This is a genomic window from Streptomyces sp. P5F9 (genome assembly GCF_057961495.1).
Genome location: NZ_JBXVPZ010000010.1, coordinates 1 through 57,671, shown reverse-complemented (window position 1 = coordinate 57,671; position 57,671 = coordinate 1). Strand labels below are relative to the sequence as shown.

Annotated in this window: 51 protein-coding genes (1 of these 51 running past the window's edge); 10 read left to right on the top strand and 41 right to left on the bottom strand. The window is 70.6% G+C overall.

Annotated elements, in window-relative coordinates; translation table 11 throughout:
• The 4 genes in view from AC31A1_RS03675 to AC31A1_RS03660 are tightly spaced (each overlapping or abutting the next) and all read left to right on the top strand, a layout consistent with a single transcriptional unit that may run on beyond the window.
• Nucleotides 1–16: the final stretch of an ABC transporter substrate-binding protein gene (locus tag AC31A1_RS03675; protein WP_489651792.1), read on the top strand. The gene continues 1,013 nt to the left of window position 1, outside the view; the window shows 16 of its 1,029 coding nt (coding positions 1,014–1,029); its start codon lies beyond the left edge, outside the window; its stop codon occupies nt 14–16.
• Entirely contained in the window at nt 13–786 is a 774-nt protein-coding gene (locus tag AC31A1_RS03670; protein ID WP_489651791.1) for an ABC transporter permease, read from the top strand. The genes AC31A1_RS03675 and AC31A1_RS03670 overlap by 4 nt, the downstream gene beginning before the upstream one ends.
• On the top strand, nt 783–1,544 hold the full coding sequence (locus AC31A1_RS03665; RefSeq protein ID WP_489651790.1) for an ABC transporter ATP-binding protein: 762 nt from the start codon (nt 783–785) through the stop codon (nt 1,542–1,544). The genes AC31A1_RS03670 and AC31A1_RS03665 overlap by 4 nt, the downstream gene beginning before the upstream one ends.
• Nucleotides 1,541–2,626: a phosphotransferase enzyme family protein gene (locus AC31A1_RS03660; protein WP_489651789.1), complete on the top strand. Its 1,086-nt coding sequence runs from the start codon at nt 1,541–1,543 to the stop codon at nt 2,624–2,626. The genes AC31A1_RS03665 and AC31A1_RS03660 overlap by 4 nt, the downstream gene beginning before the upstream one ends.
• On the opposite strand, the gene AC31A1_RS03655 is transcribed toward AC31A1_RS03660, so the two are convergent.
• Complete coding sequence (locus tag AC31A1_RS03655) at nt 2,601–3,050, bottom strand: GNAT family N-acetyltransferase (RefSeq protein ID WP_489651799.1); 450 nt, start codon at nt 3,048–3,050, stop codon at nt 2,601–2,603. The genes AC31A1_RS03660 and AC31A1_RS03655 overlap by 26 nt on opposite strands.
• A 49-nt stretch (nt 3,051–3,099) precedes the next feature.
• Here AC31A1_RS03655 and AC31A1_RS03650 point away from each other — a divergent pair, with 49 nt between their 5' ends.
• On the top strand, nt 3,100–3,474 hold the full coding sequence (locus tag AC31A1_RS03650) for a hypothetical protein (RefSeq protein WP_489651788.1): 375 nt from the start codon (nt 3,100–3,102) through the stop codon (nt 3,472–3,474).
• Here AC31A1_RS03650 and AC31A1_RS03645 read toward each other — a convergent pair.
• From AC31A1_RS03645 to AC31A1_RS03560, 18 genes are all read right to left on the bottom strand, one after another.
• Complete coding sequence (locus AC31A1_RS03645) at nt 3,453–4,586, bottom strand: LLM class flavin-dependent oxidoreductase (RefSeq protein WP_489651787.1); 1,134 nt, start codon at nt 4,584–4,586, stop codon at nt 3,453–3,455. The two genes, AC31A1_RS03650 and AC31A1_RS03645, sit on opposite strands and share 22 nt — an antisense overlap.
• Before the next feature lie 15 nt (nt 4,587–4,601).
• Nucleotides 4,602–5,681: an LLM class flavin-dependent oxidoreductase gene (locus AC31A1_RS03640; RefSeq protein ID WP_489651786.1), complete on the bottom strand. Its 1,080-nt coding sequence runs from the start codon at nt 5,679–5,681 to the stop codon at nt 4,602–4,604.
• The gene (locus tag AC31A1_RS03635) at nt 5,678–7,051 is read right to left on the bottom strand and encodes an NtaA/DmoA family FMN-dependent monooxygenase (protein ID WP_489651785.1); all 1,374 of its coding nucleotides are present in this window, start codon (nt 7,049–7,051) and stop codon (nt 5,678–5,680) included. Before AC31A1_RS03635 ends, AC31A1_RS03640 begins: the two co-directional genes overlap by 4 nt.
• A gap of 19 nt (nt 7,052–7,070) precedes the next feature.
• Entirely contained in the window at nt 7,071–8,291 is a 1,221-nt protein-coding gene (locus AC31A1_RS03630; protein ID WP_489651784.1) for an LLM class flavin-dependent oxidoreductase, read from the bottom strand.
• 74 nt (nt 8,292–8,365) lie between these two features.
• The gene (locus AC31A1_RS03625; protein WP_403586951.1) at nt 8,366–8,455 is read right to left on the bottom strand and encodes a putative leader peptide; all 90 of its coding nucleotides are present in this window, start codon (nt 8,453–8,455) and stop codon (nt 8,366–8,368) included.
• Nucleotides 8,456–8,502: 47 nt separating this feature from the next.
• On the bottom strand, nt 8,503–9,246 hold the full coding sequence (locus AC31A1_RS03620) for a GNAT family N-acetyltransferase (RefSeq protein ID WP_489651783.1): 744 nt from the start codon (nt 9,244–9,246) through the stop codon (nt 8,503–8,505).
• A 79-nt stretch (nt 9,247–9,325) separates the two neighbouring features.
• Nucleotides 9,326–10,354 carry an ABC transporter substrate-binding protein gene (locus AC31A1_RS03615; protein WP_489651782.1) on the bottom strand — a complete coding sequence of 343 codons (1,029 nt, stop codon included), beginning with the start codon at nt 10,352–10,354 and terminating at the stop codon, nt 9,326–9,328.
• Between the two features lie 77 nt (nt 10,355–10,431).
• Complete coding sequence (locus AC31A1_RS03610; protein WP_489651781.1) at nt 10,432–11,229, bottom strand: amino acid ABC transporter ATP-binding protein; 798 nt, start codon at nt 11,227–11,229, stop codon at nt 10,432–10,434.
• Nucleotides 11,226–12,206, bottom strand: a complete 981-nt coding sequence (locus AC31A1_RS03605) for an amino acid ABC transporter permease (protein WP_489651780.1) — start codon at nt 12,204–12,206, stop codon at nt 11,226–11,228. The genes AC31A1_RS03610 and AC31A1_RS03605 overlap by 4 nt, the downstream gene beginning before the upstream one ends.
• A 406-nt stretch (nt 12,207–12,612) precedes the next feature.
• Nucleotides 12,613–13,497 carry a glutathione S-transferase C-terminal domain-containing protein gene (locus AC31A1_RS03600; RefSeq protein ID WP_489651779.1) on the bottom strand — a complete coding sequence of 295 codons (885 nt, stop codon included), beginning with the start codon at nt 13,495–13,497 and terminating at the stop codon, nt 12,613–12,615.
• A 68-nt stretch (nt 13,498–13,565) separates the two neighbouring features.
• The gene (locus tag AC31A1_RS03595; RefSeq protein ID WP_489651778.1) at nt 13,566–13,676 is read right to left on the bottom strand and encodes a putative leader peptide; all 111 of its coding nucleotides are present in this window, start codon (nt 13,674–13,676) and stop codon (nt 13,566–13,568) included.
• A 117-nt stretch (nt 13,677–13,793) separates the two neighbouring features.
• Complete coding sequence (locus tag AC31A1_RS03590) at nt 13,794–15,044, bottom strand: alginate lyase family protein (protein ID WP_489651777.1); 1,251 nt, start codon at nt 15,042–15,044, stop codon at nt 13,794–13,796.
• 27 nt (nt 15,045–15,071) lie between these two features.
• Entirely contained in the window at nt 15,072–18,314 is a 3,243-nt protein-coding gene (locus tag AC31A1_RS03585; RefSeq protein ID WP_489651776.1) for an alginate lyase family protein, read from the bottom strand.
• Between the two features lie 230 nt (nt 18,315–18,544).
• Nucleotides 18,545–20,074: a glycosyl hydrolase family 28 protein gene (locus AC31A1_RS03580; RefSeq protein WP_489651775.1), complete on the bottom strand. Its 1,530-nt coding sequence runs from the start codon at nt 20,072–20,074 to the stop codon at nt 18,545–18,547.
• 34 nt (nt 20,075–20,108) lie between these two features.
• Nucleotides 20,109–20,966, bottom strand: coding sequence for a carbohydrate ABC transporter permease (locus tag AC31A1_RS03575; RefSeq protein ID WP_489651774.1), 858 nt, complete (start codon nt 20,964–20,966; stop codon nt 20,109–20,111).
• The gene (locus AC31A1_RS03570; RefSeq protein ID WP_489651773.1) at nt 20,963–21,961 is read right to left on the bottom strand and encodes a carbohydrate ABC transporter permease; all 999 of its coding nucleotides are present in this window, start codon (nt 21,959–21,961) and stop codon (nt 20,963–20,965) included. Before AC31A1_RS03570 ends, AC31A1_RS03575 begins: the two co-directional genes overlap by 4 nt.
• Nucleotides 21,958–23,307 carry an extracellular solute-binding protein gene (locus AC31A1_RS03565; protein ID WP_489651772.1) on the bottom strand — a complete coding sequence of 450 codons (1,350 nt, stop codon included), beginning with the start codon at nt 23,305–23,307 and terminating at the stop codon, nt 21,958–21,960. The genes AC31A1_RS03570 and AC31A1_RS03565 overlap by 4 nt, the downstream gene beginning before the upstream one ends.
• A gap of 225 nt (nt 23,308–23,532) precedes the next feature.
• Complete coding sequence (locus tag AC31A1_RS03560; protein ID WP_489651771.1) at nt 23,533–25,350, bottom strand: ABC transporter ATP-binding protein; 1,818 nt, start codon at nt 25,348–25,350, stop codon at nt 23,533–23,535.
• Nucleotides 25,351–25,492: 142 nt separating this feature from the next.
• Between AC31A1_RS03560 and AC31A1_RS03555 the strand changes: the two genes are divergently transcribed.
• The 4 genes from AC31A1_RS03555 to AC31A1_RS03540 all read left to right on the top strand — a co-directional run bounded on the left by AC31A1_RS03555 (nt 25,493) and on the right by AC31A1_RS03540 (nt 29,081).
• A complete protein-coding gene (locus AC31A1_RS03555) occupies nt 25,493–26,521 on the top strand; it encodes a glycoside hydrolase family 43 protein (protein ID WP_489651770.1) in 1,029 nt (342 codons plus the stop codon).
• A gap of 49 nt (nt 26,522–26,570) precedes the next feature.
• Nucleotides 26,571–26,822, top strand: a complete 252-nt coding sequence (locus AC31A1_RS03550) for a hypothetical protein (RefSeq protein WP_489651769.1) — start codon at nt 26,571–26,573, stop codon at nt 26,820–26,822.
• Between the two features lie 199 nt (nt 26,823–27,021).
• On the top strand, nt 27,022–27,285 hold the full coding sequence (locus AC31A1_RS03545; RefSeq protein WP_489651768.1) for a substrate-binding domain-containing protein: 264 nt from the start codon (nt 27,022–27,024) through the stop codon (nt 27,283–27,285).
• Between the two features lie 122 nt (nt 27,286–27,407).
• A complete protein-coding gene (locus AC31A1_RS03540) occupies nt 27,408–29,081 on the top strand; it encodes a glycosyltransferase family 2 protein (protein WP_489651767.1) in 1,674 nt (557 codons plus the stop codon).
• A 27-nt stretch (nt 29,082–29,108) separates the two neighbouring features.
• Here the strand turns inward: AC31A1_RS03540 and AC31A1_RS03535 are convergent, their stop codons facing one another.
• Nucleotides 29,109–29,243, bottom strand: coding sequence for a hypothetical protein (locus tag AC31A1_RS03535; RefSeq protein ID WP_489651766.1), 135 nt, complete (start codon nt 29,241–29,243; stop codon nt 29,109–29,111).
• A 112-nt stretch (nt 29,244–29,355) separates the two neighbouring features.
• On the opposite strand from AC31A1_RS03535, the gene AC31A1_RS03530 reads away from it, so the two are divergent.
• Nucleotides 29,356–30,027 carry a phosphatase PAP2 family protein gene (locus AC31A1_RS03530; RefSeq protein ID WP_489651765.1) on the top strand — a complete coding sequence of 224 codons (672 nt, stop codon included), beginning with the start codon at nt 29,356–29,358 and terminating at the stop codon, nt 30,025–30,027.
• 12 nt (nt 30,028–30,039) lie between these two features.
• Here AC31A1_RS03530 and AC31A1_RS03525 read toward each other — a convergent pair whose 3' ends face one another.
• From AC31A1_RS03525 to AC31A1_RS03425, 21 genes are all read right to left on the bottom strand, one after another.
• Complete coding sequence (locus AC31A1_RS03525; protein WP_489651764.1) at nt 30,040–31,365, bottom strand: glutamate-1-semialdehyde 2,1-aminomutase; 1,326 nt, start codon at nt 31,363–31,365, stop codon at nt 30,040–30,042.
• 7 nt (nt 31,366–31,372) lie between these two features.
• Entirely contained in the window at nt 31,373–31,924 is a 552-nt protein-coding gene (rfbC, locus tag AC31A1_RS03520) for a dTDP-4-dehydrorhamnose 3,5-epimerase (protein ID WP_393764034.1), read from the bottom strand.
• Nucleotides 31,921–33,159 (bottom strand): polysaccharide pyruvyl transferase family protein, encoded by a 1,239-nt coding sequence (locus AC31A1_RS03515; protein WP_489651763.1) that lies wholly within the window; start codon nt 33,157–33,159, stop codon nt 31,921–31,923. Before AC31A1_RS03515 ends, rfbC begins: the two co-directional genes overlap by 4 nt.
• Nucleotides 33,156–34,103: a glycosyltransferase family 2 protein gene (locus AC31A1_RS03510; protein ID WP_489651762.1), complete on the bottom strand. Its 948-nt coding sequence runs from the start codon at nt 34,101–34,103 to the stop codon at nt 33,156–33,158. The genes AC31A1_RS03515 and AC31A1_RS03510 overlap by 4 nt, the downstream gene beginning before the upstream one ends.
• The gene (locus AC31A1_RS03505) at nt 34,100–35,398 is read right to left on the bottom strand and encodes a hypothetical protein (RefSeq protein WP_489651761.1); all 1,299 of its coding nucleotides are present in this window, start codon (nt 35,396–35,398) and stop codon (nt 34,100–34,102) included. The genes AC31A1_RS03510 and AC31A1_RS03505 overlap by 4 nt, the downstream gene beginning before the upstream one ends.
• Entirely contained in the window at nt 35,395–36,678 is a 1,284-nt protein-coding gene (locus AC31A1_RS03500; protein ID WP_489651760.1) for a DUF4910 domain-containing protein, read from the bottom strand. Before AC31A1_RS03500 ends, AC31A1_RS03505 begins: the two co-directional genes overlap by 4 nt.
• Nucleotides 36,666–37,691, bottom strand: coding sequence for an NAD-dependent epimerase/dehydratase family protein (locus tag AC31A1_RS03495; RefSeq protein ID WP_489651798.1), 1,026 nt, complete (start codon nt 37,689–37,691; stop codon nt 36,666–36,668). The genes AC31A1_RS03500 and AC31A1_RS03495 overlap by 13 nt, the downstream gene beginning before the upstream one ends.
• 5 nt (nt 37,692–37,696) lie before the next feature.
• Complete coding sequence (locus tag AC31A1_RS03490; RefSeq protein ID WP_489651759.1) at nt 37,697–38,344, bottom strand: PIG-L deacetylase family protein; 648 nt, start codon at nt 38,342–38,344, stop codon at nt 37,697–37,699.
• A complete protein-coding gene (locus AC31A1_RS03485; RefSeq protein WP_489651758.1) occupies nt 38,341–39,135 on the bottom strand; it encodes a glycosyltransferase family protein in 795 nt (264 codons plus the stop codon). Before AC31A1_RS03485 ends, AC31A1_RS03490 begins: the two co-directional genes overlap by 4 nt.
• On the bottom strand, nt 39,132–40,382 hold the full coding sequence (locus tag AC31A1_RS03480; RefSeq protein ID WP_489651757.1) for a methyltransferase domain-containing protein: 1,251 nt from the start codon (nt 40,380–40,382) through the stop codon (nt 39,132–39,134). Before AC31A1_RS03480 ends, AC31A1_RS03485 begins: the two co-directional genes overlap by 4 nt.
• A complete protein-coding gene (locus tag AC31A1_RS03475; RefSeq protein ID WP_489651756.1) occupies nt 40,382–41,620 on the bottom strand; it encodes a glycosyltransferase in 1,239 nt (412 codons plus the stop codon). Before AC31A1_RS03475 ends, AC31A1_RS03480 begins: the two co-directional genes overlap by 1 nt.
• Before the next feature lie 2 nt (nt 41,621–41,622).
• On the bottom strand, nt 41,623–42,912 hold the full coding sequence (locus tag AC31A1_RS03470; protein ID WP_489651755.1) for an O-antigen ligase domain-containing protein: 1,290 nt from the start codon (nt 42,910–42,912) through the stop codon (nt 41,623–41,625).
• 1 nt (nt 42,913) lies between these two features.
• Entirely contained in the window at nt 42,914–44,458 is a 1,545-nt protein-coding gene (locus tag AC31A1_RS03465) for a right-handed parallel beta-helix repeat-containing protein (protein ID WP_489651754.1), read from the bottom strand.
• Nucleotides 44,455–46,413: a heparinase II/III family protein gene (locus AC31A1_RS03460; protein ID WP_489651753.1), complete on the bottom strand. Its 1,959-nt coding sequence runs from the start codon at nt 46,411–46,413 to the stop codon at nt 44,455–44,457. Before AC31A1_RS03460 ends, AC31A1_RS03465 begins: the two co-directional genes overlap by 4 nt.
• The gene (locus tag AC31A1_RS03455) at nt 46,410–48,599 is read right to left on the bottom strand and encodes a bi-domain-containing oxidoreductase (RefSeq protein WP_489651752.1); all 2,190 of its coding nucleotides are present in this window, start codon (nt 48,597–48,599) and stop codon (nt 46,410–46,412) included. Before AC31A1_RS03455 ends, AC31A1_RS03460 begins: the two co-directional genes overlap by 4 nt.
• A gap of 15 nt (nt 48,600–48,614) precedes the next feature.
• Complete coding sequence (asnB, locus tag AC31A1_RS03450; RefSeq protein WP_489651751.1) at nt 48,615–50,549, bottom strand: asparagine synthase (glutamine-hydrolyzing); 1,935 nt, start codon at nt 50,547–50,549, stop codon at nt 48,615–48,617.
• A 2-nt stretch (nt 50,550–50,551) separates the two neighbouring features.
• Nucleotides 50,552–52,072 carry a Wzz/FepE/Etk N-terminal domain-containing protein gene (locus tag AC31A1_RS03445; protein WP_489651750.1) on the bottom strand — a complete coding sequence of 507 codons (1,521 nt, stop codon included), beginning with the start codon at nt 52,070–52,072 and terminating at the stop codon, nt 50,552–50,554.
• Nucleotides 52,069–53,451 (bottom strand): Wzz/FepE/Etk N-terminal domain-containing protein, encoded by a 1,383-nt coding sequence (locus AC31A1_RS03440; RefSeq protein ID WP_489651749.1) that lies wholly within the window; start codon nt 53,449–53,451, stop codon nt 52,069–52,071. The genes AC31A1_RS03445 and AC31A1_RS03440 overlap by 4 nt, the downstream gene beginning before the upstream one ends.
• Nucleotides 53,448–54,713 (bottom strand): glycosyltransferase family 4 protein, encoded by a 1,266-nt coding sequence (locus AC31A1_RS03435; protein WP_489651748.1) that lies wholly within the window; start codon nt 54,711–54,713, stop codon nt 53,448–53,450. The genes AC31A1_RS03440 and AC31A1_RS03435 overlap by 4 nt, the downstream gene beginning before the upstream one ends.
• Entirely contained in the window at nt 54,703–56,019 is a 1,317-nt protein-coding gene (locus tag AC31A1_RS03430) for a nucleotide sugar dehydrogenase (protein ID WP_489651747.1), read from the bottom strand. The genes AC31A1_RS03435 and AC31A1_RS03430 overlap by 11 nt, the downstream gene beginning before the upstream one ends.
• Before the next feature lie 70 nt (nt 56,020–56,089).
• On the bottom strand, nt 56,090–57,589 hold the full coding sequence (locus AC31A1_RS03425; protein ID WP_489651797.1) for a sugar transferase: 1,500 nt from the start codon (nt 57,587–57,589) through the stop codon (nt 56,090–56,092).
• Nucleotides 57,590–57,671 lie beyond the last annotated feature (82 nt).

Below are 57,671 nucleotides of genomic sequence, written 5' to 3'. Positions count from 1 at the left end.
CCCGGACGCCAAGTGAGGCCGCTCCTGCGGTCGTTGTGGCCGCCGCTCCTCGTCCTGACCGTGGTCCTCGGCGGCTGGCAGCTGTATGTCACCGCCGCCGGCGTCGATCCCACGACTCTCCCCTCCCCCGCACGGGTAGTGGAGCAGGGCTGGTTGAACCGCCAGGACCTGTGGGACCAGACGCTCCCCACCCTCCAGGAGACCCTGCTCGGCTTCGCGCTGTCGTTCGCGGCGGCCTGGCTGGTCGCCGTCCTCCTCGACTTCTCCTCGGCGGCCCGCCGCGGCCTGTACCCGCTGCTCGTCGCCTCGCAGACCATCCCGATCGTGGCCGTGGCACCGCTGTTGATCATCTGGTTCGGCTTCGGGCTGCTGCCGAAGATGCTGGTGGTGACCCTGACGACGTTCTTCCCGCTCGCCGCCAACCTCGCCGCCGGCTTCGCGGCGACCGACCGCGAGGCGATGCGGCTGCTGCGCTCCCTGGGCGCGGGCAGGTGGCGGACGTTCCGCCTGGTCCGGGTGCCGAGCGCGATGCCGTACTTCTTCGCCGGGCTGCGCGTGAGCATCACCTACGCCGTCGTCGGCGCCGTCTTCGCCGAGTACGCGGGCGCGGAGGCGGGCCTCGGGATCTATATGCAGGCGCAGAAGAGCGCGTTCCGCACGGACTTGGTGTTCGCGGCGGTCGCGGTGACGGCCGCGCTGAGCACCGCCCTGTTCGGGGCGACCTATCTGCTGCAACGGCTGGTCCTGCCGTGGGAGCGGGCGTTGAAGGAGGACAAGGCGTCATGAGCAGTCTTCGTATCGAGGGCGTCGGCAAGTCCTTCGGGCGGTTGGAGGTTCTGCGGGGCCTCCAACTCGCCGTGGAGCCCGGCGAGTTCGCGGCCGTCATCGGCCCTAGCGGCAGCGGCAAGAGCACCCTCTTCAACCTGGTCTCCGGGCTGGACCGGCCCACGACCGGCCGGGTCCTGGTGGAGGGCGAACCGGCCGGGGTGGAGTCGGGCAAGGTCGCCTACATGCCGCAGAAGGATCTCCTCTTCCCGTGGCGGACCGTCCTCGACAACACGGCACTGGGCCTTGAGGCACAGGGAGTCGGGAAGAAGGAGGCACGGCGACGAGCCGACGCGCTGTTCCCCGACTTCGGCCTCGACGGTTTCCAGAAGGCCTACCCGTCCCAACTCAGCGGCGGTATGCGGCAACGAGCGGCCCTGCTGCGCACGGTTGTTCTGGAGCGACCGGTCCTGCTGCTCGACGAACCGTTCGGCGCGCTCGACTCCCTCACCCGCACCGAGATGCAGCTGTGGCTGGCCGGCATGTGGCAGCGGCACCGCTGGACCGTGGTCCTGGTCACCCACGACATCCGCGAGGCGGTCCTGCTCGCCGACACCGTCCACGTCCTGTCCCCCCGCCCGGCCACGATCGTCGACCGCGTCGAGGTGCCGCTGGCCCGCCCACGCGGCGCCGACGACTTCACGAACCCGGACTTCGCGACGACCGAGCGCCGCGTCCTGGACGCCCTGCGCGGCACAACGGCGGTGCGGACAGCGTGAGTTCACACCTCGCCCACGGCCTGGGCACCGACCCGGTCGAACCCGACTGGCCACCCCTGACGGACACCGAGGTCACGGACATCGTCGGCCCGGCCCGGGTGGTGTGGCGCAGCCCGCGCCCTCTGTCAGCGGCGGCCGTCGTGGAACGGTCCAACCGCCGCCTCTTCGTGAAACGCCACCACACCTCCGTCCGCACGGCAGAGGGCCTGGCCGAGGAACACACTTTCCTACGACACCTGCGGCTGCGCGGCGCCCCGGTCGTCGAGGTGTTGGACGCTGCGACGCGCGGCGAGTGGACCTACGAGGTGCACTCGGCCGGAGTCGGCACCGACCTCTACCGCGACGCCCTGTCCTGGTCCCCGTTCCGCTCCCCCGCCCACGCGAGGGCGGCCGGCGAAGCGCTGGCCCGCCTGCACCTGGCGGCGGAGGGCTTCGACGCACCGCGCCGTCAAGTGCAGCCGCTGGTCGCGTCGTTCACGGTGTTCGCCTCGGACGACCCGCGGGCGGAGCTGGAGCGCTACGTCGAGGAGCGCCCCCAACTGGCAGAGGGGCTCGCGGACTTCCCCTGGCGGGAGGACACGCGACGCGCTCTGCTCCCGCTGTACGAGCAACTGGCCCCGCACCTCCCGGGTCTCGCCCCTCTCTGGACCCACAACGACTGGCACGCCTCCAACCTCCTCTGGAACGAGGACGGTTCGGTCGCGACAGCCCTCGACTTCGGCATGTCCGACCGCACGACAGCCGTCCACGACCTGGCCACGGCCATCGAACGCAACACCGTCCAGTGGCTCCAGCCCGGCTTCCCGGTCCGCGAGGCGGACGCGCTCGCGCTCCTCGACGGCTACCAGTTCGTACGACCACTCAGCCCCACTGAGTCGAAGGCACTCCCCGCACTACTCCCGCTGGTCCACGCCGAGTTCGCGCTCTCCGAGCTGGGCTACTTCCACGGCGTGACGCGATCGGCGGAGAACACCCGGCTGGCCTACGAGTATTACGCGGGGCACGCGGAGTGGTTCGCCGGGGAGAGCGGGCGTCGCCTGCTGGACCTGTGCGGTGCTAGCGGGGCAGCAGTTCGCGGGTGAAGACGACGCGGGGTCGGCCCGGGCCGTCGTAATCCTCCACGATGTGCGCGTCGAAGCCGAGGGCTCGGTGGAAGGCGATCGAACCCTCGTTGGTGACCGAGGTGATGGCCTTGAGGCGGACCGCGCCCTGCCGTGCGGCGGCCTCGATGAAGGCCGCGTAGAGGCTGCGACCGAGGCCGAGGCCGCGTGCGTCGTCCCGGGTCGCCACCAGGTGCACGTACCCGAGGCGATCAGGCGTGACGAACCCGAAGAGATACCCCCGGATGCCGTCGTCGGAGCGGGCGGCCAGACAGGTGGACCCGAACTCCTGCACCAGCGCGGTGAGATGGAGCGCGCGAAGGTCACGCTCTCCCCAGTAGCGTGCGTGGTCCGCCAGGACCTGGTGGAGGTCGGTGACATCGGCGGGTTCGATACGGACGTCCATGGCATCGATCATGGCAGGGAGCCGTACGGAGTCGAGAAGGAGATGGGACATGATCACGGGTTACGTTCTCGGTGAGAGCCTGCGCGCAGGTGCCGTGTTCGCGCCGCACGGCCTGCGCATCCGTAAGGTCGAGCGGATCGACGTGTCCGCGAGCGCCACCGCCGGGCAGCCCGCCCTCTGGACACTCGTCGAGTGGGAGGCCGAGGACGATGCTGCCGCCGGCCCGATCGCCGAGGCGCTCGCGGACGCGTTGGAGCCCGCCAACGGCTGGTACGCGGACTTCACGGTGGGGGACGAGAGGGTGGTCGTCTTTGCCGGTCGCGTGTTCCGGTACCGGCGCAGCGATGAAACGGCCCGCGCCGAAGCCGTCGCGTACGGGCGGTCGGTGGGGACCCCGGAGCATCAGCTCGACTGGGAGGAGTGACCCCGGCGGCTCCATTCCTGGGCGAGGAGTTCGTACGAGCGGACCCGGTCCGTGTGATCGTGGGTGATGGTCGTGATGAGCAACTCGTCGGCTCCCGTGGCCCCTTGGAGTTGTTCCAGTTGGTCGGCGACCCGGCCGGGCGAGCCGACGAACTGGGTGTCGACGCGGTCCTGGACCAGCTCGCGGTCCTCGTCGGTCCAGACGTGGGCGCGTGCCTCGTCGGGGGTGGGGAACTGGATGGCGCCCTCGGCCGTACGGATGGAGCGCACCCACAGGCCGTAGCCGGCGGCGAGTTCGCGTGCCGTCTCGTCGTCCTCGGCGACGACGACGTCCGCGGAGACGGTGACGTACGGCTTGTCGAGGGCGTCGGAGGGCTGGAACGCGGCGCGGTAACCGTCCGCCGCCTCAAGGACGGTGGCCGGGCTGACGTGGTAATTCGCCGCGAAACGAAGGCCGTTGCGGCCCGCGACCTCGGCGCTGGTGCCACCGCTGCTGCCCAGGATCCACACCTCGACGTCGGCACCCTCGCCCGGCACGACGTGCGCCTCGATGCCCTCCGGGGAACGGTAGGTGCCGGCCAGCAGCGCGAGGACGTCGTCGATCTGGTCGCCGTAGTCCTGGGACTTGGCGTCGGGTAGCAGAAGCAGTTTGCGCTGAAGGGCGATTCTGGGTGAGCCGAGGAGGCGTTCGAAGGAGAAACGGGGCGGGATGCGCAGGCCGTTGGGAGCCTTGCCGTCGACGACCGGGGTCGCCGTCGGGAGTGGGGGCGTCGGTCGGCCGCCGGAGCGGCCCAGGCCCAGGTCGAAGCGGCCGGGGTGCAGTGCGTCGATCAGGCCGAACTCCTCGACCGTGGACAGCGCGGTGCGGTGGCCGAGTTGTACGGCGCCTGAGCCGAGCCGGATCGTGGAGGTCGCGGAAGCCGTCAGCGCCAGGACCACCGCGGGGGACGTGCCCGCGACGCCCGGGTTGAGGTGGTGCTCGGCGAACCAGTAGCGGGTGTAGCCGAACTCCTCGGCCCGCTGGGCGAGTTCGATGGAGTTGCGCAGGGCTTCGGGCGCGGTGGAGCCGGAGGAGATCGGGACCAGGTCGAGGACGCCGAGAGGGATGGACATGTGCTCGCTCACTCCTCAGCGGTCGGCGGGCGCGGGCTCGGGCAGGACCGGTCCCCAGTCGAAGGGCGGGTCCGGAATGTCCTTGCGCAGCACGGGAGTCACGGCCGACTGGAACAGTTCGAGCGAATCCTTGTGCTGACGATCCGTCAATCCGCCGGCGTCCGCGTGGAGATGGAGCACGGTGTGGCCGAACTGCGCGTGGTAGCGGTGCACCTTGTCGATGACCTGCTGCGGGCTGCCGATGAGCGCGGAGCTGCGCTCGACGTAGTCCTCCAGGGTCTCGAAGACGATCGGCAGGCCCACCTGCTTCTGGAAGGCGAGGTTGCTCTCGAAGATCGGCCGGTAGACGGCCAGCGCCTCCTGGGTCGTCGGAGCGACGTAGAGGCCGGCCGTGCCCGCGCCCACCGCGATGTCCGCCGGGTCGTGGCCGTAGTGCTCCCAGCGCGCACGGTAGTAGCGGATCAACTCGGCATACGGCTCTATGGGGTTGGTGACGTTCGCCGAGAACAGCGGGTCGCCGTAGCGGGCGGCGAGGTCGACGCTCTCCTTGCTGGTGGCGCTGCCGTGCCAGACCCGGATGGGGTGTTGGTACGGCCGCGGCCACACCTCCGCGTCCTTCAGTTCGGGGCGGAAGCGGGTCTTCGCCGTCACCTTGTCCTGGCGCCAGAGCTGCCGGAACACCTCGTAGCTCTCGGCGTTGCGCTCCCACTGGTCCTCGGGCGTGACGTGGAACAGCTCGCGCTGGGCGGTGCCGTTGCCCTTGCCGATGATCAAGTCGAGGCGTCCGCCGGAGAGATGGTCCAGGGTCGCGTAGTCCTCGTAGGCGCGGACCGGGTCCAGCAGGCTCAGGGTGGTGACGGCGGTGAAGAGGCGGATGCGGCGGGTGAGTGCGGCGATGTGACTGAGGACCACCGTCGGCGAGGAGGAGATGAAGGGCCGCTCGTGCCGCTCCCCCACGCCGAAGCCGTCGAAGCCCAACTCCTCGGCGAGCAGGGCGTTGTCGAGGACCTCGCGAAAGCGCTCGTGCGTCGACTTCTGTACGCCCGTGACCGGGTCGGGGCGGTGGACGATGAGGGTGATCGCGAGGAACTTCACGATGCCGCCCGTTCCTCGCGCGCGTCGTCGGGGTGGGCGAGGCCGAGGTGGTCGCGCAGGGTCGGGCCCTCGTACTCGGTGCGGAAGACGCCCTGTTCCTGGAGGAGCGGGACGACCTTGTCGGCGAACGGGTCGAGGCCGGTCGGGGTGATGTGCGGGACGAGGATGAAGCCGTCGCTGGCGTCGGCCTGCACGAAGTCGTTGATGGTCTTCGCGACCGTGGACGGGGAGCCGATGAAGGCCTGCCGGTTGCCGGTCTCGATGACCAGGTCGCGGATGGACCAGCCGTTCGCCTCCGCCCGGTCACGCCATTCGCGGGCGGTCGCCAACGGGTCGCGGTACATGCGGACTTGGGCCCGGCCCTTGGAGATGTGGTTGTCGCTGACGTCCGGGTCGATGTCGGGCAGCGGGCCGTCCGGGTCGTAGGACGACAGGTCCCGGTTCCAGACGAACTCCAGGTGCTTGATCGCCGTGGCGCCACTGACCTGCTGGCGGCGGACCTCCTTCGCCAGGTCCTCAGCCTCGGCGTCGGTGTCGCCGAGGACGAAGGTCGCGGCCGGGAGGATCAGCAACTGGTCCGACCTGCGACCGTACTTGGCGAGGCGGGACTTGACGTCGGTGTAGAAGGCCTGGCCCTCGGTGAGGGTGCTGTACCGGCTGAAGATGGCGTCCGCGCTGGACGCGGCGAACTCGCGGCCCTCGTCCGAGTCGCCCGCCTGGAAGATCACGGGGCGGCCCTGCGGGGAGCGCGGGACGTTGAACTGGCCGTGGATGTCGAAGTGTTGACCCTGGTGGACGAAGGCGCCGGCCTTGGCATCGCTCAGGAAGGTGCCGGTCGCCTGGTCGGCGACGACCTCGTCGCCGTGCCAGGAGTCGAAGAGCTCATGCGTCGTGGCGAGGAACTCCTTGGCCCGGGAGTAGCGCTCGTCCTGCGGCAGGAAGCCGCCGCGGCGGAAGTTCTCACCGGTGAACGCGTCCCAGGAGGTGACGACGTTCCAGGCCGCGCGGCCGTCGGAGAGGTGGTCGAGGCTGGCGAACTGGCGGGCCACCTCGTAGGGCTCGTTGAACGTGGAGTTGATGGTGCCGGTCAGGCCGAGGTGTTCGGTGACGGCGGCGAGCGCGGCGAGGATCGTGAAGGTGTCGGGGCGGCCGACGACGTCCAAGTCGTAGATCTTTCCGCCCTGTTCGCGCAGCCGCAGCCCTTCGGCGAGGAAGAGGAAGTCGAACTTGGCGCGCTCGGCGGTCCGTGCGAAGTGCGCGAAGGAGCTGAACTCGATATGGCTGCCGGCCGCGGGGTCGCTCCACACGGTGGTGTTGTTGACGCCGGGGAAGTGGGCGGCCAGGTGGATCTGCTTCAGGGGCTTGCTCATGTCGTACGGTCCCTCCGGCTCAGGCGGTGGCTGCGGCAGCGGCGTAGCGGTTGGCGGGGCGGGCGAGCCCCAGCAGTCCGCGCAGGGTGTCGGCCTCGTAGGCCTGGCGGAAGGCGCCCCGGCGCTGGAGTTCGGGGACCAGGCCCTGGGTGATCGCCGGGAGGTCGTGCCCTGCGACGGCGGGCCGCAGCCGGAAGCCGGTCAGGCCTGCGGCTTGCAACTCCTGGAGCAGGTCGGCGAGTTGGGCGGGCGTACCGGTGAAGATGCGGGCGTCACTGGTGTACGGCTCCCCCGCGAGGGCGTCGAGGCGCTCGCGGCGGGCCACCGCCGTGGCCTCGTCGTCGTCGAGGAAGACCACCAAGTCGCCGAAGATGTGCAGGAGTTCGTCGGCGCGGCCCGCGGTCTGCTGCTCGGCGCGGATCTCCGCGACGATTGCGCGGGCGTCGTCGGTGTCGTGCGGCGTGACGTAGCCGACGTCGGTGGCGCGGGCGACCAGCCGGTACGGGATGGTCTGGTGGGCCAGCGAGCTGACGATCGGCTGGCCCTGCGGCGGCCGGGGTGTGATGGAGGGGCCCTTGACGCTGAAGTGCCGGCCCTCGAAGTCGACGTAGTGCAGCTTGTCGCGGTCGACGAAGCGGCCGGTGGCGATGTCCCGGATCTCGGCGTCGTCCTCCCAGCTGTCCCAGAGGCGGCGCACGACCTCGATGTAGTCGGCGGCCTCGTCGAAGTGCTCGGCGAGGCGCTCCTGTCCGGCCTCGGTGCGCAGGCCCTCCAGGCTGATCGGCGGGAAGGTGCGGCGACCGAAGTGGGCGGCCTCGTGCGGGCGGGCGGAGAGCTGCACGCGCAGGCCAGCGCGGCCGGTGCTGACGTAGTCGAGGGTGGCGATCGCCTTGGATATGTGGAACGGCTCTGTATGCGTGGACACCACCGTCGGAACCAGACCTATGTGGCTGGTGAGCGGTGCGATACGGGCCGCGATGAGGACGGCGTCGAGGCGGCCGCGGACCTGGTCGGTGCGCCCGTCCAGTTCGCCGTAGTGCGAGGACTGGAGGCCGAGGCCGTCCTCGAAGGTCACGAAGTCGAGCAGGCCGCGCTCCGCCTCGGCGACCAGGTCGGCCCAGTACCCGGCGGTGAACAGGTCCCGGGGCCGGGCCACCGGCTCGCGCCAGGAGGCCGGGTGCCAGCCGGTGCCGTCGAGGGCGACGGCGAGATGCAGGGGGGTGGAGCTGGTTGGGGACACAGTGGTGCCTTCCTGGAGATCCGTACGAGATCGCCGGACCGTTCAATGACGGATACGGCGGCTGGGGCAACGGGTCAGGAGCAACAGAGCGCGCCGGCCGTGCGCAGCAGGTCGATGTGGGGCCGCGTGGTGAGACGCACATGGACGATGGACGCGCCACACATGTGCTCCACCTCCACGGAATCCGGCTTCATAAGGGGCAACGGCACGGCTATGCCGTTTCTTCCGGATCGGCGGCGGCAATCGGGCCGGTGTGCCGGACGAGCGAGAAGACCGTACGGGCGCGCAGCGTGAAGCCGATCGACTCGTACAGCCGGATGGCGTTCGTGTTGCCGGCCGCCGCGTGCAGGAAGGGATGCTCGCCGCGTTCCTTGATGCCGGCGGCGACCGCGCGGACCAGGCGGGTGGCCAGGCCCCGGCCGCGGTGGGCGGGGTCGGTGCACACGGCGCTGATCTCGGTCCAGCCGGGCGGGTGGAGGCGTTCGCCGGCCAGGGCGATCAGGCGGCCTTCGTGCCGGATGCCGAGATAAGTGCCCAGTTCGACGGTGCGAGGCAGGTAGGGGCCGGGTTCGGTACGGGCGACCAGGTCGAGGATCTCGGGTACGTCGTCCAGGCCGAGGCGTACGGCTTCGGGGTCGGGCTCCGCCCGCAGCCCGGTGTCCACGAGTTGGACACCCTGTCCGCTGCGGACGATCTCCCAGCCGTCCGGGGTCTCGCTCACCCCGCGCACCGCGGCGGTGCCGCCGGGGCCGACGAGGGTGGCCAGGTCGGCCCAGGCGCGTGGGTCGTCGTTGTCGGTGATGGCGTTGAAGCCGGCCACGTCGGCGGGGTAGCGGGCGGCGCGGCCGACGCGCTCGGCGAAGTGGGCGTGCGGGCCGGTGAGCGCGGCCCAGGCGGGGTTGTCCAGAACGTGGGACGTGGAGGTGGTGGTTTCGATACTGGCGGTGGAAGACATCGGGTGACGGCTCCGGTACTGGTCGTACGGGCGGGGACCCCGCCGTGACGCGGCGGGGTCCCCTTGCGGAGAGGGTGGGTCAGGAGTCGCTGAGCGGCAGTCCGGGCGGGTTGACCTCGGACTTGGCGACGGCCTCGTTGGAGAGGTTCCAGGCGGCCAGCCACTTGGCGTACTGCCCGTTCTTGATCAGGTAGTTGATGGCGTCCGCGAGGGGCTTGGCGAGTCCGCTGTCCTTCTTGGCGGTGGCTGCGATCAGGCCCTGGAGGGAGGATCCGGCGCCGGAGTAGGTGCCGGCGTTGCGGACCGCCTTCGCCGTGCCCTTGGTCGAGGAGACCTGGTAGGCGACCGAGGGGTTCGGGGCGAGGTAGGCGTCGATCTTCCCGGAGGCCAGCGCGAGGTAGGTGCTGTTGTTGTCCTGGAAGTACTTGACGGTGAGCGCCTTCTTGCCTTCGGCGGCCAGCTTCTTCTTCCACTCCAGGAGGATCCGCTCCTGGTTGGTGCCCGCGCCCACGGCGACGGTCTTGCCGGCGAGGTTCTCGTAATCGCCGTCGAAGTTCCAGGAGTTGCTCGCCTTCACCGCGAAGCCGAGGTTGTCCTCCCGGTAGGAGGCGAACTCGTACTTCGCCTTGCGCTCCTCGGTGTCGGTGACGTTGGAGAAGGCGACGTCGACCTTGCCGCTGTCCAGGCCGATGAAGAGGTTCTCCCAAGTGGAGTTCTTCAGCTCTGGTTTGAGACCGAGGACGGCGGCGACCAGGCGGGCGATGTCGGTCTCGGAGCCGGTGAGGGTCTTCTGGTCGGAGCCGACGTAGCCGAGCGGCGGGGACCCTGCGGGCAGGAAGCCGACGCCGATCTCCAACGTGCCGCTCTTCGCTACGGACTTGGGCAACTCGGCGCTGATCGACTTCACTTCGGCGACCTTGAGCGTCGCCTCCTTGGCGGCACCGTTGGAGAGTGCGCCCACGGTGACCGTGCCGGACGCGGCACTGCCGGAGGTGGTGGCCGCGTCGCTGTCGCCGCCGCAGGCCGCGAGCCCGCCGGCGAGGGAGGCGAGGACGGTTCCCGCGGTGAGGCCGCGAGTGATTCTGCCGCGAAGGCTGGGAGTGGGCATGGCTGTTCCTAGGCTCGGTGTTGAGGGCTGCTGAAGGTGGAAGTGCGGGCTTCTGAAGCGGCACGTGCGAGTGGGGCTCAGAGGACCTTGCTGAGGAAGTCCCTTGTCCGTTCGTGCTGTGGCTTGTCGAGGACCTCGTGGGGCGGTCCTTGCTCGACGATCTTTCCGCCGTCGATGAAGACGACCCGGTCGGCGACCTCGCGGGCGAAGCCGATCTCGTGGGTGACGATGACGAGGGTGGTGCCGCTGGTCGCCAAGTCCTTGATGACGGCGAGGACTTCGCCGACGAGTTCGGGGTCGAGGGCGGAGGTGGGCTCGTCGAAGAGGATGACGCCGGGGCGCAGGGCGAGGGCGCGCGCGATGGCCACGCGCTGCTGCTGGCCGCCGGAGAGCTGCCTCGGGTAGGCGCCGGTCTTCTCGGCGAGCCCGACGCGGCCGAGCAACTCCCTTGCCAGGTCCAGGGCTTCGGGCTTGCCGAGCCTGCCGGTGGCGACCGGGGCGGCGGCGACGTTGTCGAGGACGGTCAGGTGCGGGAAGAGGTTGAAGTTCTGGAAGACGAACCCGATCCGGCTGCGCTGCGCGAGGATGGCCCGCTCGCTCAACTCCTTGAGCCGTCCGCCCTGTTGCCGTACTCCGATCAGCTCGCCGTTGACGCTGACGTAGCCGATCTCGGGCTTCTCCAGGTGGTTGATGACCCGCAGCAGCGTGGATTTGCCGGAGCCGGACGGGCCGAGGATCACGGTGACCTCGCCGGGCCGTACGGTCAGGTCGACGCCGTCCAACACCCGGTGCGCGCCGTACCACTTGTGCACGTCGTGCACCTCTACGGCGGCGGGTGTGATGTCCGCCAGCGGTTCGACGGTGTTCGCGGTCATACGGCGGCCTCCCTGCGGATGCGGGCCCGCAGGGCGGTGACACCCGTGCGGAGTTTCTGGATCGGGGTCGGCGGCAGGGAGCGGGTGGCGCCCCGGGCGTAGTGCCGCTCGACGTAGAACTGGATGACGGACACGACGCTGGTGAGGATCAGGTACCAGACGGTGACGACCAGGAGCAGCGGCACGATGTCGCCGGGGTAGGTGGAGCCCATCGTCTGCGCGGAGCCGAACAGGTCGAGCAGCGAGACGTAGAAGACCAGTGAGGTGCTCTTGATCAGGCCGATCAGCTGGTTGACGTAGTTCGGGGTGATGGAGCGCAGCGCCTGCGGGAAGACGATTCTGCGGAACTGGTAGCCCTTGGGGAGGCCGAGGGCGGAGGCCGCCTCGTGCTGGCCCTGGTCGACGGAGAGGATGCCACCGCGGACCACTTCCGCCGCGTAGGCCGCCTCGTTGAGGCTGAGGCCGACGACGGCGACGGCCATGTCGGTGGCCAGCTTCGACTCGTCGAAGGAGAAGAAGGCGGGGCCGAAGGGGACGCCGATACTGAGTGTCTGGTACAGGGCGCTGAAGTTGTAGAGGAAGATCAGCACGACGATGAGCGGGATCGAGCGCAGTGCCCACACATAGGTCCAGCTCGTCGCGCGCAGCACGGGGCTCCTGGAGAGCCGGGCCAGGGCGAGCAGGATGCCGCCGAGGAGGCCCAACACCGCGCTCAGGGCGGCCACTTCGAGGGTGATGACGAGTCCGTCGAGGATCGTCGGGCGCAGGAACCAGTAGCCGAATCGGTCCCACTGGTAGAAGGGGTTGGTCGCCAGGCCGTGGACGACCTGGGCGACCAGCACCAGAACGACCAGGGTGACGATCCACCGGCCGGGCCGGCGCAGCGGCTGAACTCGCTGTGCTGTCAGGGGTTTTGACGGGACGTCGGTGGACGGGGCGTCGGCCAGGGACACGGTGGCGCCTGGGGGTTCAGTCATGGAGGGCTCCGGCGGGAGAGGGAACACCCCGGACCGCGGCACCTGGGCGTGACGGAAGAGACGCTCACGGCGAGGAACGCACGGACCGGGGGCTGGAATGACCAACGGGAAGAGCTGGGAAACTCTTGGGCGAAGTCGTCAGCCTCGACAGCGGGCACAGCCCGGTGCGGTACACAGTGCGCTGTTGACGCGCAGAAGATCGACGGCGCGGTTCTCGACGAGCGGCTTCGCGTACGGCAGTACGCAGCCGTGGAAGCGGCACGTGGCCGTCCTCGAAGCTGCGTACATGTCCGTCACCGTTGCCGTTCCGGCCCCGATGGGCCTCGCGATCACTGAAGCGGTAGTAAGTCAGGTGCTTGTTCGAATGTCAACGACGGTCCACCAGGTGGACAGCCCCGGAAGCCTCTCAGCTGCGGCAAGCTCCCGTTCCGTCCGCCGCGTGGGCCGCCCAGTCCAGGATCTGGACAGCCGCGCCGGCGGCCTCCAGGCCCCGGCAGTGGGCGTGGTGACGGCGGGCGATGCCGTCGAGGTCGAGGTGGGTGCCGAAGGCCGGGTGGGCGGCCAGCCGGCGGGCGTAGGCCCACAGGTGCGGGTGGTCGGCGATGCGCTGCACGGCGGCGGCGTCCAGGTGGTTGCGGTGCACGGTGTCGAGCTGCACCAGCGACACCCACAACTCGACGTCGGCGGCGGTGAGTTCGTCGCGGATCATGTGCTCGCGGCCGTCCAGCCACCGGTCCAGCGAACCCAGCGTCTCCAGCAGCCGGCCGACCGCCTCGTCGCGCTCCTCCTGCTCGACACCGGCCGCGCCGGCACGCTGCGCCGCGTCCTCGATGCCTTCCGCGCACAGCCGCTCGACGGCCTCGATCTCCGACTCGGCGCCGCACGGGTACAGCTGGGGCCCGCCCTCGCCGAAGTGCCGGGCGAGGTCGCGCATGATGTCGGGGGCGTGGGTGCTGACGATCCGGCCGGACCAGTCGTCGCTGAGCACCGGCGCGGCAGCCGGTCCGGAGTAGCGGTGCGCGCTCGCCTCGTAGAGCGGGCGCAGCGCGGAGTGTCCACCACTCGGACAGTCGGGCACGGCGGACAGAAACACGGCCGGACAGCTCTCGTCGAGGCCGAGCAGGCTGTGGGTGACGGCGATGCGCAGGCCGTCGGCGCAGGCGGTGGACAGATGGAGGCGGTAGCGGCGCGGCACGGCGTAGTGCCCGCTGCGCGCGTCGCGGCCGATCCGGCCCCGGAACGTGGGGGCGGACCGGGGTGCGGGGACGGCGGCGAGAGGCGTGCTGGACATGGGACTCCCCGGGTACGGGCGCGTGGACGTACGCGCGGCGGAAGCGTCGTCGAGCGGAGGACGGGGGCTCAGCGCGGGGGGTTCATCGCGCTGCAGACCCGCAGCAGGTCGATGTGACGGCGGGAGGTCAGAAGAGGCGAACGGCCCACGCGACGAGTGGTGACCGGCTCAAGCCCCATGTTTCCCTACCTGTTCACTAGGATTCCCTACTGGAGTGTCGATCCGCCGCGACCCGGGGTCAAGAGGGCGTCCACGGACCGGGCACCGACCGCCCGCCCCGTGGACACCCGGCGCCGCTACTTCGCGTACATCAGCGTGCCGAAGCCGAGCTGGTCGTAGCCGCCGCTGTCGGTGCCGTAGTCACCTCCCCCGCCCTCGGGCGCGACAAGGTTGTAGTACATGGCCGAGATGTACTTGTCGTCGAGGCCGATGCGCCGGTTGTAGTGGAAGTGGAGCATCGCCCACACCGGGCGGATCTGGCCGCGCGAGGCGGCGGAGATCACCGTCTGGGACGACTGGGCGCAGCTCTGCCCGGTGCCCCAGGTGTACGTGGTGAAGGGCACGTCACTGCCGATGTTGTACTTCGCGACGTACTGGGCGGCCTTCATGAAGCGGCGGCTGTCGTACGAGTACAGGTCGTCGCCCTGGTTCCAGGCCATCTCGCAGATCGCGCCCATCTGGCCCATCCCCATGACCGTGTGGCCTTGGTCGCGGCCCGACTCCTGCCACTGGCCCAGCGCGTAGCCGTCCGAGTCGGTGTACAGATACGGCACGGCGTGCGCGATGGACCCGTTGCCCGCACCGGACTTGAAGTACGTGACGGCCTGGTCGTACTTGGCGCTGTCCTCGTTGAGGATCCCGATGGCCAGGATCGACGCCATGTTGCACAGGTCCCAGTTGGCCCAGTAGTTGGTGATGCAGGCGTCGTTGTGGTTGGTCAGGAAGCTGTTGTTGAGGGGATAGAAGACGTTCGCCAGCATCTGCTGCGCGGCGGCCAGATTGAAGCCGCTGTAGTCCCGCATCAGCTCGCAGGCGTTGGCGAACTGCCAGCCGTAGAGGCCGGCCGCGAGGAACCGGTCGGCGTTTCCGGTGACCGAAGTCAGCGTCGACGACCAGGCGTTGAGGATGTTCGCGGCGCACACGGCGTTCGCCTCGGTGCCGCCGACCTTCCAGCGCAGGGCGTTCTGGTAGGCGGCGGCGATGTCGTTGTACAGCAGGCTGTAGTTCTGTCCCGTGCCGCCTCGGATGATCGTCGCCGTCGCCCGGTTCGTCCAGGTCGACTGGGAGTGGGAGTTGGCGGTCAGCCTGTTCCAGCCGGACAGCCAGGGGTCGGTTCCCGCCGCGACCCTGACCTTGGCGCGGTTGATGTCGCCGGCGTTGTGCAGCATGCCGGGGTGGGTGAACGTGGCCGGGGCCGCCTGCGCGGCGGTGGCCACGGTGGCGCCGCCCAGGGCGACGGCTGCGGTGAGACCGCCGGCGGTCTTCAGAAGACCGCGGCGGCTCAACTCTGTTCTGCGGAGGTGCTCGTGGGGGGACGTGCGGCTCATTGCGGTGCATCTCCAATCCATGAAGGATCAGGTGGGCGTGATGCTCACCTCGTCGAACTCGGCGGTGCAGCGGACCAGTTGACTGCGCGAGCAGACCACCAGCCCGACGTGGTAGGGGGCGTCACCGAAGCCGGGGATCTCTCCGTCGGCGAGGGGGGTCCAGGTGACACCGTCATCGGTGGACAGGGCGGCACTGAAGGCGGTCCCGACGCGCTTCAGCCGCAGCAGGGCGGGGAGGGTGACAGCGGCTCCGCCGGTGAAGGCGGAGGCACCGGCCACGGTCTTGCGGAGCATGAGCTGGGCGGTGGTCCCGCCGGTGACGATCGCTCCGGCGGCCTGGTCGAACGGCGACAGCGACTTCGCCATGAGCAGCCCGACCCGGTCGGCGGTCACACCACTGCGGGAGACGAGCCGCGCGACGACCTCACAGTCACCGCTGACGGGCCGTCGTACGAACTGCCCTGTCATTCCTTGGCCGTTGGCATTGAGATCGACGCCCGCGCCGCGCACGGTGAAGGTCCCGCCGGCGTACGACGTGCTTCCCGGCGTGGTGATCGCCACCACGCCCAGCGTCCCGAAGGCACGGTCGTCGAGCACGGTGTCGCCGAGATCGCCGTATATCCACGGCGCGGGCGGCGCGGTGCCGACCGTGAGGGCGAGGGTGCCGGTCGCGGTTCCGGAGGCGTTGGCGGCGGTCGTCGCGACCGCGAACTCGCCTGTCTCCGTGGGGGTTCCGGAGACCAGGCCGGTGCGCGCGTCGACGCTGAGGCCGCGGGGCAGCCCGTCGGCGGTGAACCGTACGGGCTCGTGCGAGGCGCGCAGCAGATACCGGAAGGCCGCACCCTGGTTCGTGAACGCGGCCGTCGTGGAGGTGAGTTGGGGTGGTGTCGGGTTCGGCATCACGGCCTGCGCCGGCGTCGAACGCGGCCCGCGTCCACCGGCGTTGGTCTTCGCGACCGTGTAGTGGTACGTCGCTCCCGGAGTCCCCGTCGCATCGGTGTACCGGATGCGGGTGCCGAAGCCGACCGGGCCGACGCGGGTGGCGAGCGTCTTGTACGGTCCCCCGGTGCGCGTGGCACGCAGCACCGTGTACTCAGCGGAGAGGTCCGGGTCGGTCCAAGCCAACTCGACGGCGTCGGCGCCGGTTTGGGCCCGCAGGTCGGTGGCGGTACGGGCCGGGCGGGGTACGCACCAGACCGTACCGGACGAGGAGGTCACACTGACGTTGTCGAAGGCGCCGGTGCCGGTCTCGGCGTAGTCCTCGTCGACGCCCAGACAGGAGGTGAGGGCGAGCCCGGCGTATGCGGTGCGCCCCAACTCGACCTCGGTAGCGCCAACTTCGGTCCAGTGGATGCCGTCCGGGGAGATGGCGCCGGTGCAGCGTGCGCCCTTCCGGGTCACCCGCACCCAGTAGGGCTTCCGCAGCCGGTAGCCGTCGCCCGCGCCTTCCACGTATGGCGCCTCAAGCGGTGTCGCCGACTCGGGCAACGTGCCGAGGCTGGAGATCGGGAAGGCGGCGTTCACCGTGATCGCCTGCTGCTGGGAGGGTGGTACGGGAGTGCTGCCGGTCGCGGAGATCTCCGCACCGGTCGACGGACGTGCCGTCCACACCCCGCTCCAGGTGTGCAGCGGCAGCCCCTGGATCAGCATCGATGCGTGCGCCGCGTCCGCGCCGAGGGAGGCCCGGACGGTGACGCCGATCTTCGAGTACTGCGAGCTGAGCGGCCACACGATCCGCGCGGTGATCGTGCCGTCGCCGCGCAGTGGAAGGTGGACGAGACGGTAGGTGTCGGCGGTGCCGCTCGCCTCCAGGACGAAGCGCTCACCGTCGAAGGCGGCGGAACCGGGGATCTTCACGTCCCCCACGTCCCGGGTCGACCAGGGCGAGGGAAGACCGGCGGAGGCGGCAGCCCATGATGAACTGCCGCTTCCACCAAGGGCGTTGGAGGCCGTAACCGTGTAGTAATAGGTCCGTCCCGTGTGCACGTTCCGGTCGGTGTACGTCGGCCGGTCGACGCCGGACGTGATCTTCTCGTAGCGGCCGTCCACGTCGGTCGCGCGTAGGACCGTGTAGGAGTCGGCCCACGTCGACGGCAGCCAACTCACCGTCACAGAGCCGTCGTTGCCGGTCGCCGTGACGCCGGCCGGTGGTGTCGGCACGGTGGACGCGGGGGTCGTAGCACCCGCGTAGGCGAAGGTGCCCCAGCTCGGCAGGTCGTCGTTGCTGCCCTCGATGACGCGGGTGCCGCCGGTGCCGCGGAAGACCGCGCTCTTCGTGTACGAGGTGTCCAGGCCACGCACACCGGCGTAATGGGCGTACGCCATCTCGTAGATGGGCGGCAGGGCGCCGCGTGACGTGGCCGAGACGGACAGCTTGATGTACTTGCCGGTGCGGTCGAGATCGGGGACGAAGGGGACGTCGCCGCCGAGGTTGTAGCGGGCGGCGTACTCGACGTTGGCGAGGATGCGGTTGTCGTCGAAACCCCAGAGGTCGACGCCCTGGTTCCAGGCGACCTGCGCGGCGTCGGCCAACAGGCCTACCGCGAGCTGCTCGTGGCCCTGGTCCCGGCCGGACTCCTGGCCCTGGCCGGCGTCGGTGACGATGCGGTGGAGGACGCTGCCGTTGCCGGCGCCGGCCGCGGCGAAGCGGAGCGCGTCGTGGAAGAGGGTGGGTTCTTCGCAGAACACGCCTATGGCCAGCAGGGATTGAAGGGACGTCAGGTCCCAATTGCCGTTGGCGTAGAGCATGTAGCAGGACAGGGCGGGATACCAGACGCGGAGGAAGGACTCCTCGCAGCGGGCGATGTCGGCGGCACTCCAGCCGTCGTAGCCGGTGTGGCGGAGCAGTTCGGCGGCGTTGACGAACTTGAAGGCCTGGAGACCGGCGCCGAGGGGGCCGTCGGCTCCGGTGATGGCGGTGAGGGAAGTGGACCAGGCGTTGAGGATGTCGCGGGCCTTGTCGGCGTGCGCGGTGTCTCCGGTGACGGACCAGATGAGGGCGTTCTGGTAGGCGGCGGCCGAGTCGGCGACGGCCTGGTTCTGGTAGTTGGCGGGACCGCGGCCCCAGGTGGTGATCTGGCCGGTGTTCTGCACGGCGTACGAGGCGGAGGAGCGGGCGTGGGCGGCGAGCGCCAAGTAGCCGTCGTAGACCGGGGATTGCTTGGTGGCGACCGCCGCCTTCATGCGGGCGAGGTCATCGGCCGTGTGCAGCAGACCGGGGTGGGTGAAAGCCGCGGTGCTGTTCTCGGCGGCCCGAGCGGTGCCGGGCACGAGCAGTCCGTTCGCACCCGATGCCAGGAGGAGAGCCGCGGTGCCGCCAAGGAAGCCCCGGCGGCTAAGCGAACCCGATGTATTCGACTGCGGCTCGGCAGCAGCGCCCCAAAGGGGCGCGGGGCTGTGTTCATCAGCGGCTCCGCCGCGGGGCGCGACCAGCCACGACGCCGCCGCAGCCGACCGACAGCCCTTCCCCGCACTTCCAGCGGAGCCAGGTGCGGGGGTCGTCATGACGCCGCGGCCGCCTCGGCCTCGGCGGTGGTGAGGAACTTCAGGTTGGTGACGTGCTCGTTGTAGAACCACTGGATCTCGTCGGTGGTGTAGTACCAGCTCGGCTTCTTCATCGAGTCGGCGACGACCAGCCCGTTGATCACCAGGTTCTCGAACGTGACGTTGTTGATGGCGTGTTCGGCGTCGTAGCCGAGGAAGAGCGACGGGTTGGCGTGGGTGCCCGTGTAGCTGAGGTTCTTGACGTAGACGCCGTCGATGCCGCGGCCGACCGAGGTGTTGTACTTCGTGTTGAACATGACCTTCATGTAAATGACCTGGCCCCAGCGGAAGTCCTCGATCCGGACGTCCTCGATGCGCACGTTCTTGATCAGGTTGGAGTCGCCGGGGTTGAGGGCGATGCAGCCCTGGTAGTTCATCTGGGGTTCGCGGTGGTCGAGGATGTCGATGTTCTTGATGACGAGGTTCTCGATCGTCTCGGGGGCGTCGGAGTTGCCGTGCGTGCCCACGTTGATCGGGTGGGCGACGTCGGCCCACAGGGTGCAGTTCTTGACGGTGATGTCGCGGGTGTCGCCGTAGTAGTCCCAGCGGTGGCAGTAAATGGCGATGCAGTCGTCGGAGTTGCGCATGAAGCAGCCGTCGAAGGTGATCCCGGTCGAGGAGAAGACGTCGAAGCCGTCGCCGTTGCCCTTCGAACTGAACGCGCGTGCCTTGGTGACGTGGACGTTCTCGCTCTCGCCGAACGTGCCCGCGTAGCCTGCCGGGTTGAGGATGATGACGTCCTCGATGCGGATGTTCTTGCTGCCCTCGCTGAGGATGGCGCCGCCGGGGTTGTTGTAGAGCACCCCGCGCCCGATCAGGCGGGACTTCTCCACGTCCTTGAAGTAGATCTGCGCGGTGAGGACGGCGCCGCCCGCGAGGTAGACGGTCTTGCCACTCGGGACGGTGAGGACGTTGCCGGTGACGGTGTGGACGCCGGGGCCGAAGTAGAGGACGTCCGGGTCGTCGGCGGACGGGACGTGGTGCTCGACGCGGTTGGTGATCAGGTGCAGGGCGTCGAATATCTCGTCGTTGATCTGGACGACGACGTCCTTGGGCTCGTCGAGGGTGAACCGCAGGGTGTCACCGAGGAGTTCGGGCGTGATGCCCAGCGCGTCCGGTCTCACCCTGGCCTTGGTGGTGCCGCCCCTGAGGTACGTCACCTCGATCTCGACCGAGCCGTCGAAGTCGAAGTACGCCATCGACGAGTTGTAGACCTTGCCCGACCCGGTGGAGGCGTTGATCTCCTCGAACTGCGGCCGGTAGATGTCGAGGGTCTGCCAGATGCCCTGCGGCGTGCTTCGGACCCGTACCTGGAAGCTGGTGTTGGTCGGCATGGTCGTCGGGCGCGGGTAAGTGACCAGCTCGGGGCGGGAGTTGTGGTCGCCGGAGGCGTGGGCCGCCGTCGCGGTCAGGCCGGAGAGGCCGGCGGCGAGCGCGGTGGCACCGGCCGCCTGGAGGGCCGTACGACGGGACAGGGGTGTGTTCATGGTGCGACTCCTTGCAACAGACGGAAACCTGGGCTCACTTGAGGCCGCTCGTCGACATCCCGGCGACGAACCCGCGTTGGGCGACGAGGAAGATCAGCAGGATCGGGACGACGTACATCACCGAGGCCGCGGCCTGGAGGTCGGCGACCGGGGTGCCGGCCGAGGTGACGTAGGTGGACATGACGGCGACCGCGAGGGTGGTGCGGTCGGTGGACAGGAGGAGTTGCGGGGCTATGTAGTCGCCCCAGGTCCAGGTGAACGCGATCACGAAGCTCGCGCTGAGCACCGGCCAGGACTGCGGCAGGAAGATCCGCCAGAAGATGGTTGCGTAGCCGCAGCCGTCGACGATCGCGGCCTCCTCCAACTCTCTCGGCAGGCCCGCGAAGAACTGCCGGAAGAGGAAGACGAGATACGGAGCGGCGGCCAGCCCCCACAGCACCCACGGCCAGTAGGTGTCGACCATGCCGAGCTTGGCGAAGATCAGGTAGGTCGGCAGCAGGGTGATCATCTGGGGCAGCATCATCGAGCCGAGCAGGATGCCGAACAGGGTCTTCTTGCCGGGGGCGGAGAGGCGCGCGAAGCCGAAGCCCACCCAGGCGGAGCTGAGGGTGACGAGGGTGGCATAAATCATCGCGATGATCAGGGAGTTGCGGGCGTAGCCGAGGAAGTCGATGAGCTGGTAGGCGTCGGCGAAGTTGTGCCACTGGATGTGCTGGGGCAGCCAGTGCACCGGCGAGGCGGCGAGTTCGGCCGGGGTCTTCAGACCGGCGAGGACGAGCCAGCCGAAGGGGCCGAGGAACAGGCCCGTGACGGCGACGAGGACCGTGTAGAGGGCCAGTCGGCCCGCCCGCACCCGGACCGGGGACTTCACCAACGGGCTGACGGCGCTCACTTGTTGGCCTCCGGGTCGACGTTGTAGAAGACCACGCCGGACGTGAACCTGAAGATGAGTCCGGTCACGGCGAGGATCAGGACGAAGAGCACCCACAGCAGTGCGGAGGCGTAGCCGTAGCGGCCGAGCGCGAAGTACTCCGCGAACACGTGCATCATGTAGAGGTAGTTGGACTGCGGGATCGCGGTGACGCCGCCCGTGGTGCCGTCGGGCGCGAGCAGCAGCGGCATGATGGTCTGCACCGAGGCGATCACGCCGGTCACGGTCTGGAAGAGCAGCACCGGCGAGAGCAGCGGCACGGTGATGCTGCGGAAGGTCCGCCAGGCGCTCGCGCCGTCGATGCGGGCCGCCTCGTGGAGTTCGCGGGGTACGTCCTGGAGCCCGGCCAGGGAGATGATCATGACGTTTCCGGCGCCCCACAGGACGCTCATCAGCAGCACGTAGCGGGCGTAGGGATCGGCCAGCCAGCCCAGGGCGTTGATGCCGAAGATGTTCAACACCCCGTTGGCGGCACCGGAGTTCTGGTCGAAGAGCTGCTTGAAGGCGATGCCCGCGCCGACCGGCGGCACCACGGCGGGCAGATAGAGCAGGGTGCGGAACAACCCGCGTGCTTTCAGCGGCCGGTTGACCAGGACCGCGAGCCCGAGCCCGGCCGCGATCGACAACGGCACGGAGGTCACCGCGAACAGGCCTGTGCGGCCCAGCGCGTGCCAGGTCACGGAGTCGGAGAACAGCTCGCGGTAGTTGCCGAGGCCGACGTAGCGCCAGTGCGGGGAGATGCCGTCGAACGTGGTGAAGCTCAGCCACAGCGCGTACGCCATGGGGACGACGGTCAGCAGCAGGAAGCCGATGATCCAGGGCGAGGTGAACATGTAGAACGCGCGGTGTCTGCGCCCGGTCGCGGTGGTCCGCGGCTGCCGTGCCGCCTGCGCCCGCTCGCCGCTCGCGGCCGAGCCGGGGCGGCCCGTGACCGTGGTGATCTGATCGACCGTCATCCCACTTGCTCCTTACCGCGCTTGAGCTGCTCGTTCATGGACGAGTTCAGCCGGCCCGCGAGGGTGTCGACGGATATCCCGCCCGACATGGCGGCGGGGGCGGCCTGGTTGAAGAGGGCGGCGAGCGCGTCCGCCGTGGCGTACGGCGTGAAGGCGGTCACCGAGAAGTGCTTCAGCTCGGCCTCCTGGACCCGCAACGCCCGTTTCTGGTACGACTCCTGACTGGGCATCAGGGGACGCAGGGACTTCAGGCTCGGGATGCCCCAGCCGCTTGACGCGCGCTCCTTGGCCGGTGCCTCGCCGAAGAACCACTCGAAGACCCGCCAGGCGGCGTCCTTGTTCCGGGCCTTCTTCGGCATCCACAGGCCGGTGCCGCCCTGGCAGGGGCTCAGGCGCGGGCCGCCCGCGAAGACCGGGGCGGGGGCGAGCCGGGACACGCGGGCCAGTTTCCTGTCGGTGTCGATCATGCCGCCGAGCCAGTAGCCGCTGCCCGTCATGGCCATCCGGCCGGCCTGATAGGTGGGCCCGTCCCAGCCGTTGGGGTCGGGCTGGATCAGGCTCGGGCCGACCTTGGTCCGGCAGTAGTCGATGTACCAGGCCAGCGCCTTGCGGGCCTCGGGGGTGGTGAAGTCGACGCGGGAGAAGTCCTCGCTGAACAGGCTGCCTCCGGCAGCGGCCGTCAACCCGGCCAGCAGACCTGGGGCGTTGAGCCCGTTGTAGCTGCCGCCGAAGACGGTCGTCTGCCCGTTCTTCCTCTGGGTGAGCCGCTTGGCGTCTTCCAACCACTGTTCGTAGGTGACCGGTTGGGTCTCCGGCGGGTAGGCGACGCCCGCCGTGTCGAAGTGCGCGGTGTTGTACCAGTACATGGAGTCCTGGGAGAAGTCCTTCGCCATGCCGTAGCGCGGGCCCTTGCCCTGGGTGTGGCCGTCGTAGCGCCACAGGTCGTTGACCGGGTCCAGGTCGTCGGCCTTGAGGACGCCGCTCCCGGCGAAGTAGGGGTCGAGGTTCTCGACGACGTCCCGGGCGACGAAGTACGGGGCGTCCACGGCGCCGACGCCGCGGACCAGGTCCGGTGGTGCGCCGGTGGTCATCATCGCGATCAGCTTGGTGAGGTCGTAGCGCACCAGGTGGATCTTGATGCCGAGGTCCTTGTGTGCCTGCGTGATCTGGTCGGTGGTGATGTCGCCGTCCTTGACCATGACCGTGACGGTCTCGCCCGAACCGCTCACCCCGGTCGACACCTGGAGGGCGCAGCCGTTGAGCGCCACCGCGCCGGCCGCCGCGCCCGCCCCCGAGAGGGCGAGAAATCGTCGGCGGCTCAGGGGCGCACCAGCACGTGGGGGCATGACCGCACCACCTCCAATAGAAACCGGTTGTCACGCGTTGGGGCAGAGCTTCTTCCGGCTCGGAAACGGCGTCAAGACCTTGGGCGAACTTTCGAAAAGACTGGGTAACCTCGGCGAGACGGCGCTGGAACGCGGTCGGCTAGAAACCGGTTGTCCGCCAGGCATGGCCGAGGCCCCGGGAATCCGATGGCCGAAGTCCCGGGAATCCGGCCGGTGTTCGGGCCGTCAGTGCAGGTCGGCGGCCTGCTCGGGGGAGTCGTCGAGGAAGCCACCCGACTGGTGCTGCCACAGCTTCGCGTAGGCGCCCTCGGCGGCCAACAGCTCCTGGTGCGTGCCCTGTTCGACGATCCGGCCGCGGTCGAGGACGACGAGCCGGTCCATGCCGGCGACGGTGCTCAGCCGGTGTGCGACGACGAGCGCGGTCCGGCCCTCCATGAGCCGCCACAGTGCTTCCTGGACGAGGATCTCGCTCTCGGAGTCGAGGGCGCTGGTCGCCTCGTCGAGCAGCAGGATCGGGGCGTCGCGCAGGATCGCCCGGGCGAGGGCGACGCGTTGGCGCTGGCCGCCGGAGAGCTTGATCCCGCGCTCCCCCACCATCGTCTCGAAGCCGTCCGGCAGCGCGTCGGCGAACTCCGTGACGTGCGCGGCCTCGGCGGCCCGGCGGACCTCGGCGTCGGTGGCGTCGGGCCGGGCGAAGGTGAGGTTCTCGCGCAGGGTGCGGTGGAACATCGCCGGGTCCTGCGGTACGTAGGCGATCAGGCTGCGCAGGTCGGCCTGGCGCAGCTTGCTGATGTCCTGGCCGCCGATCAGGATGCGGCCGGCGTCGATGTCCGTCATCCGCAGCAGCAGCCGGCTGAGGGTGGTCTTGCCGCCGCCGGACCGGCCGACGAGGCCGATCTTCGTGCCGCCGGGCACGGTCAGGTCGAGTCCGTCGAAGAGGGTGTCGGCGCCCGCGTGGGCGAAGGTCACGTTCTCGAAGCGGACGTCGGTGGCCCGGGACCGCAGCGGCTCGGGCGAGGCCGGGTCGACCACGGTGGGCGGGGCCATCAACAGCTCGGTGAACTGGGCGGCTTCGGTCATCGAGCTTTCCAGGCGCCGGTAGATCTGGTTGAACTCGAACATGATCCGGGTCGCGTTCGTGTAGTACGTGAAGGCGACCACGACCGCCTCGACACCGTGTTCGCCGCCGCCGAGAGCCACCGCGAGGAGCAGGCCCAGCGCGTTGGTGAGCACGGAGAGCGGTGCGACGAGGGTGTCGATGCGCAGGTTGCCGTAGTCCCAGGATCGCAGCGTGAGACGCCTCGACTGGGCGACGCGCGAGCGGTGTTCGGCGGCCTCGCGTTCCTCGGCGGCGAACGCGCGGACCGTGTCCATGTTCATCAGGCTGTCGGCGACATGGCCGGACACCCGGGCGATGGCCTCCTCGCGCAGATCGACGAGTGCCTGGCGGCGCCGGATGAGGGGCGCGACGACCAGGGCGGTGAGCGCGATCATCGCCAACAGGCCTACGACGAGCAGCGGTTCGTAGCGCCACAGCACGACCGAGCCGAACAGCAGCGGGACCAGGCTGCCCACCACCTGGAACGTCATCGTGTCGACGAACTCCTCGAAGCGGGAGGCGAAGCTCAGCACCCGCTTGGTGAGCGACCCGGCGAAGTTGTCGTGGAAGAACGCGGCGTCCTTGGCGAAGAGTTCGTCCATGCCGATCACATACAGGTGCTCGATGCCGAGCGCGTCGAGCCGGTTCAGACAGTGGAGTCCGAGGCGCCAGAACACCTCGGCGAGCAGCAGCACTCCGGCGAACCCGAGGACGTACGGCAGCGTCGTGCGGACGCTGATGCCCGCGTCTGCGGCGATACGGCCGACGAGCTTGGCGACGATCAGCGGCGCGATGTAGTTGATGCCGATGTTGCCCACCGCGGGCAGCAGCGTGGCCGGCGCGGTCCAGCGGCGGAGCCGGGCCAACTCCCGTCCGTAGTAGCGAAGTGCGAGTAGCACCGAGCCTTTGCGCGGCCCGATGTCGCGCGATTCAGGCGATCCCATCCCCACCCCGTGGTGTCGTCCGGCGCCCGGCATACGGACTGGCCAGGACTGGCAGTGTCCCGCGACGGCGTCCGTGCGGTCCAAGCGTTTTTCCCTCAACAGCTGTGATGCGCACGGGGTTTGTGGGCCCTACGGTGACACCATGGCGACCGATCCCGTGGGCGAGCCGATGCGGCTGCCCGACATGCCGTTGCACGATCCGTTCGTCGTCGCCGACGACACGACCCGCACGTATTACCTCTACACGTCCAACGACCCTTCCGTGTCGGGCGTGGAGGGCGTCGGCACGATGGTCTACCGCAGCCGGGACCTGCGTGACTGGACGCGTCCGGCGGTGGTGTTCCTGGCGGCGGAGCAGAGCAGCCTCTGGGCGAGCGACGGGGGTTGGGCGCCGGAGGTGCACGCGTGGCAGGGCAGGTACTACCTGTTCACCACGCTGCACGACGAGGACAGTCCGCTGCCCGTGCCTCCAACCGGCCGCTGGGGCACGCCGTTTCGGCTCGCCAACCACCGGCGGGGCACGATCACCGCCGTGTCCGAATCTCTGCTGGGCCCTTTCACTTCGGTCGACCCCGCGCGCCCCACCCCGCCCGGGCACCTCATGACCCTGGACGGCACGCTGTACGTCGACCCGTCCGGGCAGCCGTGGATGGTGTACGCGCACGAGTGGCTCCAGACCGTCGACGGCACGATGGAGGCCATCCGGCTGGCCCCGGACCTGACCGGGACGATCGGCGACCCGGTCTTCCTCTTCAAGGCCTCGGACGCGCCCTGGATCGGCGAGGAGATCCCGGCCGGCGTACCGCACCAACTCCCGCCCTACGTCACGGACGGCCCGCAGTTGTACCGCACCCCCGACGGGTCGCTGCTCATGCTCTGGTCGACGTACGAGAAGAACGTGCTCGGCGCGGACGGCAGCCTCACCGGGGGCTACGTCCAGACCTACGCCGTCTCCAAGTCCGGTGAGATACACGGGCCTTGGCTGCAACAGCGGCCGTTGGTGCGGGAGGACAGCGGGCACGGGATGCTGTTCCGGACGTTCGAGGGCCGGTTGACGATGATCCTGCACCGGCCGTTCGAGAACGCGCGCGGGAAGCTGTACGAGATGGAAGTCGTCGGTGACGAACTGCGGGTGCTGCGCCAGTGCGTCGACCTCGACGGCGGCGGATGATCCGGACGCCGTTGCCCTCAACTCCTCGGCGGCCGCTCCTCGTTACTGCTTGACCGCGCCCACCGGCCCGTTGATCCTGGCCGCGGGCGAGCGGGGCCGGGCGCGGCTCGCCCGCATCCTTCGGTCCCGGGGTGCGGACGGCGTCATGCTGCTGGCCCTGCGCGAGAACGATCCGCCGGCGAAGGTCGCCGAGGCGGGGAACGTCCCCGTCGTCCACGGAGGCCGCTCCCTCGAACGGCCCCGCGCTGGTACGTGGACGCCGACAACCGGGGCGGGGCCCGCGAGGCCGTGGAGTACCTGATCTCGACGGGCCGCCGTGCCATCGGCACCGTCACCGGCCCGCTCGACATGCACGCGGGTGTCGCCCGCTACCTGGGCTTCCGCGAGGCGGTCGCACTGGCCGGTCTGGCGGGCCACCGCGTGGCGCACGCCGACTTCAGCGAGCTGGGCGGGCCACGGCGACCGCCCGGCTCCTCGACGAACACCCGGACCTGGACGCGGTGTTCGTCGCCTCGGACGCCATGGCGGCGGGCGCCCTGCACGTCCTGCGCGAGCGCGGCCGGTCCGTCCCCGAGGACGTCGCGGTCGTCGGCTTCAACGACATCCTCACCGCCCGGCACACCCAGCCCGCCCTGACGACGATCCGCCAGCTCATCGTGGCCCTCGGCAGCGAGATGACCCGGATGCTGGTGCGCGTGCCGGCAGGCGAGGAGCCGACGCCCCTCATCCTGCCGACGGAGCTGGTGATCAGGGAATCCGCGTAGCGCGGCGGTCCCGGCGGTCGGGGCCTTCGCACATTACGTAAGGCGCACCCCAAGGGCCGTACAACTAATCCCCAACAACAAGTGTCTCGTAGGGCAACAACACTTGTCCCGGGGGGGATGTTTTGATCAAGGTAAGCGTTGTCGTACCCGTCTACAACGCCGGTTCCTACATTGACCGTTGTGCGCCGTCGCTGGTCAACCAGAGCCTGGGGGCCGACGCGTACGAGGTCGTGTACGTCGACGACGGCTCGACGGACGACTCGGCCGAACGCCTCGGACGGCTGGCCGAAGCCCATGCGCATGTCCGGGTGTACCGGCAGGAGAACTCCGGCTGGCCGGGCAAGCCGCGGAACGTGGGGGTGGACCGGGCGAGGGGGAAGTACGTCCAATTCGTCGACCAGGACGACGAGTTGTCGTACGAGGCGCTGGAGCGGCTGTACGCGCTGGCGGAGCGCAACGGGTCGGACATCGTGCTGGGCAAGGTGCACGGGACGATGCAGGGGCCCAGCAATGTGTTCAAGCGGACGGTCGAGCGGTGCACCGCCGCCGACGCCCCGCTCTTCGAGAGCCTGACGCCGCACAAGATGTTCCGCCGGGACTTCCTGCGCGACCACGGGATCCGCTTCCCTGAGGGGCGGGTCAGGCTGGAGGACCAGCTGTTCATGGCGCGCACCTACGTACGGGCCAAGACGGTGTCGATACTCGGCAACTACCCCTGCTACCAATGGAATCGGCGCGAGGACGGCGGCAACAACAGCAGCCGCCGGATCACCGCCGACGACTACTACGGCCACCTGGACAAGGTCGTGGAGGCGATCAAGGAGGGCACACCGCCGGGCGACTTGCAGGACCGGCTGCTGCGCCGTTCGTACCGCGTCGAGTTGCTACGGCCGGTGAGCGAGCCGCGCGTGCTGCGGCGCACCGGCAAGGACTTGGAGGAGTACTTCACCACCGTCCGCCGGATGGCGATGACGAGTTATCCGCCGGGGGTGAGCGAAGGGCTCCCGGCGATCAGCCGGCTGCGGGCGGAGCTGCTCGTGCAGGGCCGGCTGGACTCCCTGGTCGAACTCGCCCGCCGCACCGAGCAGATCAGGGCGCACGTCGAGGTGGACGACATGCGCTGGCGGAACGACAAGCTGGTGATCCGGACCCGCGTCGGCATGGTCCGGGGCGACGGCGAGCCGCTGACCGTCGTGGAGCGCGACGGCCGGATGCTGCTCGACCCCCAACTCCTCGACGGCATAAGGGGAGCGGAGAACTGGGAGGTCCCCGACCCCTTCTCGCACGCGTACGGGGAACTCATCGTGCACGACACCGCCGGCAACCACTGGTGGTACCCCGACGGGGAGTTGACGCCGACCCTGGAACCGCTCGGCGGAGACCGCCACCGGGTCGTCGTCTCCGGCGAGACGGTCATCGACCCGCTGACCCTCGCCGGTGACGCGCCCATGAACGCCGGCGCCTATCAAGTCTGGGCCAGCGCACAGCTGTTGGGTGTCGGCCGGCGCCCCCGGCTGGCAGCCGCCCCGGGCAGCACCCGCATCCTCCTCGGCACCGTCGCCGTCGGCACACCACCGCGCCTCGTCTCCCCCACGTGGGCAGGCCCGGGCGGCCAACTCCGGCTCACCGTCGGCGAACCCGGCCGGATCGGCACCACCCGCCGCGTCCTGCTCCGCACCACCGCCGACCACCGCCTCCGCAACGGCGTCCGCGAGGTGCTCCGCCGCCTGCCACCCGGCGCACGCAAGAACATCCGCGCCACGGCACGACGGGCGGAGGGCTGGATGCTGGGGTAGCGGGGGCGCGGCTCGGACATGGCCGGCTCAGTCGTGGCCGCCCTCGTGTCCCGTCAGGTCGATCCCGTACACCGTCTCCACCGGATTGCGGCTAGGGTGCTGACGGTTCACGCCCAGGCGTACAGCCCAGGAGCCGGTGTCCGCGGGGCCGTCATGGGGCATGGGGTCATGGTCGCTGGAGAGCGAATCGGACACGACGGGGGCTCGGGTTGGACAACGGCGGGCGGCAGCGGAACAAGGTCACCACCCCAGGCCGACCGGACGCGGTGAACGGGTGACCGGCCGGCCGGCGCCATCGGTGCTGCCTCCGTCGCTGCGCCCGTGGCTCGGGCCGGTCGCGGTCCTCGCCGCGCTGGTGGTCGTCGCGCTCGGGGTCCTGTACTCCGGCCACAGCGAGCCCGGCGGGGTGGACAGGTGGATCATCCGGCCGACGGCGGACAGTCTGGGGCCGCCGTGGCGGCGCGTCGCCCTGGCCCTGGACTTCCTGGGGGAGCCCGTGGGAGCGGCGACGCTCGTCGTGGCCGCCGTGGCGGCCTGCCTGCTGCTTCGGCGTCCTCGCGCCGCGGTGCTCGTCGTCGCCGGCGTCGGCACGACCGTGGGGACGGCGACGCTGCTGAAGCACCTGGTGGGACGCACCATCCACGGCGACAACCTGTCCTATCCGAGCGGGCACACCGCCTTCGCCACCGCGCTCGCCCTCATGGCGGCGCTGCTCGCGACCCGCCGACTCGGCCTCGGCAGGACGGCCGGCACGTCACTCGTGCTCGCCTCGGCGCTGGTCGCCGGCGCCGCCATGGGCTGGGCGCAGGTCGGACTGGGCGCGCACTATCCGACCGACGTCCTCGGCGGCTGGTGCACCGCGCTGGCGGTGATTCCGGCGACCGCGTGGCTGGTCGACCGGATCGCCGACCGGGCGGCCGAGCCCGGTCGGCGAGATCACCGCTGACGTCACGTCACGTCACGCCGAGCGCCGGAACACGGGCTGCACGGGTCGCCCGACCAGCCAGGGGGTGGGGTCGGCGGCGTCAAGTGCCTTCCGGTAGACCGCACATGCCTCGGCCACCACGTCGACGGTACGGTCGATGTCCGCGTCGTCGAGTGCGCTGCTCACCACGAAGGAGGGGGCCAGCACTCCGCCCGCGAGGAGCCGGCGCAGGAACAGGGTGCGGTACTGCTGCGAGGGCCGTCCGTTCTCGTCGAGGGTGGCGAACACCAGGTTGCTGGCCCGGCCGTGGACGACGACGTGGTCGCCGACGCCCATGCCGGCCGCGGCCTCGCGGACCCCGGCGGCCAACCGCTCACCGAGGGCGTGCAACCGCGCGGTGACACCCTCTTCGACGTACGTGGTCTGCACGGCCATCGCCGCTGCCAGGGAGTGCGTTTCCGCGCCGTGGGTGGTGGACAGCAGGAAGACCCGGTCGCCGGAGTGACGCAGTCCGCCCCGCTCCATCAGATCGCGGCGCCCGGCCAGCGCGGAGACGGCGAATCCGTTGCCCAGCGCCTTGCCGAACGTGGAGAGGTCGGGGACGACGCCGTACAGGCCCTGGGCGCCCGCCTCGGACCAGCGGAAGCCGGTGATCATCTCGTCGAAGACCAGGACGCAGCCGTGCCGGTCGGCCAGGTCGCGCAGGCCGGCGAGGTACCCGGGCGGCGGTTCGGTGTGGGTGGCGGGTTCGAGGATCAGGCAGGCGATCTCGTCCTGGTACCGGGTGAGCAGCTGCTCCGTGGCGGCCAGGTCTCCGTAGGGGAACGCGACGGTGAGTTCGTTGGTCGCCGCCGGAATTCCGGCGGACATCGGCGTGGTGCCGATGAACCAGTCGTCGACGGAGAAGAACGGATGGTCGCCGCAGAGCGCCACCCGCGAGCGCCCGGTGGCGGCGCGGGCCAGGCGCACGGCGGCGGTCGTGGCGTCGGAGCCGTTCTTCGCGAACTTCACCATCTCGGCGGTCGGCACCGTGGCCAGGAAGCGCTCCGCGGCCTCGACCTCCACGATGGACGGCCGGACGAAGTTGCTGCCGCGGTCGAGTTCCCGCCGTACCGCCTCGATCACGCGTGGGTGGGCGTGGCCGAGGCTGACCGACCGCAGGCCGGAGCCGTACTCGATGTAGCGGTTGCCGTCGACGTCCCACACGTGGGCACCGTTGCCGTGGCTGATGACCGGGGCCAGGTTCTCGGGGTACTGGTCGTCGCCCTTGGCGTAGGTGTGAGCGCCCCCGGGGATCATGGCGTGCAGCCGCTCGTTGGCTGTCCGCGACAGGGGCAGGTCAAGCACTTCGGTGTCCACAGGGACCTCAGCTTTCTCTGTGCTTCAGGACCTCGGCGAGGCTCGGCGCCTCGCGGTCCCGTTGGGACATCAGTGCAACCGGCAGCGGCCAGGGAATGGCGAGCTCCGGGTCGTCGAAGGCGATCGTCACGTCCTCGGCCGGATCGTGCGGGCGGTCGATCCGGTACGAGGTGTCGGCGGTGTCGGTCAGTGCCTGAAAACCGTGCGCGCATCCCGCGGGAATGTAAAGAGTTGGTTGTGATTCTCCTGTGAGTTCGAAGGAGGCCCAATTGCGGTAGGTCGGAGAATCCGGCCGCAGGTCCACGACGACGTCGAAGATCCTCCCGTACGAGCACCGCACCAACTTGGCCTCGCCGGCGCCCGAGCGCAGGTGCAGGCCGCGCACCACGCCCCGGACCGAGCGGGACAGGCTGTCCTGGACGAAGGCGTCCGGGTCGAGGCCCACCGAGCGGACCACGTCGGCGTCGAAGGTGCGGCAGAAGAAGCCGCGTTCGTCGGCGTAGGGCGTCGGCTCGAAGAGGAACGCGCCGGCGATCTCCGGGACTTCGGTCGCTTTCATGGAGACTCCTGCCGAGCGTGGGCGTGGGTGTGGCCGGTCGCGGGGAACACGGCCGCGGTCAACGAGCTGAACTGGTCCTCCAGTTGACGGGCGGCGGCCAGGTTCCGCTCGGTGAGGGTCTGGCGCAGTTCGGCCGATCGCTTCTCCAGCGTCCGGAACTGTTCGAGCAGCCGGTCGGCGTCGACCTCGCGCGCCGGGTGGCAGTACGCGCCGAGGCCCATGCGCTCCATGAGCGCGTCGCTCTTCGCCGCGTAGCTGAGCGCGAGCACCGGTGTGCCGGTCTTCAGCGCGCAGATCAGGTTGTGGTAGCGGACTGCGACCACGGTGTCGGCGGCCGCCATCTCGTTCATCAGGTCGGCCAGTGAGGCCGGCTCGGCGGCGGTGACCAGGGGCGAGTCCACCGCGTCGAGGATCGCGGCGACCACCGTCCCATCGCACCGGTCGCCGGTGAGCAGCCGGACCGGCCTGCCCTCCTCGACCAGCGTGCGGACGAACCGGATCGTCCCGTCGAGGTAGCGCCCGTATATCTCGTCGGCCCGGGCGCGGTCGTCGTTGCCGCCGTGGAAGTCCATGACGCCGACGCAGACCGTGCCGGGCGGGCCCGAGGGCGCGTTCGCGGGCGGTGCCGGCAGGGAGAACGCGAGGTCCGGGTAGACCTCGTCGCGCGCGGTGTCCACGCCCATCGCCCGCATCGCGTCCCGGGACTGGGCGTCCCGGTAGGACCGGTAGGCGGCCAGCCGCCCCGACCAGCGGACCAGGGCCCGAGTGGGCCGGTTGCGGATCTCGGCGGCGCCGACGCTGACCAGCGCGACCCTGGTGCGCATCAGTCGGCCGCTCGCGCAGAGCAGGAACAGCGAGTACGGGAAACCCCAGGGCCGTAGCGGCAGGGTGGCCTCCAGGACGCCCATGCCCGGCACGATCACCACGTCGTGGCGGCGTACCCAGGCGGCGGTGCGGAAGATGTCGACGAACTTGCCCAGCCCCTTCGACACAATCGCGCCCGCGCGTGACGCGGTCCGGTACTCGGCGCGGTTCCAGTGCATCCGGGTGGCGGGTATCCCGAACCGGGCCGTCACGGCCTCGGGTCCGCCGCACAGGGCGTCCACGACCGCCTCCGGGTGGTGGGCGCGGAGGTATCCGAGGACGGCCTGGAGCGACCCGTCGTTGCCGAGGTTGCCGGAGCCGAGCAGGCCGAACACCCCTACGCGCACGGGAGTCGAGTCCGCGGACGTCATGCGCGCCTCCCCTCACGGCCGGCGACGAGGGCGTCGACGGAGACCGTGAGCTGGGCCGGGTCGACCGGGGCGCGGTCCTCGACGCGCTCGCCTGCGCCCGGCCGGACCCGGCTGGTCATCCAGGAAGCCAGGTGTCGGTAGCAGGCGCGCCGGTCGGCCGGGGACAGCGGTGCCCGCCGGATCGCCGAGGCGAAGCCCCAGACGTACTCGGCCAGCAGCCGGGGCGTCGGGTGCAGCGCGCCTGCCCGGCGCGGGTCCAGGTTGACGCAGCGGGCGCGCTTGGAGGGGTTGGCGCGTTCGGCGCGGGTGGGGTGGTCGCGGCGGAAGTACAGCAGTTCCGGCACCTGGTGGAAGCGTCCGTGCAGGGTGATCTCGGCGACGAACGTGCGGTCCGCGTGGTGGTAGCTGTCCATCGGTTTCACCCGGCGCAGCATGTCGGCGCGTATCACCCCGTAGAAGTCGTCGCCGCCGGGCTCGAACAGCAGACTGCGGAAGCGCTCGGGCGCGCTCGGGGAGCCGGTGGCGAGCGTGTACTCGTACGGGACCGTCACCTGGCCGTCGCCGTCGATGACCGCCTGGTCGGTGTGGGCGAGGATCACGTCCGGCCGCTCGTCCAGTGCTTCTATGCAGCGCGTCAGCAGGTCGCGGCCGTAGAGGTCGTCGTGCGAGGCCCACTTGAACAACTCGCCGCGGGACTCGGCGAACACGTGGTTGTGGTTCGGCGTGGCGCCGATGTTCCGGGGCAGCCGGAGGTACCGGATGCGGGAGTCCTGCCCGGCGTACTTGCGGCAGATGTCCTCGGTGCCGTCGGTCGAGGCGTTGTCGGAGACGACCAGTTCGAAGTCCTCGTAGGTCTGGCCGAGCAGGGCGTCGAACGACTCGGCCAGGTACTCCTCGCCGTTGTACACGGGCAGGCCGATGCTCAGCCTCGGTCGGTCGGTCATGAGGTCCTCACTTCGGGAAGGGGATCGCGGTGGCGCTCGCGCAGGGCGGAGCGCAGTTGCAGCCACCACACGGCCGAGCCGCTGATGGTCGCGGCGGCGACGCCCCAGGCCGAGCCGGCCGTACCGGCGAGGGCCGCTCCGCCGAGTCCGCCGCCGACGTAGCAGGCGGAGGCGAACAGCTGGCACTTCAGGCTGCGGCGGGCCGCGCCGAGCGCGCGCAGTCCGGCCGCCGCGCCGGTGCCGAGGCCCGCTCCCGCGACGCTGAGGGTGATCTGCACGATGAGGTGCGAGGAGGAGTGCCAGACGTCGCCGAGCGCCAACTCGCCGAGGCGGCCCGGCATCAGCAGCAGCGCCGAGCCCCAGAGCAGCGCGCCGGTGGCCTGTCCCCCGCCGAGGAAGAGGCAGAACCTGCCCAGTCGTTGCGGGGCCTGCCGCAGCACGCGTGCCGCCTCGGGGACGGTGACCAGCGAGAGCCCCATCACTACGGCGAGGAAGGGGCCGAGGAGGAGTTCGGCGCCCCGTACCGCCCCGACCGCGCTGACTCCGACGATCGCGCCGAGGCCGTAGGCCCGCAGTTGGCTCGCGCCGCTGAGGCTGACGTTCTCGACCAGGTACCGGTAGCCGAGGTCGCGCTGTTCGCGCAGCCACCCGCGGGCCTGTGCGGTGCGGGGCAGGATGCCGGACTGGACGCAGCCGTACCCCGCGGCCACCGTGGCGGACGCGCCCCAGGCGAGCACGAAGGCGGCCACGGTGCCGACATGGGCCGCCACCACCATGGCCGGGACGAGCGCGACGCCCCACACGACGTCGTTGACGAAGGCCTTCCGCCCGTCACCGGCGGCGAAGAACGAGAACCGCCAGGCGTCCTGGAGCAGCAGCCCCGGCATCATGAGACCGAGGGCGGCGAACGCGGGCCCGACCCGGCCGCCGAGCCCGAGCCCGGCCGCCAGGCACAGCGCGCCGAGGGCCGTGCCGACGCAGAGCGCGGTGCCCGTCGAGCGGGCCACCGCCCCGCGCCAGGACGCCTCCGGCACCCCGCTGAAGCGCACCACGAGCGGGTCGGTGGCCAGGCCGCGGGAGACGTTGAGCACCACGCCGTAGGTCACCCAGGCGAGGCTGAACACGCCGAACGCGGTCACGCCCAGCGAGCGGGCCACGTAGATGCCCACCGCGAAGTTGCTGATGCTGGAGGCCGCCTGGTCGGCCAGTCCCCAGGAGAGCCGGCCGACGAGGGCGCGCTTGGCGGACCGGGCCGGTGCGGTCGCCTTCTCCCCGTCGGTGGTCGTCGGCGTCATGTCTTGATCAGCCCGGCCTCGTGCAGAGCGTCGGCCGCGCCGACAACGGTGTCGAACGGGAGCCCGGACCGCTCGGCGACGTCCAGCAGACTGTGCTCGCCGTCGGAGAGGTTGAGCACCCAGAGCATGGCCATCTGCGCCTGCTTGGTGTCGCTGCGGCCGCCGAGCGCGTCGTACAACCCGCGCCGGCCCAGTTGTGGTTCGCCGTAGGGGCTGAGGTTGAGGTACCGCCGGTTGCGGTCGAGGACGGCGAACGCCTCGCGGCAGACGGCGAGGGTGTCCGCCATCGCCGTCGGGGAGACGAGGTCCAGGTTGTCCGCCGAGGTGTGGTACTCGGGATAGCCCGCGTACGGGGTCCGGGTGAGCGAGCCCACGCCCAGGTTGAAGCCGGGCGAGCAGTACTGCCGCTCGTCGTAGCCGTACGGGGTGAACTCGTTGACCTGGTGCGGGCGTTCGGACGCAGCCAGCACGTGCCGCAGGACGCGGTCGATCTCCGCGTCGCCGCGTCGGCTTTGTTTGTACGTCAGTTGACCCCGGTCGCCCGCGCAGGCCAGCACCAGTCCGTGCTTGACCCGTTCCACCCGCTCCGCGTTGCGGGCCAGCCAGGTGATCGCCCCGATGGTGCCGGGCGCGTAGATGAACCGGTAGGTGTAGTACGGCGTTTGCTTCGCCAGCGCCCGGGCGAGGAACGTCGCCACCGCGATGCCGGCCAGGTTGTCGTTGGCCAGCGACGGATGGCAGGTGTGGCAGGAGACGATCACCTCGTCGGCGACCTGTCCGGGGACCACGTGCTCGGCGTAGGTGAGGTGGCCGTCGGCGAGTGTGGAGTCGACGCGCACCTCGTACTCGCCCTCGGGCAGCGCGTCCAGGGTCTCCTGGGCCAGGCAGAATCCCCACTCCGGCTTGTAGTAACTGGTGCGGTACGGCACCCAGTTCGGCTGGTCCGGCAGGGTGTGCAGGTGCGCGCGCAGCTCGGACAGGGGCATGGTCCTCGCCACCGGCACGCTGTAGCCGAGCACGTGCAGGCTGGACGCGGCGAAGTCGACGACCCGCCGGCCGGCGCTGTCGGCGATGTACGCGTCCCGGATGTTCCACTCCTGTGGAACGGTCCAGTCGAGCACCTGCGTCCCGGTCGGCACCTCGTGCACCTGCAACGGGACGTACTCGCCGACGATGTCCAGGGTGGCGCGCACCCCGTCGCCGGTGATGCTCCGGCAAAGCGGGTACAGCCGCTCCACCAGCGCGTACATCTCTTGGCCGGTGTCGGTCATCGGCGCCACCGCAGGGTGTCGTCGACGGTGCCGGCGTCGGTCGCCGCGCGCAGCACGGCGAGGCGGGTGAAGCGGCGCTCGAAGTCCTCCCGGGTCAGGTCGAACTTCCGGTAGGCGTCGGCGAGTTCGAGCGCGCCCTGCTTCACCGTCCACTCGCAGTCGAAGCCGGGGATCGCGGTGCGGAAGCGGGAGAAGTCCACCCGGTAGGACCGGGGATCGGCGCCGTTCTCCCCGGTGATCACGACCTTCGCGCCGGCCACCGCCTCGGCGACCTGGTCGGCGATCTCGGCGACCGTGACGTTGTTGATCTCGCTGCCGATGTTGAACGCCCGGTCGTGCACCGCCTCGCGCGGCGCGGTCAGCGCGGCCGTGAAGGCGCGGGCGATGTCGGCGGCGTGCACCAGCGGGCGCCAGGGGGTGCCGTCGGAGAGGACCAGCACCTCGCCGGACAGCAGCGCGTGGCCCACCAGGTTGTTCAGCACGATGTCGGCGCGCAGCCGGGGCGAGTAGCCGAAGGCCGTGGCGTTGCGCATGAACACCGGGGTGAAGTCGCCGTCGGCCAGTTCGTGCAGGTCGTCCTCGACCCGCACCTTCGACTCCGCGTACGGCGTCACCGGGCGCAGCGGGGCGTCCTCGGTCACCAGGCCGTCACCGCCCGAGGCGCCGTAGACGGAGCACGTCGACGCGTACAGGAAGCGCTGGACTCCGGCGTCGCGGGCGAGTCGGGCCAGCCGTACGGACGCGTGGTGGTTGATGTCGTAGGTGAGTTCCGGCGCGAGCGATCCCAGCGGGTCGTTGGACAGGGCGGCCAGGTGGATCACGGCGTCCACCCCGGCCACATGGTCGGCCGTGACGTCGCGCAGGTCCACCCGCACCCCGGGCGGGTCGGCGGGCTGCGGGCCGAGGACGGAGTCGGCGAACAGGCCGGAGTCGAGGCCGACGACCTCGTGTCCGGCGGCGGTGAGGACGGGTGCCATCACGGTGCCCAGATAGCCCTGGTGTCCGGTCAGTAGTACGCGCAAGGTGTTCAACCCCCCAGGTTGAGCGTGAGTTTGGTGACGGCGAACGCCTCGGCGTATCGCTCGTGGCATTCGATGCCGCGGATCCGCGCGAGGCCGAGGAAGGCCTCCCGGTCGTACCAGGGCCGGTGTCGCTGCGAGGGGTAGTGCTCCTGCAGCAGCCGCACCTTCTGTTCGGCGGTCTCCGGCGACAGCGGCTGGTACGCCGCCATGCGGCCGAGATCGCCGTCCCACTTGACGATCTCGTAGCCGAGCACGAGGTGGTCGCGGAAGGCGGTGGGTATCAGCTGCGCCAGGCCGCGGTGGTCCTGGTGCGCGTCGTCCGCGCGCGGGGCCAGTACGAGGTCCGGGTCGGTCTGTCCGCGTAGTTCCTCGACCGCGGCCTTGGCCTCCTCCCAGTGCGCGGGCAGCCGGCCGTCGGGCAGCTTGTGCACGGTCAGCCGGAGGTCGGCGCCCGGGCAGAAGGCGGTGAGCGCGGCCTGTTCCTCCTGCTCCCGGTCGCTGCCGCCGCCGGAGAGCACCAGCGCGTCGACGCGGATGCCCGGTCGGGCCTGACAGAGCGTCAGCAGGGTGCCGCCGGCGCCGATGGCGATGTCGTCGCAGTGCGCGCCCACCGCGACGATCCGGTCCAGGGGTCCGGCCCCGAGCCGGATCACGTTCTGGCTCCGGCGCTGTCCCGCTCCCACACGGCCCACGGGCGGTCGCCCCGGGTGTAGGCGTCGTCGAGCGCGGCCCGCTCCTTCACGGTGTCGGTCGGCTTCCAGAAGCCGCGGTGCTGGTGCGCCACCAGCCGTCCGCGCTTGGCCAGTTGGGCGCATCCGTCGGCGACCAGGTCCCCGTTCTCCGGTATGTGGTCGAAGACCTCCTGGCGGAGCACGAAGTAGCCGCCGTTCTCCCACAGCGGCATGTCGCTCACCGCGGTGATGCCCCCCACGAGGCCGTCCTCGCCCAACTCCACGCAGTGGAACGAGGATTGTGGCGGTACGACCATCATCGACGCGCCGGCGTCACGCAGGGCGAACCGGTCGATCATCTCGGGCAGCGGGGCGTCGGTGAGCACGTCGGCGTAGTTGGCGAGGAACATCTCGTCGCCGTCCAGGTGGTGCCGCACCCTGCGCAGCCGCTCCCCGATCGGTGACTCGATGCCGGTCTGCGCGAACGTGATCGTCCAGTCGGCGATGTCGGTGGACAGCAACTCGGTGCGCCCGCCCCGCAGTACGAAGTCGTTGGACGCCGTCTCCTCGTAGTTGAGGAAGAAGTCCTTGATGTGGTGGGCCCCGTAGCCGAGGCACAGGATGAACTCCGTGTGCCCGAAGTGCGCGTAGTAGCGCATGACGTGCCAGATCAGCGGGCGCGGCCCGACCATCGCCATCGGCTTGGGCACGTCGTCGGAGGTTCCGTTGCGCATGCGCATCCCGTAACCGCCGCAGAACAGGACGACCTTCATGCCGTGACCTCCTTCAAGACGCCGTCGACAATGCTCAGTTCGGGGATCGGAAAGACCAGCCGGCCGCCCCACTCGTGCACGAACGACAGCTGCTCGACCAGCTCTGCCCGCAGGTTCCACGGGAGGACGAGGACGTAGTCCGGCTTGTCGGCGGCTATCTGCTCGGGCGGCAGGATCGGGACGCGGGTGCCCGGGGTGAACCTGCCGTGCTTGTACGGATTGCGGTCGACCGTGTACGCGAGCAGGTCGGGCCGGATGCCGCAGTGGTTGAGCAGGGTGTTGCCCTTGCCCGGGGCGCCGTAGCCGACGACCGTCTCGCCGCGCTCGGCCGCCTCGACGAGGAACCGCAGCAGATCCCGGCGCACCTTGGCCACCCGGGCGGAGAACTCGGTGTACCCCGACAGCTCCTGCAAGCCGGCGGCCTTCTCCCGGGCCAGCACGTCGGCCACCCGCTGCGACGGCTCCCCCGCCACCTCGGCCGGCCGGGCCCACAGCCGGATGGAACCGCCGTGCGTGGGCAGCAACTCGACGTCCACGAGGGCGAGTCCGCCGCTCGCGAGGGCTCGGATCGCGGAGGCGACCGTGTAGTACTGGAAGTGCTCGTGGTAGATCGTGTCGTACTGGTTCTCCTCGATCAGGGTCAGCAGGTGCTGCACCTCGATGGAGACCCAGCCGTCGTCGGCGACCAGCGCGCGCAGCCCCTGGGTGAACCCGACGATGTCGGGGATGTGCGCGTACACGTTGTTGGCCACGACCAGGTCCGCCGGGCCGTGCTCGGCACGGACGGCCGAGCCGGTGTCGGGGCTCAGGAACTCCGTGAGCGTGGGCACCCCCGCCTCGCGCGCCGCGGCACCGACGTTCACCGACGGCTCGATGCCGAGGCAGCGGATCCCGCGGTCCACCACATGTCTCAGCAGGTACCCGTCGTTGCTCGCGACCTCGGCCACGAAGGCGTCGGGACCGAGAGCGAGGCGCTGTACGGCGTCGGCGACGTACGTGCGCGCGTGCTCCACCCAGGAGGTCGAGTACGAGGAGAAGTACGCGTACTCCTTGAACGTCTCCTCCGGCGTGATCAGCGGCGGGAGCTGCGCGAGCCAGCAGTCGGTGCAGACCCGTAGGTTCAGCGGGTAGGTCTGCTCCGGCCGGTCCAGTTGGTCGGCGGCGAGAAAGCTCTCGCACGGTGGTGTCGCCCCCAGATCGACGACGCTCGTCATCGCCTCCGAGCCGCAGAGTCGGCATCGTGTCATCAGCTGTCCCCATTCCCCCTGCTCGCGCGGGTGTCCCCGCCGCGAGCCAGTGCTGACCGACCCGCGATCGCGGTGCGGTACTCCTCCAGCAGGTGCTCCAGGCCGACGGCCGGGCTGAATCCCTGCTCGTAGCGGTGCCGGGCCGCCTGCCCCATCTCCCGGTTGCGGGCCGGGTCGGCCGCGATCCGGCGTATGCGGGACGCGAGCGAGGCGGGCTCGCCCGGCCGGTGCAGCAGCCCGGTGACGCCGTCCTCGACGAGTTCGACGAAGGCGCCGTGGCCCGCGGCGACGGCCGGGACCCCGGCCGCCATCGCCTCCACGACCACCAGGCCGAACGCCTCCAGCCACGTCGAGGGAGCCACCACGGCGACCGACCGCGCGATGGCCTTTTGGCACTCCCCCGCGTCCAGCAGGCCGACGTAGCGCACGTCGTCCCGGCCCGCGGCCCAGGCGGTCACCTCCGGCTCCAGCGGACCGGTGCCGGCGATCACGAGCGGTACGCCCGTACCGCCGCCCGCCGCGATCTCGTCCCACGCGGTCATGAGCAGCCGCACGCCCTTGGCCTCCGCGAGCCGGCCGAGATACAGCACGTGCTCGCCGTCACCCGTGCGGCGACTGCCCGGCTCCGGCACGAAGTTGTGCTTCACCGCCAGCCGCTCGGCCGGCATCCCGGACCGCACCAGGACGTCACGCTGCGCCGCCGAGATGCAGAGGAACCGCTCCACGCCGGACCACCACCGGCGCCGGTTGACCGACAGGCTGACCGCGAGCGGCACGGTCGCCAGGCGGGAGTTGCGGTAGCAGCCGTGCCGGACGGCGGGCAGCGGCGTCGAGCCGACGCACTCGGTGCACGGTCGGCCGTCCCGCTGGAGCGTGCCGGGCGGGCAGACCTGGGTGTAGTTGTGCAGGGTGGCGACGGCGGGCACGTCGGCGTCGGCGCAGGCGGCGAGCACGGCGGGCGACAGGAGCGGGAAAACGTTGTGGACGTGCACCACGTCCGGGCGCTCGGCGCGCAGCCGGGCGGCGAGTTCCGTGCGCACCGCCGGGTTCCACGGCACGAGGAGCGGCACCGCGACCTTGCCGAGGAGCGAGCGGGCGCCGATGTCGTCGCTGCGCCGCTCGAACACCTCGACCCGGTGGCCGGCCGCGCGCAGCAGCTGAACCTCCTGGTCGACGACCTTGTTCTCCCCGCTCGGCTGCGCCGAGTTGTAGCGGTTGTGCACCACGAGAACGTGCATGCTCAGTTCACCTCCGATCTACGGGCCCAGCGCGGGATGTGTCGTCGCGAGGCTTCGGGCAGCGCGAGCGGAGCGGCCTGGGCGGGTGCCGCCAACAGCGAGGCGGCCAGGGCCAGATGGAGCAGATACGGCGAGGCGTCACCGAGACCGGCCTCGGTGTACGAGGCGATCGCGCAGTAGCTGATCAGGAAGATCGCGCAGGCCCTCTCCAGCGACGGCGGCCGCAGCAGCGCGACGCCCCCGAGCACGGCGATGACCGCGGCGACGAGGGTGACGCCGATCAGACCCTGCTCGTTGTAGACGGCCAGCCAGCTGTTGTCGATCGGCAGCCCGCCGAACGACTTGTCGCCGAGGCCCACGCCGAACACCTGCTCCGCGGTCGACCGGGGCGCGGCCAGCAGGGCGTGCCAGACCTTGGCCCGGCCGGTGAGACTGGAGAAGTTCTCCTGGCTCTGTCCGCGCAGGAACCACGACTGGAGCGCGGAGGCGAACCCCACCGCGGCCACCACGGCACACAGCACCGCCCAGGAGAAGAACCGGCGGGCCGCCCCGCTGGTCAGCACGAGCGAGCAGATCGCCAGCGCCAGCCCGATGAACAGGCCGAGCGTGGCCGTCCGGGTGTGGGTCAGCGCGAGCAGCACGAAGGACGGCACGATGACCAGCACGGCGCTGGTCCTGTCGACGCGGCGGCCCACGACGAGCAGCACGGTGAGGCCGATGATGACCGCCGCGTACTGCCCGATCTGCGGCGGGGTGAGCGGCCACAGCGCGCCGACGAGGCGTCCGCCGTAGAGGCCGGGCAAGGCCTTGCCCGGGGAGACGACCAGGCCGGCGGCCACCGATCCGAGCACCGCGAAGTACATCCGGATGTGGTACCGGACGAACGTCAGGCCACCGTCCCACCAGCGGGTGAGCAGCCACAGGGTGCCGATGAAGAGGGCCAGCCGGAAGCAGCGGAACAGCGCGCCGAGCCCGGACTCCAGGCTCGCGCTGGAGATCACGCTCGACACCAGCAGCAGGGTGAGCAGGAGCACGTAGGCGCTGGGCCGGACGCGCAGCCGTTGATTGGCCACGAGTGCCAGCGCGAACGCGGCGACCAGCGACCCCATGGTGACCATCTGGATGAGGGAGCGGGGCAGCGGGACGATGGTCTTCGCCCCTGCGGAGCCGAGCGTGTTGAGGACCAGCAGCCCCCAGACGATCCCGACGATCTTCGGCGTGCCGGCCGGGCGCGGTTCGGCGCCGGGCGGTGTCCCCGCCGTGGCCGCGGCGCGCGTCAGGTTCTCAGGCATGTCAGCCACCGGCCTGTAGGTCGAGGGTGCTGCCCTTGTCCTGCAGGTACGGCGTCGCCTGCCACTGCCCGAAGTCGAGCACCCGGCTCTGGTCCTCGGCGACGAACTTCCACGGCCCGACGTAGACGTTGTCGTGCCAGCGGTTGTGCTGCTTCCCGGTGATGGCGTCGGCCACCTGCTCGCCCTTGTACGGCGACCAGTCCGGATAGGTGCCGTAGTTGGACAGCACCGCCATGCGGTCGCACATCTCCGTGCACTTCACGACGGACTCGTCGAGCACGAAACGGTTGTCGTGGATGTCCACCCGCTGGGTCTTCCACCGGCAGTCGGAGTAGAGGGGTGTCTTGGCGATCGCCGGTCGCACGCAACTGCTCGTCTTCTTCACCAGCAGCGTGCAGTCGCCGGACGAGGTGTTGGCCGGGCTGTTGCAGAACCGGTCGGCGTTCTCCCAGAGGGTGATTCCGGACCAGTTGTTCTCCAGCACGTTCCGGTAGATCTCGATCTTGTCGGTACGGGCCTTGATCCGTGGTTCGCCGCCGGACTCGGACAGGTAGACGGTCGCGTACGGGAAGTTGTCGCCGCCGTCGGCCGCCTTGCGGCCCTCGACCCAGTTGTTCCGCCGGATCGTGTTGTCCCGGATGACCGCGTTGTAGCTGGTCTCGTAGATCAGTGCGGCGCCGTCGTTGGCCTCGATCACGTTGTTCTCGATGCGGAAGTCGTTGTTGTCGGTGTCCGCCCACAACCCGGTTCCGCGGTTGTCGTGCACCCAATTCCCGCTGATGTCGGCGCCGTTGACCGCCCAGAACTTGATGCCTCCGGTGCAGCCACAGCCCTCCTTGCGCCGCTCCCAGTCACCGGTGTTGTTGCCCGTGATCTCGTTGCCCTCGACCACCAGGCCGGTGATGCGGCCGTTGCCCTTGTAGGCGTTCATGCCGTACTGGCCGTTGTCGCGCAGGCAGCTGTCACGGACCTGCTGGCGGGCACCGGCCATCAGCCCGGCGCCGGAGTTGTTCTGGATCGTGGCGTCTTCGATCACCCATCCGTCGGCCGAGTCGTGGTTGACCACGCCCTCGTCCTGCGGCGCGACGAAACCCTGCACCGTCAGATAGCGGATGGTGACATCGGGGGCGTTACCGGTGAACGCGTACTGGTTCTTCTTCCGGCCGTCGACCACCGCGCCCGGCGCACCGAGGTAGCGGTCCCCCTTCTTGGGGATGACCTGGGCGTAGCGGTCCGGGTCGAGCCTGTGCTTGCCGGGTCGGAGCCAGAACGTGGTGTTCGGAGGGCTGCTCTTGGTCTTCGCCGCCAGGTCACCGACCACAGCGGGGTCGACGGTCACCGCGCCCGCCGGTGCCTTCGCCGGCCCGGCCGCGGGGTTGGCGCACACCCGGGCCACGGTCCGGGCGGCGGACGTGGCCGTGGACGGCGCGGCGGCCGGCTTCGTCGTGGCCGGGGCGCTCGACGTGCTCTCACAGCCGGTCGCCGTCAGCAGGGCCAGCGCCAGCGGTGCCGCCGCCAACGCCCAATGCCGCCTGTTGATCCTCACACGCCCCCCTGGCCGCGGAACCCGAGCACGGTGGTGAACGCGCCCGCGCCGTCGGCGAAGCCGGTGCCGACCAGCGTGGTGGTGGGTTCCTTGCGCCCGAATCCGGCGGAGTACCAGCCCAGCGGCGGGTCCGTCTCGCCGCGATGCGCCTGCCAGGACAGCTGCCCCGGCAGGTCGAGCACGGCGGAGCGGTCCTCGCCGTCCCGGGTCCAGGTGAGGACCGCCCGGTGCCCGGCCAGGTCCGCGGCGATCTCCGGGCCGAGGTGAAATGCCAGGCGCACGGCCCGGCGTGGGCCGCGGACCTCATCGACGAACCGCAACTCCCGGCTCGCGGCCGTCAGTTCCACCCGGCGGCGGTGCACCGATCCCTGGTAGCCGTCGTGCTCGGCGGCCCAACGGGCCACCCCTTCAACGGAGTTGTCCACGTCCAGGACGCGGGTGCGGGCGTGCCGGGTCCACAGGAACGGGCCGCCGGAGACGGACTGGTCACCGCCGTCCAGTTGCAGGGTGTTGTGGCCGAGGGTCGACCGGAAGTACTGCCGCCACGCGGGCTGCCCGTGGTAGCAGTACGTCCCCGGGTCGGCGAGCACGTCCACCCCGTCGTGCCGGACCTCCACGGACAGCGCGTCGGCGTGGGCATGCGCGGCGATGGACAGGAAGCCGTGCGGACCGCCGTCGCAGCGGCACCAGATCTCTTCCGGACCGCGCAGGACGGTGAGCCCCGCGTCGGCGAAGTGGGCGGGCCTGGTCGCCGGACGGGCGGTTCCGTTCTTCGCGTACGGCCGGATGAGCGCGGCCAGCAGCGGGGTGCGCACATCGGTGCCGGTCTCCGTCGGCCACCAGGCGAGCCGGCCGAACACGGCGTCGCCGGTGGCGAGCAGCGAGGCCCAGCGGTCGCTGCCCGCACCGTCCAGGATCAGGCCGTGGCCGTCGTCCGCGTCCCCCTGGCGGGGCGGTCGCAGTCGGTTGTCCACTACGGCGGCGAGCGCGTCGGTCATCCGCAGCAGCACCAGCCGGAGCGACTCGGGCACCGGCACGCCTGCGGCATCCGCCTCGGCCACCGCGGCCAGGCCGAGTTCCAGCACGAGTCCGTGATATTCGGTGGCCAGCTCGCGGTTGAGGCCGGAGTCGAAGGTGTTGGCGCGCAGCTGCCGCTCCAGCGACCGCAGCGCGCCGGACCGCCAACGCGCCGAGGAGGGGAACCAGTTGAACGCGCAGGCCGCGGCGAACTGTCCGGCGGTCTCGGCGATGACGTGGTTGTTCGCCGAGGAGCCCCGGCTGGGGAAGGCGGCCAGCCAGCGCTGGTGGTGCCAGATCTGGTTCAGCGCCACCGGGTTGTCCTCGAACAGCTCGGCCGCGCCCGGCCAGCCGTCGAGCAGCCGCCGGATCCACACCCAGGACAGCAGCCGGATGCCCAGCTCGATGCCGCTGATCCAGTGCACACCGCGTAGCGGCGGGTTGGCCGTCCACCACGACCGCAGGTGCCCGGCGACGCGCTCGGCGTACCGCTCGTCCCCGGTGACCGCGTAGGCGGCGGCGAGCACGGTGAGGTACTGGTGCCGGGACGGCTCCCAGATCTGCTTGACGTCCCCGGCCACGTCCTCGTCGCGGTACGGCACGTCGAAGGCGTAGCCCGACGGGGCCCGGCGCCCGGTCTTCGGGTCGTAGAACCAGTCCGGGTCGGTGAGGTCGTCGCGGACCACCCCGAAGAACTCGGCGTGACCGGCCATCAGTTGGTCCGCCTCGGCGACGAGGCGTTTCGCGGCGTCCGGCGGCACCTCGGCGATCGTCCCCGCGGGCAGGACGGCGGTGAAGCGGGCGCCGGTGACGCTCGGGCAGTCGGGCGGCGCCGACCGCCAGCGCCACCTGCGCACGGCGTCGCCCGACCGGCCCGCTACCTCTCGCGGGCCCATCCGGGACAGCCGGCGCAGGTACCAGCCCGCGCTCATGGTCATGGCGTCCTCGCCAACGTCACCGGCGCGCCGCCGGCCAGGCCGGTCCGCACGGCGAGGGTGGCCGCCGTGGTGGCGACCAGCGACTCCAGCGGCACCGGCATCGGTCCGCCGGTCCGAACTGCCTTGATGAACGCGGCCAGTTCGGCGTTCTGGCCCTTGTCCCGGGCCTTGGGCAGCCGCGAGCTGACCCACTTCTTGCTGCCGTGGACGGAGGCGCGGACGAAGTCGTCGAGCCGCAGCACCTTGCCGTCCGCGACCAGGTCCAGCGTCTCCTTGGGGAAGCCGGGTGCGCCGGTGGTGACGTAGCTGATGGTGGCGGTGGACCCGTCCGGGTAGCGCAGGACGACCTGGAGATCCTCGTTGCCGGGCGCGGCCGTCGCGTACACCGAGACCGGGTCGGCGTCGAGGAGCCAGCTCGCCGTGTCGATGAAGTGTCCGCCCTCGCCGGCGAACCGCGAGCCCTCGGCGCCCTGTTGGAGGTACCAGCTGCCGTGCTGGAGCTTGCCCGCGTTGACCAGGTAGCGCAGGCTCGCCGGACCGGTCCGGGCGCCGAACCGCTCCTTGGCCTCCGTCAGCAACGGTGCGAAGCGGCGGTTGAAGCCCACCTGGAGCCGGTCGTTGCCGGACTCCTCCACCGCCGCGAGTACGCCGGCCAGCTCGTCCTCGGTGAGGGCCAGGGGCTTCTCCACGAACACCGTCTTGCCGGCCAGCAGTGCCTGCCGGGTCAGTTCGGCGTGAGAGCTGTGCCGGGTGACCACGAACACCGCGTCGACGGACTTGTCGCCGAGGACGGCATCGAGGTCGGTGGTCGCCTCGGCAAAGCCGAACTTCCGCTGTGCGTTGGCCCCGGACAGCGCCGTCGTGGTGACGACGGTCGACAGCTCGACACCCTCGCGCCGGGCCAGGTGCGGCAGCAGCATCGACGTCGCGTAGTTGCCCGCGCCGACGAACGCGACACGTACCGGCGCGTTGGCGGACCGGACCGGGGCGACGGTCTTACCGCTGCGTCGCACCTCGGGCACGGACACCTCCGGGGCCGCCGACTCCCTTTGTTCCTCCGCCTGTTCGGGGTAGCGGAACAGCACGGCCACGGCCTTCAGTTCGCCGTCCTTCAGGCTCTGGTACGTCTCGACGGCGTCGTCGAAGTCGGCGATGTGGGAGACCAGGGGCTCCACGTCGACGCGACCGCGGGCGAGGAGATCGAGGAAGCACGCCAGGTTGCGGCGCTCGGTCCAGCGCACGTAGCCGATCGGGTAGTCGCGTCCCTCCAGCTCGTACGACGGGTCGTAGCGCCCGGGGCCGTAGGAGCGCGAGAAGCGGACGTCGAGTTCCTTCTCGTAGTACGCGTTCCACGGCAGGTCCAGGCGGCACTTGCCGATGTCGACGACCCGGCCGCGGTCCCGTGCGAGCCGGGCGGCCAGTTCGACGGGCTGGTTGCTGCCGCCGCCGGCGGCCAGGAACACCTGGTCCACGCCGTGGCCGCCGGTGAGTTCGGCGACGGCCGCCTCCACGGCCGGGGAAGCGGGGTCGCCGCAGGCCGCGGCGCCCAGACGCTCGGCGAGGTCGCAGCGCGTCGGGTCGGGGTCGGCGCCGACCACGCGGACTCCCGCGGCGGTGAGCAGCTGGACCACCAGCTGCCCGATCAGTCCGAGGCCGATGACCAGCGCCACCTCGCCGAGCTGCGGCTCGCCCTGGCGGACGCCCTGCATGGCGATCGAGCCGACGGTGCCGAAGGCCGCGTGCCGCGGGGCGAGTCCGTCGGGAACCGGGGCGTAGAGGTTCTTCGGCACCCAGTTCAGCTCGGCGTGCAGCGCGTGCTCGTTGCCCGCGCAGGCCACGAGGTCGCCGACCTTCACGTCGTCGATCCCGGCGCCGACCTGCTCGACCACCCCGCACAGCGAGTAGCCCAGCGGTGTGTAGGAGTCCAGCTTGCCCATCACCTTGCGGTAGGTGGCGGGCACCCCGTTGGTGGCCACGCTCTGCATGACCTTGGCCACCTGGTCCGGCCTTGAGCGGGCCTTGCCCAGCATCGACATGCCGGCCTCGGAGACCTTCATGAGTTCGGTGCCGGTGGATATCAGCGAGTAGGCGCTGCGCACCAGCACACCGCCCGGCTTGCACCCCGGTACTGGAACGTCGAGCACCGCCAGCTCGCCGCTCTTGTAGTTCTGTACAACCTGCTTCACCAGAACTCCTGTTTTCTAAGCCGTCGTCCGAGCGCTCTGGGCGGAGCCAGAGGTCGCGTCGCGATACCAGTACTCAAGGGTCAGTACGTGCCACAGATGCTTGGAGTAGTCCGCCTGTCCGGCGGCGTCCTCGGCGACCATGCGCGCCAGCGCGTCGCGGCGCAGGAGCCCGGAGCTGACGAGCAGGCCGTCGTTGACCACCTCGCGCACCAGCGGTGCCAGGTCCCGGCTCATCCAGGCGCGCAGCGGGGCGCTGAACAGGCCCTTGGGCCGGTACACGATCTCCCGGGGCAGGATCGAAGTGGCCGCCTCCTTGAGGACGGCCTTGCCCTGCCGTCCGACGATCTTGCGATCGCCGGGCACGGCGAACGCCGCCTTGACCACCTCGACGTCCACGTACGGCACCCGCACCTCGGTCGACGCGGCCATGCTCGACCGGTCCGTATAGGCGAGGTTGAGGCCCGGCAGGAACATCCGGGCGTCGGTCAGGCACATGCGGTTGACGAAGTCGTCGAGGTCGTTGTCCCGGTAGACGTCCGCATGTTCGGTCAGCACGTCGTCGACCGTCCCGGCCAGGTCCGGATCGATCAGGGCGAGCAACTCGTCCTGGTCGTACATGGTGTAGCTGCGCCGGAACGCGGTCTCCTCCGGCAGATCGGCGAACGAGAGGAACCGCTTCGCGAAGCGCACCGACCGGTACCCCCGGCGGGACGTGGCGACCGGCAGCCGGTCCACCACCCCGGACACCCCACGGCGCAGGGGCCGCGGGACGCGCTGGTAACGCAGCGCGAGCAGGTTGGCCAGGTGTTTGCGGTACCCCGCGAACAGCTCGTCGGCACCCATCCCCGAGAGCATCACCTTGACTCCGGCCTCCCGTGCGGCCTGGCAGATCAGGTACGTGTTGATCGCGGCGGGGTCGCCGATCGGCTCGTCCAGGCTGTACGTCATCTGCGGCAGCAGGTCGAGCACGTTCGGGGCGATCTCGATCTCGTGCAGGTCGACGCCGAATTGTTCCGCCACCTGCCGGGCGTAGCGCAGGTCGTCGGGCATCGCCTCGAACTTGGCGTCCTCGGCGCGGAAGCCGATGGTGTAGGCGGAGATCCCGGGCTGGTGGCGGGCCGCCAGCGCGGTGAGATAGCTGGAGTCGAGGCCGCCGGAGAGGAAGGTCGCCACGGGTACGTCGGAGAGCAGGTGGCGCCGGGTCGACTCCTCGACGACGGCGTCGAGGTCCGGCCGTTCGCCGGCCAGGGCCCGGTCCCGGCCCTCGGCGGCGACGTCCTTCAGGTTCCAGAACCGGCCGCGTTCCACCCGGCCGTCGGGCCGGCACCGGAGCCAGCTCCCCGGCGGCAGCTTCTCCGCCTCGCGGAACGCGCAGCGGGAGTCCGGCACCCAGTAGTAGAGCAGGGAGGCCACCAGTGCCGCGTGGTCCACCTCCAGCGACTTGCCGGTCGCGGCGGCGAGCGCCTTGAGCTCGGAGGCGAACATCAGGCCCTCGCCGCGCCGGAGCAGGAACAGCGGCTTGATGCCCAACTGGTCGCGGACCAGCACCAGTTCACCGGTCCGCTCGTCGAAGACGCCGAACGCGAACATGCCGCGCAGCCGGGGCAGGCAGTCCGTGCCCCAGCGCCGCCAGGCCTCCAGGAGTACCTCGGTGTCCGAGGTACCGCGGAAGCGCACCCCGGTGGCCGCCAGTTCGGCACGGAGTTCGGGCGCGTTGTACAGCTCGCCGTTGTACGTCAGGGCGAGGCCGTCCGAGACCATCGGCTGGGCGCCGGTCTCGGACAGGTCGATGATGGACAACCGGCGGTGCCCGAGCTGCACTTCGCCGTCACCCAGGGGGTGGCCGTAGCGGCCCGCGCCGTCCGGGCCGCGGTGGGCGAGGGTGTCGGTGAGCCGGTCGGTGACGGCCTTGCCGTCCGGCCATCGGTACGTGCCCGCGATGCCACACACGTCTACCGCACCTCCTGGTCGTTGTCCGGGACCCGTGCGGCCCGCATCGGCTGCCGTTCCGTGAGCCGCCGGCCTGTCGTGTTCTGCCAGGTCGGCCGCTCGCTCTGGCCGCGCAGCGCGTTGGCCAGCCCGTCCCACAGCGTGCCGTCGGTCCGGTCGCGCGGATCGGGATCGATCAGCACCACACCGATCACCGGGATGCGCTGGTCCGCGAGCTGCCGGGCCACGGTGTGCAGCCATGCGGCGCTGCCGTGCCCGGCACGGACGACGAGCACGGTCCGGGAGCCGAGGTGCTGGAGGTCGGTCCACGCCGTGCCGGGCGCCACCGAGCCGACGCCGATCCGCTGCTCCTGAGGCGACACGGCCGCGGCGTGTTCGCCGCCGACCACGGTGGGGTCTCCCGGTTTCGGGCGGCGGCCCGAGAGCTGCGTGCCGGGGAGAGCGTCGACGACGGTCACCGGCCCGTCCTCCCCCAGTGCCCGGGCGAGACCGAGGGCGATCACGGCCGTGCTGCGCGCGCAGCCGAGTTCCAGCAGCGACAGCGGTTCCGCCGAGCCGCGCGCGGTGCGGGCCAGTGTCGTCGTGAGCCGTTCGCGTGCCACCCGGGTCCGTCGGCGCTGCCACAGCCTGCCGGACCGCCGGGGCAGTTCCGCGATGACCGAGGCGCCGAGGTTCGCGGCGATGTCCCGGCGCAGCACGGGGCGGTCCGCCACCACCACGCCCACCGCGGCCAGCGCGAGCCCGAGGACCAGCCCGAGGACGAGTCCGATCACGGCGTCGGTGACGGCGGCCTTGGGCAGGGAGTGCCGTACCGCGTGCGGTGCGTCCACGATCTGCGTGCCGGCGACGAGCTGGGGAGCGCCGACGCGTGCCTCCTCGGCGCGCTGGCCGAAGTCGGAGATCTGTGAGGTGAGTTCGGCCCGCCGGGCGAAGAGCGATTCGAGGTTCGCCGAGTCCTTCGGGTCGGTGTCGGGCGTCCGGCCGGCGATCGTCTTGTTGACGTCGGCGAGCTCGGCCTGTATTCGGGCACGCTGGTCGAGCAGGCCCTGGGCGTTGGCGTCGGCGATGGCCCGGATGCGCTGGGCGTGGTCCGCGACGAACGCCTCGGCCAGTGCCTTGGCCCGGGCCACCGCTTCCGCGTCGGTCTTGCCCGTCACATCGATCTCAAGGACGTTGTTGGTCAGTCCGGTGCCCCGGTAGTCCTTCATGAAGTCCTCGGTTTTTTCCGGGGACTTCAGGATCCGAAGGGCCTGGCCGGCGATCCGCGAGGTCGCCAGCAGCTGGGCGTCGGTGCGGATCAGCGTTCCGGTGTCGTTCGGCTGGTCCTCCTGATGCGCTACCAGCACCTTGGTCACCGCGGCCGGTGCCGGCGGCAGCAGGACCGCCACGGCCGCGCCGATCAGCAGTCCGAGCAGTGCCATCGCGGACCAGAGCCGGCGGCGTCTGCGGACCGCGACCACCAGCGCCTGCACGTCGAGGAGCGGAGTGGTCGCCGACGACTCCGAAGTCGTGCTCGTCATCACGCCGAACCTCCCGTCGTGTGGCCGTGCACCGCGAACGTCAAGGTGGCCTCGTCCGCCGGACGGCTGGTGGTCCGCTTCGGACGGGTGGTGCGTACCGTGCCGGCGACGACGACACCGACGACCTCGTGGCCGCCGTCCGCGCACGCCTCGGCGATGTCCGCGAGTTCGTCCGCGGTCCGGCTGCCCGCGCCGACGACGACCAGGGCACCGGACTCCGTGTCGCGGTCGCGGTCCGGCACGACCGGCCGGTCCACCGACGCCTCCACCACCCGCAGCAGCGGATCGCCCGTGGCCTCGGCGACGAGCTGCCCCGCGGCCCGGCGGGCGACCTCGTCTCCTTCCGGTACGACGAGCAGCAGCCGCCGGGGGGCGGGCAGTCGGTCCCTCACGCGAGCGCACACCCGCCGGTAGCGGATCCGCCTGTCGGCCTCGTCGCCGGACCTCTGCGGGATCGGTACGTCCCACCGGGTGTCGACTCCGAGAAGCCGACGGATCCGGGACCTTGGGCCACGGCTCTCCGGCTCGTGCCCGCTCCGTTCACCGGGTACGTCGACGGTGCCGAGGAGCGGCGAGCCCAGCGCCGCGGCGATCTCCGCCTCGGTGCGCGGCCGGCGGCTCACCCGTGCGGCGGCGAGATGGCCGATGACCGCGAGCAGGAGGAACAACAGCGCCCCGCCGACGGTCAGTTGCGTCCTCGTCGGCGCCGCCGCGCCGGTCGGCCGGGGCGCCGGCCCCATGACGACCATGTTGGCCTTGCTGGTGGCCGACGGGGCGGCCTCTTCGAGCTTCTTCATGGCGTCCTGCAGCGCGGTGCGCAGCCCCTCCAGTTCAGTGCGGGTCTGCACGCTCTCCACGGTCTGCCCCGGATCGGCCGCACCGGCCAGGTCGGTGATACGGCGGTTGGTGTCCGCCACCTGCTTCCGCAGCGCCTCCGTCTCCGTGGCCGCCGCGGGGTCGATGCTGCCGCCCGCGACGCGCACGGCGAAGGTGACGAACTGCTGGGCCATCTGGTCGGAGAGCCGCTGCGCGCGCTCCGGGGTGTCGGCCGTACCGGAGATCTTGATGATGTTCCCGTCGTCGGCCTTGGCGCTGACCCGGTTCTGCAGGTCGGCGCCGCTGACGCCTTTCCAGCCGAGCGTGGCGGCCGCGCGGTCGGCCACCTCGGAACTGGTCGCGATGTCCACCTGGGTCAGCAGTTCGCGCTCGTCCCACTGGCCCGGCAGCAGGACCGATGCCGCCGCCGTGTACCGCGGCGGCAACAGCAGCACCGAGGTGCCGTAGCCGAAGAGCGCGCCCGCTACGGCGAGGACGGCGAGGAGCCGCCAGCGCCGACGGAGAATCCGTCCGATCGTGACCAGACGGATCGTGTCCTCATTCAATGGTGCGGCCTCTTCCCCGTACGGACCGGCCCACCCGCCGACACCGGGGCTTGGTCCCGGCAGGCGGCGGCATAGGCGGCGAGCAGTGACGCTTGCGAGTTCTCCCAGGACAGCGGTCCGCTGATCCGCTCCTGGCCGGTCTTTCCCATCCGGGCCCGCTTCTCCGGATCGTCGAGGAGCAGCGCGATCAGCTTCGCGAACTGGGCCTCGTCGTTGGCGGGCGCGTAGACGGCGGCGTCGCCGGCGGAGACGCGCGCCTCCCGGAGGTCGAACGAGACGATCGGCCGTCCCATCGCCATGTACTCCAGGACCTTGTTCATGGTCGACACGTCGTTGAGCGGATTGCACGGGTCGGGGGAAAGGCACACGTCCGCGGTGCACAGGTAGCGCACCAGGTCGGCGTCCGGGATGCGCCCGGTGAACTGCACCTGCTCGGCGAGACCGAGTTGCCGGGACAGTTCCACCATCGCGTCGAAGGCGTCGCCGGCGCCGACGAAGACCGCGTGCCAGTCGGTCCGCCCGAGCTCGTCGCGCAGTTTCGCCAGGGCCCGCAGGGCGTAGTCGACGCCGTCCTGGGGGCCCATGACGCCGAGGTAGCACAGCAGATGGGGCTTGCCGCGCTTCAACTCCGGCTCCGGCGGCACCGGTTGGAACCGGTCGGTCGCGGGCGCGCTGCGCACCACGAAGACGTCCTCCGGCCGCTTGCCGCCGCGGCGCAGCGCGACGTCCCGGTAGCTCTCGTTCGTGGCGAGCACGATGTCCGCGGCCCGGTAGGTCCGCCTCTCCAGCGCGCACACGGCGCGGTAGAGCAGGTCCTCGCCGCGGTCGAACCGGGAGAGGTACAGCTCGGGCACCAGGTCGTGCTGGTCGAAGACGAACCGCGCGCCGCGCCGCTTCAGCCACAGCGCCGGCAGGAACAGCAGGTCGGGCGGGTTGCAGGCGTGGACCACGTCGACCGGGCCGACCTTGCGGGCCAGCCGGACCGTGTGCCAGAGCGCCGTTCCGTACTCCCGCAGGTAGCCGGCCGGTCCTCCGGTGGCCGCGCGCAACGGGTACCGGTGGATCCGCACCCCGTCGATCACCGCCTCCGGCTCCGTGTCCCGCTTCTCCCCTTGGGGGCAGATGACGTGCACTTCCCAGCCCGCGTCGCGCAGGGTGGTGCACTCCTGCCACACCCTCCGGTCGAACGGCACCGAGAGGTTCTCCACCAGGATCAGCGCGCGTCGGTTCGAGCCGTCGCGGCTGATTGCGTTACCAGGCAAGGCCCATGTACCCCGGTTCGTTCCGGCGCGCGTCGGCGTCGGGAAGATGGATGAGGTCGACGATCGCCGGTCCGCCCGCATGGGGCAGCGCCGCCAGCACGGCCGGATCCTTGGTCCCCACCAGGCACACCTCGGCGTGCTCCAGCACCTCGTCGACGGAGTCGGCGAGCAGTTGCGCGAGATGCGGCAGCCGGCTCTCGATGTACTCGCGGTTCGCGCCGAGCAGCCGGGAGAGACTCACGTTGGCGTCGTAGATCTTGAGGTCGTAGCCCTTGCCGAAGAGTCTTTCCGCCAGCTCGACGAGCGGGCTCTCCCTGAGGTCGTCGGTGCCGGGTTTGAAGGACAGCCCGAACAGGCCCACCCGGCGCTTCCCGGTGCGTTCGACCAGGTCCACCGCACGCTGCAGATGGTCTGAGTTGGAGGCCAGCACGTGGGAGAGGATGGGCACGGAGACGTCGGCCCGCTGCGCCGCGTGGACCAGGCTGCGCAGGTCCTTGGGCAGGCAGGAACCGCCGAAGGCGAAGCCGGGCCGCAGGTAGGCGGGGCTGATGTTCAGCTTGCGGTCGGCAAGGAACACGTCCATCACCTGGTGCGAGTCCACGCCGAGCGCCTGGCACACGGAGCCCAGCTCGTTGGCGAAGCCGATCTTGAGGCCGTGGAACGCGTTGTCCGCGTACTTGATCGCCTCGGCGGTCGGGATCGGCACCCGGAACACCTCGCCGGACAGGCCGTCGTAGAGCGCCGCCACCGCGTCGCCGCTGGCCGGGTCGAGTTCGCCGATGACGGTCTTGGGCGGGTCGAAGAAGTCCTGCACGCTCGTGCCCTCGCGCAGGAACTCCGGGTTGACCGCGACCCCGAAGTCCGCCCCGGCCGTGCCGCCGACGTTCTTCTCCAGGATCGGCACCAGCAGGTTCAGGCAGGTGCCCGGGAGCATGGTGCTGCGGAACACGACGGTCTGCCGCCCGCCCCGCTCGGCGAGCGCGGCGCCGATCTGTTCGGTGACCCGCTCCAAGTACGTGGTGCACAGGCTGCCGTTGGGCTCCGACGGGGTGCCCACGCAGACCAGCGATATCTCGCTGCCCATGATCGCCTCGCGGACGTCACCGGTGGCGCGGAGCGCTCCGGTCCGCACGACCTCGGCGATGAGCTCGCCGATCCGCTCCTCGACCACCGGGGCCTTGCCGTCGTTGACCAGGTCGACCTTCACCTGGTTCACGTCCACCCCGATGACCTCGTGCCCCATGCTGGCCAGGCACGCGGCCGACACACAGCCCACGTAGCCGAGCCCGAAAACGCTGACTCTCATGCCCCGTCTCTCCCCCCAGTCAGGCCCTTGCGGCCTGCGGTCCGCGCGTCGGTCGGACGACCCCCGCGCATCAGTAGGCCCCTTGCCCGTAGAGCACCGCACGCAGCGTCTTCCACAAGATCACCGTGTCCAGGGCGAGCGACCAGTCCTCCACGTACCGCAGGTCGAGGCGGACCGCCTCCTCCCACGACAGATCGCTGCGTCCGCTGATCTGCCACAGGCCGGTGAGCCCGGGCTTGACCAGCAGCCGTCTTCGGATGTCCGGGCCGTACGCGGCGGACTCCTCCGGTAGCGGAGGCCGCGGGCCGACGAGCGACATCGATCCGGTGAGCACGTTGAAGAGCTGCGGGAGCTCGTCGAGCGAGTACCGGCGCAGCACCGCTCCCACCCGGGTCACCCGTGGATCCCGGCGGAGCTTGAACAGCAGGCCCGCGCCCTCGTTGCGGTCGGCCAGCTCGGCGCGTGCCCGGTGTGCGTCGGCGACCATGCTGCGGAACTTGAGCATGGTGAACTCGTGGCCGTCCTTGCCGACCCGGCGCTGGCGGTAGAACACCCCGCCCCGGGTGTCCATCAGCACGAACAGCGCGACGAGGATCATCAGCGGCGCGAACACGAGCAGCAGGATCGTGGCGCCCAGCCTGTCGACGACCCCCTTGATCGCCCGGCGGCCTCCGGTGAAGGTCGGCATGCTGACCCGTAGCAGCGGTATCCCGAGCACCGCGTCGACGTGCAGCCGTGGACCGGCCACCTCCATCAGCACGGGGGCCACGATCATCTCGGCGTCGCTGCCTTCGAGGTTCCAGGCGAGCCGCTGCAGCCGGTCCGGTGACCAGTGCGGGTCCGGTGTGACCGCGACGACACGGTAGCCGTCGTGGCGGACGTGCTTGGCGACGTCCTCCAGCAGACCTATGACCGGCACTCCGTCCAAATGGTCACCGTCCAGGCCGCCTTGCTCGCCGTCGATCCCACGGCCGTCCGTCGTGCACACCGCCTCCACCCGCCAGCCGAGGTGCGGGAATTTGCGGGTGCGGTTGATCAGGTCGCGCACGGTTGCCGGGCTCCCGGCGGCGAGCACCGGTCTCAGGCAGCGTCCTTCGTTGCGCTGTTTGTGCAACCAGAGACGGAGCACATACCGCTCGGTCATCGTGACGAGCGCGATCGCCGGGATCGCGACGAAGATCCAGAGCTTGATGTTGCGCGAGGTCAGGGCGATCCCGCCGAGCGCCAGCACGACGGTCGCCGTGAACAGCGAGCGTCCGAGCCGACGGAATTCCTCGGCACCCTGGCCGAGCACGGCCGGAGCCCACGACCGGCTCACCGCGAGCGCCCCCAGCACCAGCAGCTGGGTGCCGAAGGCGAGAATCCCCCACTTCTCATGCCAGTTGGCCGCGTCCCGGGCTCCGAAGAAGTCGCCGATCGACGCCACCACGAAGGCGGTGGCCACGGTGTCGCTGATGATCACGGTACGGCGGTACCGCTGTTCCCAATCGGTCGCGGGCTGGCTGATCGCCCCGTTCGCCAGACGCTCGCGCGCCGACGGAAAAGGGCCGAGTATTCCCCCCTGCCGCACAGAACCCCCCAAGGTCCCCAGTGTTTCGGCGTCGCTGCCTCACACTGTTTCGCCCCCTGCGGAGGGTCCCCGCCCCCCGCAC

Coding starts and splice junctions, on each gene's coding strand:
- AC31A1_RS03665 (WP_489651790.1), top strand. CDS start 783: ATGAGCAGTCTTCGTATCGAGGGCGTCGGCAAGTCCTTCGGGCGGTTG.
- AC31A1_RS03655 (WP_489651799.1), bottom strand. CDS start 3,050: ATGGACGTCCGTATCGAACCCGCCGATGTCACCGACCTCCACCAGGTC.
- AC31A1_RS03650 (WP_489651788.1), top strand. CDS start 3,100: ATGATCACGGGTTACGTTCTCGGTGAGAGCCTGCGCGCAGGTGCCGTG.
- AC31A1_RS03645 (WP_489651787.1), bottom strand. CDS start 4,586: ATGTCCATCCCTCTCGGCGTCCTCGACCTGGTCCCGATCTCCTCCGGC.
- AC31A1_RS03635 (WP_489651785.1), bottom strand. CDS start 7,051: ATGAGCAAGCCCCTGAAGCAGATCCACCTGGCCGCCCACTTCCCCGGC.
- AC31A1_RS03625 (WP_403586951.1), bottom strand. CDS start 8,455: ATGTGTGGCGCGTCCATCGTCCATGTGCGTCTCACCACGCGGCCCCAC.
- AC31A1_RS03620 (WP_489651783.1), bottom strand. CDS start 9,246: ATGTCTTCCACCGCCAGTATCGAAACCACCACCTCCACGTCCCACGTT.
- AC31A1_RS03615 (WP_489651782.1), bottom strand. CDS start 10,354: ATGCCCACTCCCAGCCTTCGCGGCAGAATCACTCGCGGCCTCACCGCG.
- AC31A1_RS03610 (WP_489651781.1), bottom strand. CDS start 11,229: ATGACCGCGAACACCGTCGAACCGCTGGCGGACATCACACCCGCCGCC.
- AC31A1_RS03605 (WP_489651780.1), bottom strand. CDS start 12,206: ATGACTGAACCCCCAGGCGCCACCGTGTCCCTGGCCGACGCCCCGTCC.
- AC31A1_RS03600 (WP_489651779.1), bottom strand. CDS start 13,497: ATGTCCAGCACGCCTCTCGCCGCCGTCCCCGCACCCCGGTCCGCCCCC.
- AC31A1_RS03595 (WP_489651778.1), bottom strand. CDS start 13,676: ATGGGGCTTGAGCCGGTCACCACTCGTCGCGTGGGCCGTTCGCCTCTT.
- AC31A1_RS03590 (WP_489651777.1), bottom strand. CDS start 15,044: ATGAGCCGCACGTCCCCCCACGAGCACCTCCGCAGAACAGAGTTGAGC.
- AC31A1_RS03580 (WP_489651775.1), bottom strand. CDS start 20,074: ATGAACACACCCCTGTCCCGTCGTACGGCCCTCCAGGCGGCCGGTGCC.
- AC31A1_RS03570 (WP_489651773.1), bottom strand. CDS start 21,961: ATGACGGTCGATCAGATCACCACGGTCACGGGCCGCCCCGGCTCGGCC.
- AC31A1_RS03565 (WP_489651772.1), bottom strand. CDS start 23,307: ATGCCCCCACGTGCTGGTGCGCCCCTGAGCCGCCGACGATTTCTCGCC.
- AC31A1_RS03560 (WP_489651771.1), bottom strand. CDS start 25,350: ATGGGATCGCCTGAATCGCGCGACATCGGGCCGCGCAAAGGCTCGGTG.
- AC31A1_RS03555 (WP_489651770.1), top strand. CDS start 25,493: ATGGCGACCGATCCCGTGGGCGAGCCGATGCGGCTGCCCGACATGCCG.
- AC31A1_RS03535 (WP_489651766.1), bottom strand. CDS start 29,243: ATGCCCCATGACGGCCCCGCGGACACCGGCTCCTGGGCTGTACGCCTG.
- rfbC (WP_393764034.1), bottom strand. CDS start 31,924: ATGAAAGCGACCGAAGTCCCGGAGATCGCCGGCGCGTTCCTCTTCGAG.
- AC31A1_RS03515 (WP_489651763.1), bottom strand. CDS start 33,159: ATGACGTCCGCGGACTCGACTCCCGTGCGCGTAGGGGTGTTCGGCCTG.
- AC31A1_RS03510 (WP_489651762.1), bottom strand. CDS start 34,103: ATGACCGACCGACCGAGGCTGAGCATCGGCCTGCCCGTGTACAACGGC.
- AC31A1_RS03505 (WP_489651761.1), bottom strand. CDS start 35,398: ATGACGCCGACGACCACCGACGGGGAGAAGGCGACCGCACCGGCCCGG.
- AC31A1_RS03485 (WP_489651758.1), bottom strand. CDS start 39,135: ATGAAGGTCGTCCTGTTCTGCGGCGGTTACGGGATGCGCATGCGCAAC.
- AC31A1_RS03480 (WP_489651757.1), bottom strand. CDS start 40,382: ATGACACGATGCCGACTCTGCGGCTCGGAGGCGATGACGAGCGTCGTC.
- AC31A1_RS03475 (WP_489651756.1), bottom strand. CDS start 41,620: ATGCACGTTCTCGTGGTGCACAACCGCTACAACTCGGCGCAGCCGAGC.
- AC31A1_RS03470 (WP_489651755.1), bottom strand. CDS start 42,912: ATGCCTGAGAACCTGACGCGCGCCGCGGCCACGGCGGGGACACCGCCC.
- AC31A1_RS03460 (WP_489651753.1), bottom strand. CDS start 46,413: ATGACCATGAGCGCGGGCTGGTACCTGCGCCGGCTGTCCCGGATGGGC.
- AC31A1_RS03430 (WP_489651747.1), bottom strand. CDS start 56,019: ATGAGAGTCAGCGTTTTCGGGCTCGGCTACGTGGGCTGTGTGTCGGCC.